Consider the following 57,671-nt stretch of genomic DNA (forward strand, 5'->3'; position numbering starts at 1 on the left):
GTTTCATTGGAAAAACAGAGGTTATCAGGATTTCGATGATTTTCTAAACTCACTTACCTCCCGTAAACGCAAAGATATTAACAAGGAGCGCGCCAAGTTAATGCCCCACAAACTAAGCTTTGAGTTTGTTAATGCAGAGCAAGCAACTACAGCAATGTGGCAAACATTTTATGCTTGCTACAGGCAAACGTATGCCAAACGCTCGGGCCATGCTGGTTATTTAAATTTGGCATTCTTTGAGTCGATTGCTAACACCATGCCTGATAACGTGTTGCTGTTATTGGTGCGTAACCTTGAGGAGCAAGTGGTTGCATCTGCGCTGTATTTTAAGTCGAAAACCCATCTTTATGGTCGCTACTGGGGCAGTTTGGTTGATATCGACGGATTGCATTTTGAAGCTTGTTATTACCAAGGTATCGAATACTGCATTGCGCATCAATTGGCTGTATTTGACGCTGGCGCCCAAGGAGAACATAAAGTGGCCCGCGGGTTCGAGCCAGTAGCAACATACTCTACTCACGAGGTGGTTCACCCCGAGTTTCGCAGCGCCATTGAAAGCTTTACTTTTCAAGAGGCTGATAATATAAAAACTTACATGCAGCAATTAACCAGCAAGCTGCCTTATCGACAACAGGCTGATTAAGCGGTTGCTAGCTAAGGCGATTAGCCTAACGCTAACCAAAAACCGACCGCTATCATTAACGAACCCGCGATACGGTTCATCCATTTAATGTTGTCACCGCGGCTTAAAAAGACCCGTAAGCTTTTACCACCCGTTGCGTAAGCCATCATGCTGGCAAATTCGGTAAACATGATGATACCGAGCAAAGCGAGTAACTGCGGTGCGACTTCACGCTCGACATTAATAAACGGCGGCAGCAGCGACACCATAAAAGCCCAACCTTTCGGATTGGCTATTGCGGTCATAAAGCCCTGTGTCATCAGCTCGACATTGCCAACGCTCGGTGCTGTTTGGCCCTCGACTAAAGCCATTTTTCCTCTTGAGCGCCACATGTTTACGCCAATATAGGCGAGATAAAGGCCACCAACCCATTTTAGTACTGCAAACACTTCAGGGTAATTGAGCATGATGCTGGCAACCCCCATTACAGCCGCGACAGCAACAAGTGCTACGCCGACGAGTTCCCCAAGCATCATCCACATAGTACGGCGCACACCAATGCTCATGCCTAGTGTCATGGCTAAAGTCATGCACATACCGGGGGTAATAGAAACAAAAAAGAAAGTGGGCAGAAATACGGCGAGTAAAGCGATATCAGGCATGGCGTTGCAAGTCTCAGTAGTTAAAACGGCTTAGTTGCTAATGGGGATTAGCTGGAGCGTTATTGTAGAGAAGATAGCTGCCTTTGGATATAAAGCGGGATACAAATTCAGAATATTATCTGATATAAAAAACCAGCTTAGCCGATTGATAGGCATAAACTGGTTTATTAACGAGCGATAGGCGTTATGAACGTTTCTTTAAGCGCTTTTTATTAGAGCTATTCATATGCCATACTCTAAAAATTGCACTCTCAATGACTGCGCTTTATAAGCACTTATTAAAGCACGCCACGTCGCTGCTGATCACGCTCAATGGATTCAAATAGTGCTTTAAAGTTACCTTCACCAAAGCCTTCATTATTTTTACGCTGAATGATCTCAATGAAAATGGGACCAAAGAGGTTTTTGGTGAATATTTGCAGTAAATAACCATCGTCATCACCATCGACCAAGATTTGATGATGCTTGATACGATCATGGTCTTCAGTCACTTGTGGTAACTTCTCAAAAATAGTGTCGTAATATTCAGGAATAATATCCAGCGTTTGGATAGATGAGCCTTCCATCGCATCCAAAGAGCCGACAATATCGCGGCTTCTGAAGGCTAAATGCTGCACACCTGGGCCGTCGTATTCACGTAAATACTCATCAATCTGATTCTTGTCGCTACCCTTTCCTTCGTTAATTGGGATGCAAAAGCTGCCATCTGGCGAACGTAGAGCATAAGAAATAAGTGCTGTTTGTGAGCCTTTAATGTCAAAGTAACGGACTTCGGTAAAGCCAAAAATATCTTTATAGAAGTTTGACCAATGCTCCATCGTGCCTTTGTAGACGTTATTAGTCAGGTGATCAACTTCCATGAAGCCTTTCTCTTGCGTAATAACTTGCTCATCTAAGTCTTCAAAGTCAGTGGCATAGATATTGTCAGATTCACCAAAGGTATCGATGAAATAGATAAGGCTGTCGCCGATGCCATAAATGGCTGGATAGGGCATATCCTTAGCGTCTTCATCGGCGGGCTTTGCACCGCGAGCAACTGCACCTTCAAAGGCTAACTGTGCATTCTCGACTCGCCAACCCATAGAGCAAATTGCTGGGCCATGGCTTTTGGCAAAGTCGGCTGAAAAGCCCTTGCGTTCGGTGTTAAGCAAAAAGTTAATATCATTTTGCTTGTAATACAAAATATCTTTCGACTTAGACTTCTTCAATAAAGAGAAACCAAAATCAATGAATACCTGATGCATGAAATCTTGCTCTGGTGTGGCAAACTCGGTAAATTCGATGCCGAGTAAGCCCAGTGGGTTTTGTTCGCTTGCCATTGTTATATCCTTTATCAATTCAGACCAGCCATTACGTTGACGGCTGGTGTTCTTGGGTCATTGTTAACTTTCAATCCAAGAACGGTTGTAGTCGATGCTCATGCAGTTCTTTACATGTTCAGTCAATTTCAGTGGGGCGAAAGTATCGACCATCACTGCGTATTCGTAAGTTTCTGTTTTGCCTATTGAGGCTTCAGTGCGACCCGGTTGAGGGCCATGAGGGACCCCTTTTTGATGTAATGTCATATAACCAGCTTCAATGCCGGTTCGGCTCATAAAGTCACCGTCGACGTAATAGAGCACTTCATCACTGTCGATATTTGAGTGGTAGTACGGTGCTGGAATCGATTGTGGGTGGAAATCATAGGGACGCGGTACAAAGTTACAGATCACAAAGTTGTGCGCTGTAAAGACAAGATGGTCCGATGGTGGCAGATGGATCTTACCTACTTTTGGCGCATACTCTTGAATATTGAAAGCCCAGGGGTAAACGCAACCGTCCCAACCGACGAGATCAAACGGATGCCACTCTAAAGAGGTCAGTTGATACTTATCGCCAAACTTACACACTAATGAAAAGTTACCCTGTTCGACGACTGCATCTTGTAATATTGGCGTGCGAATATCTCGTTCACAGTAGGGGGACGATTCCAGCATCTGTCCGTATTCATTGCGAAAGTGCTTTGGTACTTCAACCATGGTTGAAGACTCGATAACAAACAGCCTTGCAGTGCTGTAGTCATCGAATTTGAGTTGATAGGTAGTGCCTCTTGGGATAACAAGGTAATCCCACTTCTTTACGGCTAGTGCACCGTATTCACTATAAAGCGTACCTTCGCCTTCGTGAACAAATAGCACTTCATCGGCATAAGCATTGCGATAAAATTCGTCGGTGTCTTCCGTAACTTTAGCGGTATACATAGCGACGTCATTGTTGAAAAATATTTTATTACGAGCGTTGAAAAAGTTACCTTTGCAATCGGCTTGTTTGGTATCCAGTTTATAGTTCTGTATTAACGAGTCTTGCCAGTCCTTGCCATGAGATAAACTGTAAGGCGCAACTTCTAACGCCTTAGTCGGCATATTATGGTGATATTTATTGGAATAGATATTGGAGAAGCCATGGGTTGAAAACAGCTCTTCACGATAAAGCTCCCCATTGTCTTTTTCGAATGTGATATGACGCTTTGTGGGAATACTCCCTTGCTTCACATAAAATGGCATACTTGCTTTCCTTGTAATGTGCACACTGCACTTATCTAGTCAGTAACGTGATCTACTTAACAATTTAGTTGCTAACTTCAGCAAAAAAAAGAATAATAATTAACCTGTCTCCATCTAAAAAATAGATGGTATATTTGTGTTTACGCAAGGGGAGCTCAATGCGTATTGATGTAGATGCCTTTAAAGTACTGCAAGTGTTGGTCGAAGAGGGCAGTTTTGCTAAGGCTGCAGAGCGGTTGCACAAAGCGCAGTCGGCGGTGAGCTATCAAGTTAAAAAGCTTGAGCAACACCTTGGTGTAAATCTTTTTTGTCGCGATCAGTACCGTGCAGAATTAACACCAGAAGGTAAAGTTATCTTGGCTGAGGGGCAAAGGTTGCTGCAATACCTGACAAATATAGAACACTTAGCCAGCAGGTTTAGTGAAGGGTGGGAGCCAAAGTTAGAGTTAGTGGTTGATGGTGCACTGCCAATGAAGCCGATTATGCGAGCACTCAAAAGAATGGCAGAGCAACAAATACCCACTAAAGTGCAGTTGAATATGGAATTTTTGGGTGGTGTACAGGAACGCTTTGAGCGTGACAGTGCCGATTTAATGCTGGTTAAAGATTATCGAACTGGTCCAAATTATCGGCCGCAAGCGCTACCACAAATTACCAGCATTTTGGTTGTTGCCGATAGCCATTACTTGGCTTGCGAAAGGAATATTAGCCTGTTTGAACTGCAACGCCACGTCGAACTCACTATTGAAGATTCTTCACCGGACAAACAAAACCGCGATGAACTGCAGTTCGGTGGCGATAAGGTGTTTTATCTTTCGGGCTTCATCATGAAGAAGAATGCCTTGTTGATGGGATTAGGTTTTGGATGGATGCCAGATTTTTTGATTACAGACGAGCTCGCCAGCGGTCAGTTAGTTGAAGTTGATTTCATTGGGGGTAACCACTATAGCTTTACGCCACAACTTGTTTCTACCATGGAGCGGCCACTGGGTAAGGCGGGCCGTCTGTTTACAAAGTTAATAATGGAAGAGTTTAAAGCTGAAGGAGCAGCCCAGTTAGATCATTAACTTATACTTGCTCCAGTTTTAGATGCAAGCTGCTAATTGCCTTTGATTAGAATATCAATGATTTCACGGGTTTTGTTATTAACCTTGATTGGCACATCATCAATATCGATAACTAGATTACCATTGGAGTCGACAGGCGAGGTCACTTTACCTCGCTTGAAAAGATCATCACTGAGTCTGTCGCCCCGTTTGAGCTTTTTCTGCCAGCCGGGTGGCAGAGGCTCTCCTCTATCTAGTTTTTTCTGTAGGCCGTAGGGGAGTGCTTGCTGCTTATTATGACCTTGTTGCTTGCCATCTTTATCGTGTTTAGCCAACACATGAGTTGGAGTCGCGCTGATGATAATGGCATAAAGTAATATCAGGACGTAGCTGATGGAAAATTTCATGAATGTACTCATTTTTGCTCAATTTCGCTCAAGTATAGTCAATGCAGATTGCATTGGCATTTTGCGACTGCTGCTGTAAAACGATTTTAGTTTGGCGACAAAATAGGGCGTTTATGCATACAGTGATGACTTTACCAACCATGGCTGCACACTATTTAAGTCGCTATCTTGAGGGCGTTAGACTTATTTATGGTTTACAACAGTGGCTTAAGCAGATTATTCGTTGTTAAGTTTGTGTTCAGTTAGCTTCAATTAGAATGACCTCATTAAAAGCTGGTATGCCTTATGCAATTCAATGTTAAAACACCCTGCATAACTTGTCTTCTTTACAGTGAAGCAAAAAGGCCAGTTCTAAACGGAGGTATAGTATGAATAACTCAATAATGAAGAGCCACGCGACTGGTTTATATAAAGAGTATGCTAATGATCTTTTGATTGGAAATCATTTTGTATCAGACAAGCGTTTACAAGACTTTGTTGCCGACTTAGCACGTGAAGGCTTGCTGCTTGAAAGCTTTAAATGGGATGAATGGTATAACAACAGTTATATGGTTGACCGTCCTGAGTACATCGCCGATGCGACATTATATGAATGTCAGTTATTGGTCACCGCCATGGCGAGGCTAGACAGATTCAGCCCAGGAGTATTGAGTAATATGCGCAGGCAAGGGGTGCTTAATGCGATAGCCAAACGGTTTAAAGTATTATCATTTGAGGCGGTAATGTAAGGATTAAGATCCATGGCTGAGTTGAAATAGGTTTAGCAGTAAAAAAGCCGCATAATGCGGCTTTTTTACTGTGTACAGATAAACAAATGCTAGATGACTTAGTCAGCAAAAGGCACTGGTCGCGGTGTATTTGGTGTTGAAGGTGGCAAGATAGGCAACACTATCTGCGGCTGTTCCCCTGTAAGCGAATTTAAAAATGATACCATTTGCTTGGTTTCAGTTTTGGTTAACGCCTGGCCTAGTTGAATATCGGCCATGGTATTAACGGCCTCTGCTAAGTCCCAGACACTGCCGTCATGGAAGTAGGGATAAGTTAGCTCTATGTTTCTCAACGTCGGTACCTTAAACACAAATTTGTCTGCTTCTTTACCGGTTACCCCTTTTCGTCCTTCAGCAGGATTTGTGGTATGGAATGGTTTTACGAGCCCCATCTTCATGTACATGGTTCCGCCGACAGCAGGTCCGTTATGACAACTTACACAGCCTTTGTCTTTAAAGAGCTGATAGCCAGCTATAGCGTCGGCATTAATGGCACTCTTATCGCCAGTTAAGTATTTGTCGAATGGGGCATTAGGTGTCACCAGTGTTTTTTCAAACTCTGCAATGGCATCCGTTATTGAATCAATGCTGATATCGTTGGTTTGATATACATTAGCAAAGCGAGCTTGATACGCTGGCATAGAACGAATAGTGTCTACTGCGAGCTCATGGCTAAAGCCCATCTCTTTTGGGTTGGCAATAGGGCCACCGGCTTGCTCTTTCAAGTCTTTAGCTCGGCCATCCCAAAACTGCGCTAAGCCGTATTCGGCGTTTAACACTGTTGGTGAGTTTATGGGGCCTTGTTGCCAGTTATGACCAATAGAGGTGGGCAGTGCGTCAACGCCTCCAAGGGAGAGATTGTGACAAGAGTTGCATGAGATAAAACCAGATTTAGACAGTCTAGGCTCGAAAAAGAGCATTTTACCTAGCTCAACTTTTTCAGGGTTGGTGATGACCGCTGCGGGGATAATTTCAATTGGCTCACTCGCCGCAAACGAACTAGCAGAGCAGATTGCTGCAATAGCGATAGTGAGTGTGGTTAGTTTTATCATGGGGCCCCTATAAACTTACTTTAATTGTGGTTATTTGTTGGGACCATAATAAGTAAATACTTTAATAGGAGGTAACGCATTGTTTCGATTGAGACTATCGCTAGTTTGGATTGATTTAATGCGACCTTGGTCGCAGAATATCCACGAAAGAGTTAGTAGGGTAAGGCCATTGTAGGTAGTCGCTCTACACTTTCAACTACCTTCCGATATGTTTGTAACCGTTGAGCAACACTGTGGTTGTTATCGTTTCATCTTACGTAGTAAGATTTTTCGATCGAGCCAACGAGCAGTATGACTCAAGTGGTTTTGACTCTTCTTTAGCCAACGGTGTGCCCAAGAGTATTCAATACTTAATATTGCTAAGCCTATAGGCAGTAGCAACCAAGCCGGACCTGGTAATATGATAAGTGCTGCGCCGGTTAAGGTGAGTAAACCGCCAACGATGGTGATGAGTGCTCTTTTTAACATCTTTGACTCCAAGGATGAATGTATGGGCAGCTAAGCCTGCAAATAGTACGATGCGCACGTTAATACACTTAGCATTGTAGATTTTAGTATATGCGCATTTAATCTTTAGTTCTTATCCGAACTGTAACAAATCCTTCTCTATTCACTTTAGACTTAATGTGACTCGTCTTTTAGGTGAAAGCTGCTGTTCACATCACACATGTGATTACACTGTTTTTTTTGGGGGCCTTGGTGATATTGTCACTTTTGACTAAAATTGATGGTAATGACCGTTAGGTCATCACAAAAAAGTAAGAACTGAAACAGCGTGCTAAACGAAAGGCTGCGAAATAGAAATGTGCTTTTACTTAATGGATTATCTATGTCGAACGATTAATATTGTTCAAACGCATACACGATTGATACTACTATTGATCGTGGCGTGCTCATCGTCAATGGTGAGTGCAGACACCCTGTACTTAACGTCATTACACTGGCCACCTTACTCTGGAAGTACGCTCAAAAACGAGGGCGCAAGTATTGCAATCACCCGTGCGGCGCTGGCTGCAGTGGGCCATAAAGTGGAGGTCGATTTCTATCCATGGAGTCGAGCAGTGAGGATGGCCTCAAGAGTAGACTCAAAATATTCTGGATATTTGCCTGAATATGCCTATCCAACCGAAAAGTTTGTTTTCTCTAAATCGATGGGAAGCAGTCCCTTAGGGCTGGTGGAGCAAAAACGTCATCCTATCAGTTGGTCTGAGCAGAGCGATCTTAATCAGTACAATATTGGTGTGGTACAAGGTTATGTCAATACTGAGCAAATAGATAAAATGATCGCACAGGGAGTACAGCCCGTTGAGGTGGTAGCGTCTGATATCCACAATATTAAAAAAGTCGTATCAGGGCGAATTGATGCAGCAGTTATCGACGCTTATGTGCTGCGTTACCTGTTGGCACAACCTGATATGGAGTCTGTAGCCAGTCGAGTTCAGTTAAATAAGCGTACATTGACAGAGAAAGAGCTCTATATTGCGTTTAAAAACAATGAGGAGGGAAAGAAGTGGCGAGATTTATTTAATCAGGGATTAGCAAAAATTGATGTCGATAAAATATTAAAAGACAATTTGGTCGATTAGAGTTTGCGACGACGGGTCAGGCGACCCGCGTCGACAGTTCACTAACGCTATTAGCGCAGCAGGGGAAATATCAATTGGTTAAGCTTTTGAAACAACGGTTTGGCCAATAGGCGTTAAGCTTAAAATCGCAAGTTTTAAATGCTGTAAGGCAAACGGAATACCAATAATGGTAATAGCACATGCAAATGCGTGAACGATATGACCGATAGCAAGCCATATACCAAACAGTAGGAACCAAATAATATTACCAAGCATACCAAAGGCACCGGTGCCTAAATCTTCCATCCCTGTTACAGAACGGCGGCTTATAGAGTCCTGACCGAATGGCCAAAACGTCATCTCACCAATAACGAAACACGCTCGCCCGAACGGGATCCCTATAATGCTAATAAAGCACAGTAGGCCAGCAAACCACCATGCTAACCCCATTACAAAACCGCCCAACACAAACCAAGCTATATTAAATACTAAGCGTAAAACTGCCATTTAAGATCCCTTATTAAAAATCTACTGCCCAGTGGGCGCTAATGTATTGTTTAAATGCGATTATCATGCCACTTCTCAGTTCATTGTTTTATATGTATTTTATGTTCTGTGGGCAGCCATTGAATAATGAAATATACTAAAAATTAGTGATTCTAGACATTGAAGTCTAAATTACACTAAGTAAAGCGTTACAATAGTAACTCATTATATTGAAGAGAATAGCCCGTGTTTACTCACACTCCAGTAGATCATATCGACTTTAATGGTCGCCGTGTTTTCGTAAAAAGAGATGATCTTTTGCATAAGGATTTTTCGGGCAATAAGGCACGTAAATTTGCTTATTTTCTGCATCATGATTTCCCCGGTGTTAGCCGATTAGTAGGTTACGGCTCTCCGGTTGCTAATTCGCTTTATTCAATGTCCGCTTTAGCCATCTTAAAAGGATGGCAACTTGATTTTTATACTGATCATATTGCTGCGCAAGTTTTAGTATCGTCAAAAGGTAATTATGCAGCGGCTATCGAAAATGGCGCAAATGTTATTGATTTGTCTTTGGTCGCAGATAGAGATGGTAGAAGTTGTAAAGAGTATATCGAGCAGGTTGTCCTGCCAAATGACGATAAGGCTTTGTATGTTCCTGAAGGAGGCCGTTGTCTCTACGCTCGTGATGGCGTGCATCAACTGGCAAGAGAGATAGTTAACTGGTTCGAGAGTTGTCAGTTTGATGAACTGACCGTTTTTCTGCCGTCGGGAACAGGTACTACTGCGGTATTCTTAAATGAATATTTTGTGCTCAATAAGAGCTGCATCAAAGTGAAAACATGTGCCTGTGTTGGAGGTGAAAACTACCTTAAACAGCAGTTTTCTGAGCTAATAAGTGATACTTCATTTCATCCAAAGATATTAAGCTCTGATAAAAAATACCATTTCGGAAAGTTATATAAAGCGTTTTATGATATCTGGCGTAAAGTTGGTGAACAAGGGATTGAGTTTGAGTTACTTTATGATCCGCAGGGGTGGATTTGTGTTGAGCAGCACTTGTTAGCGAATCCAGAACCAGCAATTCTCTATATTCATCAAGGTGGTTTATTAGGGAACGCGACGATGTTGCCACGCTATCAACGTAAATATGCGGCAGTATAGAGAGATTTAAGTAGGTGGTGTGTTTCCACTTGGTTAGGCTAGTTACCTGAGCAGAGGTAAGGCCTAAACCAAATGAAGTGAACTAAATAGCTGAATATGTTTCAGTCCTATTCGTTTGCCTATGAAGACAAACTATCGATACGAGCGAGAGGAGGTGTATCGAAAAGTCATTTTACTTAATTGAAAATTATTTACTTGAAGACAATAACCAGTTCATAAATTTTAGCGCTTCAGTGCGCTTTGAAAAAGTCTGTCTGTTTTTACCTTGACTGTCAGTGAAGGCGATTGAAGATTTGTTGACTGAAATTGAATCTACTGGAAAGTTGACTGTAATTTCGTGTCCATTTACTAGGTATGACATATGGTCACACTCCTTTAATTAAAGCTACCAAGTTGGTAGTTGTTTATAACAATAAGATATCCTTAGCATTTTCGCGAAAGATGAATTTAAGTTCAATTCGAGATTACTCATCTTTTCATGCTTATACAAGTGGCTTGCTAGCAGTTTTGTTAATAAATGTGTTGTTAGCATCACAAAAACAAAACTAATCTCAAGCTGTAATGAAGTAAAGCATAAAGATATGACAGTAAAATGACTGTCAATTAAGATGATCGAACCTGTTGTGATAACGCTTATGTGGGGATCAAACGACGAATCGTGGATTTTTACAGAAGGCGGTGAAAGTATATCAAAAAAGGGTATATCTCTAAAAACTGTGTGGATTATATCCAGTAAATAATCCTTGTCAATCAATAAAATTAAAAAGCTTGTGTCGAAGTTAGCTTATTATTAAGTGTTAGCAATAGGCTAATAAGTGCTAGCTTGACTAATATTTGCTTAAGAATATTTTGCCTGTGTTATTCAATATCCTTGTATTAAAATGGAGTTTTTCGATGAAAAGGATTATTTTTTTTCCACTGTTTGTGCTGCTAATCAGCCTTCCCTCCGTAGCATTTAGTGTTACAAGGCTAGCAAGTGCAGCTCCATCAAGTGAAGAGCAGATAGAAGAGACACCGCCTACCAGCGTCAAAGTCAGCAGCTATGACTACAAAGACAGCCTATTTAGAGATACACCTCGGGGAACCATCGAAGGTTTCTTTGAGGCTACATTTGAACAGAACTTTGAAAAAGCCGCTAAGTACTTAGACTTACGCTATCTACCTGATGGTATGTCAAAAGACCTTGGGCCTGAATACGCCAAGCAATTAGTGGCTATTATCGAGCGTAATCTTTGGGTTAATCTTGAAGAGATCAGTGATCTGCCTAGCGGCACTAGCAATGATCAATTGCCAAATTACCGAGATGCTTTTGGCCGAGTGGAAGTGCAAGGTAACGAGATCACACTATTACTGCAAAAAGTACCGGATAAGCAGTTAGGTAAAATTTGGAAGATCTCGAATGCTACCGTGGCTAAAGTGCCCATGCTCTATAGTGAGCTTGGCTATGGACCAGTTGTTGAGTGGTATGTGCAAAATATTCCAGCAGGCCATCTCTTTAAACTTAACTTGTGGGAATGGGCGCTACTGATTAGTTATCTAATCTTGGCATTATTGGTGGTCATTCCGTTAACGTGGTTTGCAAAAAAACTAATACTGCGCAGTGAATATCAATACAAAGATGATGTTGCGCACCTTGTCGTTGGGCCATCACGCCTTTTACTTGCACTGCTATTAGATCGTGCATGGATGGCAAATACCACGCTTTCTGCCAATGTGATGGAAGTGGTTAATACTGGTTTTTTACTCGTCATTGCAATTATTTGGTTTATCTGGAACTTAGCCGATGTACTGCAAAACAGTTTACGTTTGCGTTGGATTAATCAGGGCAAGAGTCAAACTGCATCTTTATTGCGGCCTTTAGCAAATTTTCTTCGAGTGATTTTAGTTGCGCTGACAATTTTAATTTGGCTGGAGCATCTTGGTTTTGATGCCTCCACTATTCTAGCCGGTTTAGGTATTGGTGGGGTCGCCATAGCATTAGCTTCTAAGCAATCAATCGAGAATTTTATAGGTACTATTACCTTGTACTCGTCAGCACCCATTCGGGTCGGAGATGTCGGTCGTTTTGGTACCATAACCGGTACTGTCGAAGAGATCGGTCTACGTTGTACCCGTATTCGGACAATTGATAGGACAGTGATAAACGTACCCAACGCGCGTTTGTCTGAGATGGACATTGAGAACATATCGGAGCGCGAAAAAATCCGTTTAAAGACTGATATTCGCTTAGATTATAAAACGACGACAGAGCAGCTACATGGCATCATTGAAGATATACGTGCTTTGCTAGTGGAACATGAAAAAGTAGATGAGACGCCGTTAAGGGTGACATTCAGAGGTTTTGGCTTACATGGACTGCAACTTAATGTGTTTGCTTATATTGGCACTACTGATTTTGCTGAGTTTCAGTTGGTCTCTGAAGAACTGCATTTTAGTATTATGAATACTGTTGTAAAGCATGGCACTCGAATTGTGCCAGTAGTACCGATTGCTGCAGAGTAAAATGAACTTTCGGGATCAATATTCGGGATTATTTTCCAGCTAATAAGGGATTAGATCACAGATATAGAAATTATTTTTATGCTCTGAAACTGCCTTTATCAAGCGGGGCAGTGGGTCCGCTCAATTTGATTGATTAACTACAGTAAAATCTACACATCAAAGTGAGTTTTAAGCTAGTGATTTTATATCGCATATCGTTATAATTGTTGCTCTTATAGCACTATAGATGGGAAGTCGTATGGCGGAGATGCTCGCAAGCGTTGATCAGCGCACTAAGCTTGTTGGTGAAAACCGATTAGAACTTTTGTTGTTCAGAATTAGTGTAACGCAACTATTCGCCATCAACGTATTCAAAGTAAAAGAAGTGGTAAAAGTGCCCCCTTTAAGTCATTTACCAGGCAGTCACCCTAGTATCATCGGTGTTGCTAATCTGCGTGGGCTGGCAATACCTGTGATCGACCTTCGAAAGGCCATTGGTTATAGACCCTCGGCAGTGTATGAGAATAGTAACCTCATTATTACCGAATATAATCGTTCGGTGCAGGGGTTTTTAGTCGACAAAGTAGAGCATATCGTCAATCTTACTTGGAGCGATATTATGCCGCCACCTAAAACGGTGGGGCGAAATAACTACCTCACGGCGATAACGCGAGTCGAGTATCAGGATAAGCAGGAGCTGGTGTCAATTATAGATGTTGAAAAAGTATTGGCAGAAATTATTCAATACGATATTAAGCTATCAGAGGGTGTATTAGATCTGCAATTGTTGCCATTAATGCAAGGCAGAAGAGTGTTGATCGCAGATGACTCGGCAACGGCAAGACGCCAAGTGAGAGAAACATTAGAGCAATTGGGTTTAGAGGTTATTGAAGTTTCTGACGGTTTGATGGCATTAAATCAATTAAAACAATGGTGTGATCAAGGAATAGATGTATCGGAGCATATTGTTATGTTAATCACCGATGCTGAAATGCCAGAAATGGATGGCTATAAATTGACCCATGAGATCCGTCAGGACAAACGTATGAGTCAGCTATATATCACCTTAAATACGTCATTAAGTGGCAGTTTTAATAATGCGATGGTTGAAAAGGTAGGCTGTGACCGTTTTATCTCTAAATTTCAGCCCGATCTACTCGTTGAAGTTGTTCAAGATAAACTACGCCAATCAGAAGTGATCAAGATGCAGTAGCAGCTAGTCTTCATGTTCTTGTTTTAAGTCATTAATGACCTGTCGCTTTAATTCTGGAGCGGCAGCGATATTGATCTGTGCGACTCGCACGGCAAAACTAAAACGCTGTTTACCGACAATACTAACAATATCCTCTAGAAAACGTTTATCGAGCACAAATTGTTTAGCGTAAAATTTAATCGCTTGTGTGACTGAACTGTAATTAACACCGTCAAAACTAAAGCCAGCGTCATAACCATAATCATCAATGGTGACACCATTAAGACTCAGTGGCCAAGCTGGATAATTAACTCTATCTCTGGCGATCTCGTACATCATCCATGCACTTTTTTTAAACCCGCCAAAAACTTTGTCTTCAAATTCAGACTCTTCAAGCTCTTGTTTCGTCCAGTTTATACCAATGGCGAGATGTTTCTCATAGATCCGCATTAGCTCATCCTTGACTGCCATTTTACAATCCCAAATAGAGGTTAGCTTATGTTGTTTAGCAATTTTAAAACACTCTTTGCAGGTTGGGAGCATTAGTGATGGATGCGGTGTGTAGTGCTCTTTAATATAACCCAACTGCATGGAACTTGGCTCGCCACAAAACCAACATTGGTGTCTGCGATTAAAGGGTATGTCGATTGATGGGGCAAGTTCAAACAAAATGGCTCACTTAATGGTTTTATTAAAGAGTTGATTTTAAATAAAAAGAAAGCGCACAATCACTGCTGATTGGCGCTTACTTTTAATATCTTGTTAGCTATATTGGAAGATTTACTCTTCTTCAACGTTAACCAGCGAAGTGGCTAGCACGATAGGATCAATCTCAAGGCAGTCTTGTTCTGCTACCCAATCAACACCGACAAGTACACCATCATCATTTAGATCGGCAACCCAAAACTCTAAAAATTCGCCAAGTGGAATAGCAACAGCGTTATAGCCTAACCACTCTTCAGTACAATGGCTTTTTGCTTGCGCTTCTTCCGACCATAGAGGCATCACATCAGTCGCTTCGAATTCAGATGAATCACATACGACCCAACCTTCACCGGTTTCATCTTGCAGGCCCCAAACCACTTGGTGTTGCTTTACGTTACTAATAAAGCTTTCTAATGCTGGAGTCATCTCAGTCATGATTAATCTCTTTTGGTTATTGGAAGATATCGATTATATCCACTCACAATAGTCTGCAACTGCCTTGTACTTTTAGCAAGTTATTTAATGGATTTTGGTGATGTTTCTAGCGCGGTTAGCAGCACTATTTATTCCCGAGCGTGCGTAATTTAAGCGGTTAAACTTTGAAGTGAAGATAACTGCAATAAGCACATTGATTTAGTCTATATTAATGCTGCAGGATCTAGTTTAGTTAGTATCGCTGTAGATAGGCAGAACTAAGCGGGTTTATGAATTAAAGATCATCATTCAGCTAAGCTGTTTAAGGTAAGCTTAATCTCAACACATCAAAGTAATACGTTAGTGTCATTCATTTTTGGGAGTCTTCAATTGTTTAAATCAATCCCCCTGGCAGCAACGCTCATATTAACAAGTTCCAGTGCTATTGCTTCGGTCGCCTCTCCTGACTGGGGAATTTGTGTTGCAAATCTTCAGGAAAAGGCTAAATCTGAAGGTTTATCGCAGCAAACCATTGATACCACACTTGCCAATGTAAGGTATGTACCTCGCGTTATTGAACTGGACAATAAACAGCCAGAGTTTAGCTCTTCGTTTGAAAGCTATTTCACTAAACGAGTCACGGATTGGCGTGTTCAGCAAGGGCGAAAGCTATACAAAGAACACAAGGAACTACTGCAAAAATTAGCGAAAGAGTACGGTGTTCCACCGCAGTATTTGCTCGCCTTTTGGGGGCTTGAAACTAATTTCGGTTCCTATAAAGGTAAGATGTCGGTGCTCAATTCGCTGGCGACATTAGCTTGCGATCCTCGTCGAAGTAAATACTTTACGACAGAACTAATGCAAGCATTAAAGCTTAAAGAGCAGTATGGCTTTGATGAGAAGAAAATGGTCGGATCATGGGCTGGTGCCATGGGGCATACTCAGTTTATGCCGTCTGCTTATGCTAAATATGCAGTCGATGGTGATGGCGATGGCAAGGCAGACCTTTGGAACAGTACAGACGACGCGCTTTCATCAGCCGCACATTTTTTACAAAACTTAGGCTGGAAAAGAGATGAGCGCTGGGGGCGAGAAGTCACATTGCCTGCTAGTTTTTCCTACGCTTATCTTGGCAGAGCGGAAGCGCAGCCATTGACGAAGTGGGCTGAACTTGGACTGGCACAAACAAATGGTCGAGCGCTTAGCACCCCCGATATGACCGCAGCGCTTTATCTGCCTTCAGGGCATACCGGCCCCGCCTTTTTAGGTTATGACAACTTCAATGTGATCATGAAATGGAATCGTTCTACTTTCTACGCCATCGCTGTTGGACACCTTGCAGATAGAATCAACGGTGCAGCAGGGCTCAATGTTAAACCGCCTAAGATGCCGAGTTTAAGTAGAGCACGAGTGAAAGAGTTACAAAATCAATTAAATACTTTAGGCTTTGATGTGGGTAAACCTGATGGAATTTTAGGCTCAAAGTCTTTAAAGGGCCTGCAAGCATTCCAGAAAGATAATGGCTTGGTCGCCGATGGTTACCCTAGCGAAGCAACCTTTAAGGCTCTAGGGGTAAAGTAAGTAACCCGTTTATGACTCATAAGATTTTAAATGATGAAGATGCAATCAAAAAGATTGCATCTTTTTTATTGATGAATTAGATTAAATTTCATCAATAAAGTGAACGACTGGAATGGCTTATTACTATGGACAATCTTTCTCACGCACAGCGTCAACGTTTAGCTTTTATCGATTTTAGCTTACAGTATTTTGGCCAAGTATCTCGTCAAGATTTAATCAGTAAGTTTGCCACAGGTCTTGCCGCTGCCACTCGTGATTTTCAAAGCTATAGAACCCTTGCGCCAACTAATATGCGCTTGGTCCATCAAACTAAGTGCTATCATCGTTTACCCGAGTTTAAAGCGCTATTTACCCATGAACCCGAAGCGATATTGCATGGGCTTGCCAAAGGGTTTGGTGATGGTTTGTCTCACCCTATTAAGCCAAGTGGTGTGTGTATCGATGCCATTGGGCTTATCCATCCGGATACTGAGACTATTGCAGCGCTAATGCGAGCCATACAAGGTAAACTGGCGCTTGCTATTGAATACGTGTCGGTGTCATCGGGGAAAAAGTCACGAGAGATAGTACCTCATGCTTTAGTCAATAACGGTCAGCGTTGGCATGTGCGGGCTTTTGATAGAGCCAATCAAGTGTTTACTGATTTTGTGGTCACTCGAATTAAAAATACAACGTTGTCTGATGCCAGTGTTAAGTATTTGGAGACGTGCGCTAATGACAAGTATTGGCAGCAAGAAGTGCAGCTTGAGTTAATCCCACATCCATCACTGGCGCACCCAGAGGCGATAGAACTTGACTATCAAATGGTGAATAAACGCCTTACCTTAAATTGTAGGGCATCACTAGCTGGTTATCTGCTACGTCAATGGAGCGTTGACTGTTCTGCGAAGCATAAAATTGGTTCTGGCGTTTGCCAACTGGCGTTGTCGAACCATGAGGTGTTACAGCAAATAGAGCATTTAACGATAGTACCAGGTGCAAAATCGTAACCAGAGATAACACTAGTGGCTTTGAAAGAGTTTTGTTAAGCTCACGCAACAAAATTTGAGTTAAGGAATACCATGAGTATTAAAGATGATTCTGTAGTGCAATTTAACTACACACTACGTGATGAGCAGGGCGAAGTTTTAGAGAGCAATGAAGGTCTAGACCCAATTGCTTATCTTCATGGTCACAACAATATGATGCCTGGTGTTGAAAAGGCGCTGTTGGGTAAAGAAGCTGGTGCAACCTTTTCAGTCACACTGCCTGCCAGCGAAACTTACGGTGAGCGTAATGATGATGCTGAGCAGCGTGTTTCAGTTAAGCATCTACAAGGCGCAAAAGTATGGAAAGCCGGTATGCGTGCTTTGATCAATACAGATGACGGTCAACGCCAGGTAACTATCATCAAAATGGGTAAGTTTATGGCAACAGTGGATGTTAACCATCCCCTAGCTGGTCGTGAATTAACCTTTGATCTTGAAGTGGCTGATGTTCGTGATGCAACAGCGGAAGAGATTGCACATGGGCATGCTCATGGTAAAGGCGGTCACCACCACTAAGCTGAGTTATCGGCAACAAAAAGCCCAACCTTGTTTGGGCTTTTTTGGTTAATGAGTCATACCAATCTGGATAAGTAAGTGTTGATAACATTACGCAGGAAAAACCGCTTAGAACAAGGCATGAGTTGCTGGTAACTAGTTATTCTAATTACAAAACTCATAACGTAGTTATCAGCGGTTGTGACCAGTAAGAATGATCAAATATTTATGTAGCTTGGTATCAATACTTTTAGAGACGAAAGATGGTCATAGAATTAAGCAATGGCAAAATGGTACTGAGTCCATTTGAAGTTCAAGTCAAACTCAATAACCAGTGTCAGCTCTATGGAATGGTGGAAGATATTAAATTTCACCAAGATGCGCTAATGATGGTTGCCGATGCTGGTGCAGTTCGTTGGAGCCTTAAACTGGACAGTAATGAACAGCTACAAACGATTAAAACTGAGCTAGGGATTGGCTAACTCTCTTGAAACACACCGATTAAGCCAATAGCCTAGCTTGGGTCGTCAAGTCATGTTGTGTCGACCATGGGGTTGGTTAAAATCAAGTGCAGGCCCATTGGGAACAACCCTTGTTGGGTTAATCATGTCATGACTGAAATAGTAATGCTGTTTAATATGTTCAAAATTAACCGTCTGCGCCACACCTTTCATTTGGTAGATCTCTTTCACATAACCTGACAGGTTCGGATAGTCCTCGATCCGTTTTTTATTGGTTTTAAAGTGTCCTACATAGACGGCATCGAAACGAATTAAGGTCGTAAACAGACGAATGTCAGCTTCTGTGAAGACGGTACCAGTGAGATAGCGCTTGGTTGAAAGCTGTTGTTCTAATTTGTCGAGCGCTGCAAAGAGTTGCTCGTAAGCATCATGATAGGCGGCTTGGCTGGTGGCAAAACCTGCTTTGTAGACGCCATTATTAATGCTGTTATATATCCATTCATTGAGTTCATCGATTTGAGTCCGCAGTTGTAGAGGATAAAAATCACTGCTGTTATCAATTAAATGATCAAATTCACTGTTAAGCATACGAATTATTTCAGCTGATTCATTACTGACAATAGTGTTTGTATGGGTGTCCCATAATACAGGCACTGTCACTCGACCATTATAATTAGCATCGGCTTTTTGATAGATTTGATAGAGAAAATTAGCAGCGTTTAGCGTATCTTGTTGCCCACCATCAATATGACGTGCTATTTCGCTTTGTTTGGCACCAGAAAACTCCCAACCATTGGAGAGCATGTGGGGCTCAACGACTGTTACGCCAATAATGTGTTGTAGGCTTTTCAATTGTAGGTAGATTAATGTTCGGTGCGCCCACGGACAAGCTAGCGATACGTACAGATGATAACGATTTTTTTCAGCCTTGAAACCACGCTTGCCGGCTTGTCTAGGCTGCCCATCTTGGGTAATCCAATCTCTAAAAGTAGATTCTGAGCGACTAAATTCACCCGCTGTTTCTTTTGTTGGATACCATTTATCGACCCATTGACCGTTATGCAGTAAGCCCATTATGTTTGCTTCCCATATTATCTGTTTGCAATAGTCATAGCCTAGTTGGAGAACGTCCAGCATTAAAGCGCATTTAGTCGTTAAAACCTTTCTATTAAATATGTGTATGACTGCTCCGCTACTGATATTATTACAACCAGTTAATCAGCCATTGCCACGCAATAGGAAAGTCATGTTAGATAAGCCGTTAGAGAGAATAATCGTAGAACCGAGCACAAAGGCCACAGCCTGTGTTATTTGGCTTCATGGCTTGGGCGATTCAGGTGCTGGTTTTGCCCCTGTCGTACCAGCATTAGGGCTCCCAAGTGGGCATACTATTCGATTTATCTTTCCCCACGCACCAGAACAAGCTGTCACCATCAACGGCGGTTATATCATGCGTTCATGGTATGACATCAAAAGCATGGACTTACATGACCGCGCAGATATGCAGGGTGTTTTAGACAGTGAAGTTCAAATCAAGGCTCTTATTAATGAACAAATAGCCTTGGGGATTGATCCAAGCAACATTGTGTTAGCAGGTTTTAGTCAGGGCGGGGTAATGAGTCTTTTTACCGGTTTAAGGTTACAGCACAAGTTGGCTGGAATAATGGCGTTGTCGTGCTATCTACCTACGGCTGATAAATTGCCAAATGATCTTGCGAGTGTGAATATATCTACCCCTATACTACAGCAACATGGCGTTCAGGATGAGGTCGTTGCGTTAAGTGCTGGGTTAATGGCATTCGAACTTCTTAAACTACAGGGCTATGATAATCAGTGGCAAACTTATGACATGGGCCACAATGTGCTACCTGAACAGCTGCGTGATATCTCAAAGTGGCTGCAAAAAGTCCTTAACTAAGATTAGAATAGTCTAATAGCGTGTTTTTTGAACGATTTGGCATTGCAACTTATTGCAATGCTTGTTCTTGTTTAAAGACAATATTAAGTACTAAGTCAAAAAGCATAAGCTCATGAAATGCATTGTTTTAGTTTGTTCACTTTATGCCGTGATTATTTGTAACATCTTCACTTTCAAAATTACATCTACCCCTTGTTCTGTTTCTCGTACATCTTTTGGAATAAAACACTTTGCAAATAGGTGTTTAGATCATCTTATGTAATATGTGTGACACAAATAAAGCATAATCTTTGCTAAGATGATTTACGGCAAAATAGGGTTGTTTCTGCCGAACTAAATAAAATGTTGTAAAAACATAAAAATAATCAAGGGGTTGATTGTAATGAAAAAGACTTTAATCAAAGGGCTAGTAGCAACTGCTGTTGTAACTGCGTTAACAGCATGTGGCAGTGACAATGATGACACTTCATCTGTAAATAAATTTGACTTAACAATTGCGCATATTAACGATACGCATTCTAGCTTTGATCCAACATCATTCGATTTTACCGCTCAAGTAAATTCAGCTGATTTTGCTGTTCGTACTTCTGCTGGAGGCTATCCACGTGTCGCGACAGCGTTAAAAACAGCTCGCGCAGCAGCAGATGATGCTGATAAACCATTTCTAGCTTTACATGGCGGTGATGCTTTTCAAGGGTCTTTATATTTCAACGTATTAAAAGGTGCTGGTAATGCCACTTTATTACGTGAAATGGGACTTGATGCAATGGCTATTGGTAACCATGAATTTGATTTGGGTAATGAACCATTAATCGAATTCGCCAATAAAGTTAACTTCCCTATTTTGGCTGCAAACCTCGACACTTCTGCTGATTCTCAAATGGGTGATGTTACTAATATCATGCCTTACATGGTCAAAGAGTTTAATGGCGAGCAAGTGGGTATTTTCGGCTTAGTTTTAGAAGATATGGAAACTATTTCATCTCCAGGTGAGGATCTTGTTTTCAATAACGAGATTGAAACGGCTCAAGCTACCGTTGATACATTGAAAGATCTTGGTGTTGATAAAGTCATTATGGTGAGCCATATTGGTTTAGACCGTGATATTTTAATCGCTTCAAACGTAAACGGTGTTGACGTTATCGTTGGTGGTCACTCTCATACTCTACTAGGTGACTTTACAAATATCGGTAATGGTAACGGTTCTGCGACTGCTGGTTACGCTGAAATGTTTACTAACCCGAATGGCACAACTAAAACGTGTATTGTGCAAGCTGGCGATGTTGCTCAAGCCGTAGGTCAAGTTGATGTTAGTTTCGAAAATGGTGAAATAACGGCTTGTGAAGGTAATAACACCCTGCTTATTGATAATGATTTTCAGCATAAGTATGACGGTGACAATAGAGTAGTACTAACTGAAGCCGATCAAGCATCTACTGAAGCATTTGTGAATGAGCAAAACAATATCGCGTTTACAGAAGAAGACGCCTTACTGCGTAATATTATTGATATTGATTACAAACCTTTGATTGAAGAGTTTGAAGGTAAAGTCATTGGCCAAGTGTTCGACGCTAATGATCCTACTGATAGTGGTATGTTAGATCACGTTCGCCAACCCGGCGTAGCGCGTAAAGGTGCATCGTTACCGGTTACAGGTTCTGAAGCGGGCGCGCAAGTCGCTGCGTCGATGGTGTGGAAATTAAACAAGCAAGGCTATGGTGTGGATATGGCCATCACCAATACTGGTGGTGTACGTAATAGCATTGTTGCAGGACCAGAAGGTTTGACGGCTGGTTATGTGGTCGGTTCACTACTGTACTTCAATAATGAACTCGCCATCGTTGAATTAAGCGGTGCTGATATTACTCTGTTGCTTGAAGACACTATTAATTACTCATTAACGACGTCTTCAGGATCTTTCCCTACATTTGCCAATATTGAATTTACATTTAATGGTTTGGCAAGCGTTGGTGAACAAATAGAAAGTTTGAATGTTTGTCCTGATGGTGTTGCTGTGGGAAGCTGTACTGCTATTGAAGATGATACTACCTACAAGATAGCGACTAACGCCTACATTGCTGGTGGTAAAGATGGTTATGAAATTTTTGATACTAAGAAACAATCTGAGGTTGTTCTTTCTGGTTTTATTGATAACGAATCAATGATTGAATATGTAGAAGCGTTAACTACAGAAGGAAAGAAATTGGTTGAAATCCCAACAGGCTTGACCTTTATCGCGCCAGCTGATTTCAATATTGATGATCCAATTATTAAACCTGAAGACAATCAATAATCTTTAACCGTTAATCACGTTGACTTATTAACAGCTCTAGAATCAAAAACAGCCTCTATTTAGAGGCTGTTTTTATTTGTCATGCAACGTACTATTTTATCTTTATTTTTACTAAAAAATGAAAAATGAGACTTGAAAACTAATTTGACGTCCTCATATCTATTTGTAGAGTCGCTCAACGAGGTCTCTAAACCATTGCTAGCTTTTACGCCTTCGGGGTAGGTGCTAGTCAACACAGCGCGACATATGTCGGCTACATACTTTATATATTGCTTAATACAAGGATATACCCATGAGAAATTACGACCTAACTCCACTTTATCGCAGTGCCATTGGATTTGACCGTTTAGCACAACTTGCCGAACATGCCGCGTCGAACAAAGGCAATTCCGGTTACCCGCCTTATAATATTGAACTCATTAACGAACATCGTTACCGCATTACGATGGCAGTTGCTGGTTTTACGATGGATGAGCTTGAGATCACTAGTGAAGGCGATAAGCTACTGGTAAAAGGGACTAAAGCGGAGCAGAGCGAAGAACGCAAATATCTATATCAAGGTATTGCTGAACGTGGTTTTGAACGCACCTTCCAACTGGCTGACTACGTCACTGTTATCGGCGCAGATCTAGAAAATGGCTTACTTAACGTTGATCTTAAAAGAGAGATCCCAGAAGCCCTAAAGCCTCGAAAAATAGAGATAGGCAGTTCAAGAATATTAGATGCTAATTAAATAATAGCTTCCCTGGCTGATATATTGATTAAATAAGCATTGAAAAGGGAGTCGAAAGACTCCCTTTTTTAGTTTCTGATATTGATCGTTTCAGCTAGAGACGATAGCAATCCTGCCTTAAATCTTATGCTCGCATTGATTTTTCACCGCGCGCTAGACCCACCACACCAGAGCGTGAAATCTCTATCACTTTAGTGACATCAGCTAAGGCTGAAATACAGGCGTCCAGTTTGTCACTGGTACCAATCAGTTGCACTGTATACAGGCTTTGAGTTACATCGACAATTTGTCCGCGGAAAATATCGGCCAGCCTTTTTACCTCCTCCCTGTACTCACCTTGAGCTTTTACTTTTATCAGCGCCACTTCTCTTTCAATGTGCGCTGATTCAGTGATATTTGACACTTTGAGTACATCGATAAGCTTATGTAGCTGCTTCTCTATTTGCTCAAGCACCGCTTCATCGGCTTTAACTGCAATGGTTAAACGAGACAGAGTTTTATCTTCTGTTGGTGCTACGGTTAAGGTTTCAATGTTATAACCGCGCTGAGAGAATAATCCGACAACACGAGAGAGTGCACCAGGTTGGTTTTCAAGTAATACACATATAATCCGACGCATTAGCTTTTCTCCGTTTTGCTCAACCACATTTCATTCATCGCACCACCACGGATCAACATTGGATATACGTGTTCAGTCTCATCAACGTGGATGTCGACAAACACTAACTTGTCTTTCATCGCAAATGCTTTCTCTAAACCTGCTTCTAATTGAGCTGGATCGCTTATTGTCATGCCTACATGGCCATACGCTTCGGCAATTTTAGCAAAGTCGGGCACTGAATCCATATAAGACTGCGAATGACGCCCCGCATAGATCATGTCTTGCCATTGCTTAACCATGCCTAAAAAGTGATTGTTTAGGTTGATAATTTTAACGGGAATATCATATTGCAGTGCCGTTGATAACTCCTGAATATTCATCTGAATAGAGCCATCACCCGTAACACAAATAACGGTTTCATCAGGTTTTGCAAGCTTAACGCCCATTGCAGCAGGTAGACCAAAGCCCATGGTGCCCAAACCACCAGAGTTAATCCAACGACGAGGTTTATTAAACGGGTAGTACAGCGCCGCAAACATCTGATGCTGACCTACATCGGATGCGACATAAGCATCACCGTTAGTCAGTCTATGGACCACTTCGATCACTTGCTGAGGCTTAATCCTTTCATCTGATTTTTGGTACTCTAAACTCTTGCGGCCACACCATTTGGCAATATCGCTCCACCAATGGTCATTGGCCGTTGGATCGCTAATGCCGTAGTCATTGGCGTCAATTTGCTTGAGCATTTCATCCAATACTTTCTCTGCAGAGCCCACAATAGGGATATCAACTTTAATCGTTTTTGAGATTGAAGAGGGGTCGATATCAATGTGCAAAATAGTGGCATTAGGGCAATATTTTTCGACGTTATTAGTGGTTCGGTCATCAAAGCGAACTCCGATCCCGAAGATAAGATCGCTGTTATGCATGGTCATGTTTGCTTCATAGCAGCCATGCATACCGAGCATACCTACGCTATTAGGGTGGGTGCCCGGAAATGCGCCGAGTCCCATCAATGTGCTAACGACAGGGATCCCAAGTTTTTCAGACAGTGCGAGAATTTGGCTGTCACAGCCTGATATTACGGCGCCGCCACCCACATATAAAACAGGCTTTTTAGCAGCTAAGAGCGCTTGTAATCCTCTGCGAACCTGCCCTTTATGTCCGGATGTAGTTGGGTTATATGAACGCATGGCAATATCTTCAGGATATTGATAGTCATGCAAAATTTCAGGGTTCATACAATCTTTAGGCACATCGACGACTACAGGGCCTGGGCGACCACTTGCGGCAATGAAAAAGGCTTTCTTGATGATTGCGGGAATGTCTCGTGGGTCAGTGACTAAAAAACTATGCTTAACAACAGGCCTTGAAATACCGATCATGTCGCATTCTTGGAATGCATCATTACCGATAAGGTTACTATGAACTTGGCCAGAAATAACCACTAAAGGGATTGAGTCCATGTATGCAGTAGCAATACCAGTAATGGTATTGGTAGCACCTGGCCCGGAGGTGACGAGGACAACGCCGACATCACCTGTCGCGCGGGCATAACCGTCAGCCATGTGCACGGCTGCTTGTTCATGTCGCACTAAAATATGTTCAATATTGGATTTTTCGTGCAGAGCGTCATAAATATCTAAAACTGATCCACCTGGATAGCCAAAAATATGTTTAACGCCTTCGTCGATAAGAGAACGGACGACCATACTGGCGCCTGATAGCTTCTCCATAATAATTCCTTTTTAAGTTACCGCTACGGTATGCAGTATCTCACTACAGCGACGGTAATCGCTCTAATAATTAAGCTTGGATGGTGATCCTTGCTCTCGTTTCGCCGATACCTCTCAACAGAGATAGACTTGTCACAGTAATACCTGTTCGGCTCATACTCCATATGGAGTCAGCTTCATCATATAAAAAACCCAAATGATTACAAGGGATGAATGCAAAAAAATTGTTCTAAATGAAGAATTTTCAATATCTCTAGCAGAAAAACAACTTGGCTCGGGCTGGGGTTACAAGTGACTAAAGAGGGGGCATTACTCTGTGTTATTGATTTTACTATGGGAGCGTCCGTCCATTGTTATCGAAGCAAGCCCCTAGTATGGTGTGAATGTCAGTTAAGCAGGAGCAATAACTGACCTTGATTCAATCCGATTAAATGCTCATTGAAACAAGCATCTTCAGGTAGAGCTGCTATAAATGGGAAACGAGCTAAGCAGGCTGATTTCAACACTGTTAGCTTTGTTGCATTTTTAAGCTTATTGGCTTAACTCATGTTTACTAAAAAGCTGGCATAAGCCTACAAGGAAGACTGCGGCTAACATTAATGCAGAGAAGGGCACAGCCGTCCCTGTGTAGAACAGTGCGAGTAGAGGTCCTGCAAGTGCACCAAATCCAAATCTAAGTGTTCCTATTACTGCAGTGGCCGTACCTGTTTCCTGTTGGAATTTCATCAATACAATCGCATCAGCATTAACAGACATCACACCAAGGCAAGCCATTAAGGGCAGTAACATAACAACGGTAAATATGAAGTTTAAGTCGAATAAGTTGACCAGTAATAAGCCACTAGCAGAGATCATACCGAAGATGGTCGATACGCGTAGCATTCTCTTCGAACCATAACGACCCACGACCTTACTATTAATCACATTTGCGAGCATAAGTGCTCCGACATTGGTACTAAACAAAATGGCAAATAGTGATTTATCGAGGCCAAACACCTCCATATAGACAAACGGTGACGCCGTTAAATAACAGAAAAAAGCAAACGAGGTGAGTACGCCGCAGGCGATGTTTAGCTTTACACCTGATCTCGTTAATACAGTGCCATAGGAACCTAAAAAAGACTTATCACTGCGGCTGCTCGTATCACTGTCACTCGGCATATTCAGTTTAAAACAGACGAGAAAAAGTAATGCTAGCGCATAAAAAGCGAGAATAAAGAAGATTAAATGCCACTCGCCAAGCTCCAAAATTAAGCTTCCGATACTGGGCGCAATAAGTGGAGCAAGCATCATAATGAGGCTCACATAGGACATCCCTTTAGCGGTATTTTGTCCGTAAATCTCTTTAATATAACCAGGTACAACTACCGTCGCAGCAGCGCCGATAAAGGCTTGAAAGAATCGTAATGTCAAAAAGGCTTCGATTGACTGAACAAATGCCAGTGCAAAGCTGGTAAGCATAAAGCCAGAGAGACCAATAATAACCATTTTACGGCGACCATATCGATCTGCAAGTGGACCGAAGCTGAGCATTCCCAAAGCGTATCCGGCTAAATATAGACTAAGGGATTGTTGAACTAAGGTTATCCCGGTATCAAAACTGCTGGCTAAAGTAGCCATTGCTGGCAGGTACATATCGATGGCTAATGGCGTAATGGCTACAATCGCGGCGAGCATGGGGATGAGTAACGCTAAGTTGGGGATCCCTGTTAGGTTGGTGTGTGGTACTTTATTGTTGGACGTGTTCTTCAATACTGCCTCTTTGAATTTTTCATGCTGGTTCGCTGGTAATAATTGAAATGTGGTACTCGGGTCAATTTAAATTCGGCTTTGATTACTGCCGTAAAGACTTGATAGTTTAGTTGACTTAACATCGAATTGAGATAGCACTAGCGATATGAAAAGTTTTTAGCGGCTCTATAATATCGTTTTAAAAAATTTTAACCAACCATAATTCTATTGTAACCATTCTAAAAAGTGGTTCTATTTGTAAGGATCTATTTTTAAGAGAGTGAAGGTGCGATGGCTAGAGTGATGCTGTATAAAATTAAAAAAACGCCGTTACTTATTAAGTGACGGCGTTTTTATGCTTGTTAAAGCTAAGTAAGGAATTGAGCGATAAAGCTCAAGTTACTTACTTATGTCGACTTAAAAGCCGCGAGGAAGTTGCCCTTTACCTGCTAACTTGTCACGCCAAAGCTCTTTAGGTGTTTTGCCACCATTTTTAGCAGCTACTTTGGTTGCCTTTTTTGGAGCGGCTTTTTTTGCTGCAGGTTTCACAGCTGCTTTTTTCTCGGCTTTAGCTTCTACTGGTGCACTTTCGCTACCGCTTTCAGCTAGCATTGCTTCTAAATCACTGAATCTCAATGATTTACCACCATCGATTTTGTACCAGCTACCTTTCTGTTCAATTTTAACAGCTTGGCCTTCTTGCTTTGCAAGTTTGGCTTCAAGTGTGCTGATAACCTCTTCTTTGGTCAGTTTTGACATAATAATAACCTGTTTGTTTTTGTGTTTACATGAAGGTTTGAAGTGATTTTATCGTTTAATGCACCAAAAAGTCCAATTTTCACCACAAATGGCTTCATTTATATGATGTTTTAGACATTTTATGGTCATTAAGTGAGTCAAGTTTGCCTAAATTTGGGATATGGCAGTTACAACATGGGCATGCTTACTATTGGGTATAGTGTGTTTCTGAATTGAACTTGTATTGGCTTGTTTATAGATAAAAAGCGAGAATAGGGAATGCGGAAATATTTTTCTAGGTGAGTTGATGACACGGACCGAATTAAGCCAGTATTTGGCACAATACCTACAGATAGCCAATTTTAAAGATTACGCTCCTAACGGACTGCAGGTTGAAGGCAAGCAAGAGATTAAAACCATTGTCACAGGCGTGACCGCTTGCCAAGCATTGATTGATGAAGCGATAGCGTTGAATGCCGATGCAATTATTGTGCATCATGGTTTCTTTTGGAAAAGTGAAGCAGAAGTTATCACTGGCATGAAGCAAAGGCGGATCAAAGCCTTATTGGTAAATGACATCAATCTCTTTGGTTATCACTTGCCGTTAGATGCGCATATTGATGTGGGTAACAACGCACAGCTGGGCAAGGTACTCGGTATTGACAATGCGCGGGTGATTGAAGGGGTCGCACAAGGCCTAATATGGCGTGGTGAGCTCAGCGTACCAGTGCAAGCCAAAGAGTTAACCAGTGCGATATCGCACACGCTATCCCGCGAGTGCTTGCACTTGGGTGATGAGACCGGTTTAGTTGAGACTATAGCGTGGTGTACCGGTGGCGCGCAGGATTACATTGATATTGCAGCTTCTCTAGGCATTGATGCATTTATCAGTGGTGAAGCATCTGAGCGGACATATCATTGTGCAATGGAGCAAGATATTCAGTATTACGGAGCTGGTCACCATGCTACTGAGTTATACGGCATTCAAGCATTGGGCAAGCACTTAGCTGATAAATTTGGCTTAAGTCACCATTTTATTGATATCAGTAACCCAGTTTAGTACTGAGAAAAAACGGATACAAAAAAGCCGCTGGTTTAACAGCGGCTCTTTTATGCAAAGTGAGCTTTACATCACTCGCATACCCGGTTTAGCGCCTGCATGTGGCTCAAGGATCCAGATATCTTTTCCACCTGGGCCTGCCGCAAGTACCATACCTTCAGATTCACCGAATTTCATTGTACGTGGTGCGAGGTTAGCAACCATTACTGTGTGCTTGCCAACCAAATCTTCTGGAGCATAAGCTGACTTTATGCCAGCGAAAACTTGCTTGGTCTCGCCACCTAAGTCAAGTTCTAAGCGAAGCAGCTTGTTGGCTTTTTCAATATGTTCAGCTTTTGAAATAAGTGCAATACGCAGATCAATCTTAGCAAAATCATCAAAACTGATCTCTGCGGCTAACGGTTCTTTCTCAAGTTCCGTTTTCACCTCTTCAACTTTAGGCGCTTCGGCGGCTGTTACTTGTAGGTTCTCAGTAGACGCTGCGATGATAGCTTCGATACTCTTCATCTCTATACGCTGCATTAAGGCTTTAAACTTAGCAATTTCATGACCAGCGAGATCTACGTCCAAATTATTCCACGTTAGCTCTATCTGTAGGAAAGCTTCGACGTCCGCCGCAAGCTTTGGTAATACAGGTTTAAGATAGGTCACAAGAATACGGAACAAGTTTAGTGCGTTGCTGCATACTTGATGAGCTTCATCTTGCTTCGCTTCATCTTTAATCAACTGCCAAGGTGCAGCATCTGCTACGTAGGCATTAGCAACGTCCGCTAGCGCCATGATCTCACGCATCGCTTTACCAAATTCACGGGTCTCGTAAAAATTGGCAATCGTCTCCTGTTTTGCTAAGAAACTCTCAGTCAAACTACTATCAGCAACTTTAGCCAATTTGCCATCAAAGCGCTTACTGATAAAGCCTGCTGTACGAGATGCCAAGTTAACCAGCTTACCAACAAGATCAGAGTTAACACGTTGAGCAAAATCTTCTAAGTTCAGATCTAAGTCATCAATTCTGCTGCTAAGTTTTGCGGCATAATAGTAACGAAGATATTCAGGATCTAGATTATCAAGGTACGTACGTGCCTTAATAAATGTTCCTTTAGATTTTGACATCTTGGCACCGTTTACGGTGACATAACCATGGGCATAAACGCTCGTAGGTTTACGCAGACCCGCGCCTTCAAGCATGGCAGGCCAAAATAGACTGTGGAAGTAAACGATATCTTTACCAATGAAGTGATATACCTCAGCGGTAGAATCCTTACTCCAAAAATCGTCAAAGTTCAAATCGTCACGCTGGTCACATAAGTTTTTAAATGACCCCATGTAACCGATTGGTGCATCTAACCAAACATAGAAAAATTTACCTGGTGCATCTGGGATTTCAAAACCGAAGTAAGGTGAGTCTCGTGAGATATCCCATTGCTGCAGACCTTGCTCAAACCATTCACTTAGCTTATTTGCCATCTCTTGCTGCAAAGAGCCTGAGTTGATCCACTCTTTCAACATGTCTGAGAATGCCGGCAGGTCGAAAAAGAAATGCTCACTATCCTTCATCACTGGCGTCGCGCCTGATACGGCCGAGTACGGGTTGATTAGGTCGGTAGTGCTGTAGGTTGCACCGCAATTGTCACAGTTATCGCCGTACTGGTCTTCACTCTTACATTTTGGGCAGGTGCCTTTAACAAAACGGTCAGGCAAGAACATTGACTTTTCAGGGTCGTATAACTGAGAAATTGTCTTGGTTTTTATATAACCCGCATCACGTAATTTGAGATAAATTTCACTGGCAAGCTCGCGGTTTTCTTCGCTGTGGGTACTATGAAAGTTATCAAATTGGATGTTGAAATCAGCAAAATCTTTTTCATGCTCTTTTTGAACTTGAGCAATCATCTCTTCTGGTGCAATCCCCATCTGCTGTGCTTTAAGCATAATTGGCGTGCCGTGAGCATCGTCCGCACAGATATAATGACATTCATGTCCACGTAATTTTTGAAAACGTGACCAAATATCGGTTTGAATGTACTCCAGCATATGCCCTAAATGAATGGGACCATTTGCGTATGGGAGTGCACTAGTGACTAAGATTTTACGTTGTGAATTTGCCATCTTTTCTCGAAATCGCTGGGAACCTAAATACAATGGAATAGATACTAACCGATCCAATGCTGAGTTTCATCAAAACCTAGCGTAACTGTGGTAAATCTAGACTAATGTTTGCATGAAATTCTGGTACAATTGCGCAAATCATATTTAGGGGGTCTACATTTTGTCTTCATCTCACCCAAATTATCATCTCAGTGATGATCTTCTCGTTCCTGTTTTAGCCATTCTTGATGCGTTCCAAGATCCATATTTAAACAAAAGTTTTTTAAGTGCAGGCATGGTGACCAAGCTAGCAATTGAAGGCAAACGTCTGCAACTGGGCCTTTGTTATTCATACCCGTGTCAAACGCAATATCAAGATATCGTCATGGCGGTAACAAAAGAGTTAGCGGTATTGGATGCAATTGATGAAGTAGAGTGTGAAATCGACTTTCAGCCGGATACTGTGTCAGCGATTAGCGCGGTAGAACCTCTGCCAAATATACGCCAAATTATAGCGGTTGCCTCAGGAAAAGGCGGTGTTGGTAAGTCAACCACTGCGGTTAACCTTGCGCTAGCACTGGCGGCTGAAGGTGCCCGTGTGGGTATTTTAGATGCCGACATCTATGGCCCATCAATTCCAATGATGTTAGGTGTTGAACATTTTAAACCTGTATCTCCTGATGGGAAGATAATGACAGCGGCAACAGCGCATGGTATCGCTGCTCAATCGATAGGCTTTATGCTCGATGGAGATCAAGCAGCTGTATGGCGTGGTCCTATGGCAGCGGGTGCATTGGTGCAACTGCTGACCGAGACCGAGTGGCCTGAACTGGATTACATGGTCATTGATATGCCACCTGGAACCGGTGACATTCAGCTAACACTATCGCAAAAAGTACCGGTAAGTGGCGCAGTGATTGTGACCACACCGCAAGACATTGCACTGGCAGACGCTAAGAAAGGCGTTAACATGTTCCAAAAGGTGAACATACCAGTGCTGGGTATTGTGGAAAACATGAGTTTCCATTTATGCCCTGAGTGCGGCCATAAAGATCATCCTTTTGGCGCTGATGGCGGCGAAAAAATGGCAACTAGGTACAATGTGCCATTATTGGGACAATTGCCATTGCAGCTAAACATTCGTGAAGATGTCGATAAAGGCACACCAACCGTTATCGCTGATAGCGAATGTCAGGTTACTAGTATCTATCGAGAAATAGCCCGCAAAGTGGGTGCTCAACTTGCGTTATGCCAAGCGCAATCTAAAGTGTCAATAAGCATATCGGACGATGAGTAGGTTTAAATGAATTCAAAACAATGTGTTGTAATCGCAATTGCTGGTGCATCAGCCTCTGGTAAGAGTCTTATTGCTAAAACGATTTATGAAGAGTTATGTCGTGATCTAGGCACTGATCAAATAGGTGTAATTGCAGAGGATGCTTACTATCGCGATCAAGGTCATTTGTCTATGGACCAGCGTGTATTGACGAATTATGACCACCCCAAAGCGCTAGATCACGAATTGCTTTGTGAACACTTACAGACGCTAAAAGATGGTAATCCGGTTGATATTCCTGTTTACAGCTATACCGAACATACGCGTACCGATGAGAAAGTAACCTTAACTCCTAAGAAAGTGATTATTCTTGAGGGGATCTTGCTGCTAACTGACCCAGCATTACGTGACCAAATGGATGCGAGTGTATTTATGGACACACCGCTGGATATTTGTTTTATGCGTAGACTGTCACGTGATGTTGCTGAACGTGGCAGAACAATGGAATCAGTGATGTCGCAGTACACTGAAACCGTACGTCCGATGTTTTTACAATTCATTGAACCTTCTAAACAGTATGCAGATATTATTGTCCCCCGCGGCGGTAAAAACCGTATAGCGACCGATATTCTAAAGGCTCGAATACAGCATCTTTTAGTTAAATAGAAGTATCCTAAAAAAGTGAGCTTAAGGGACCCTAACGATCATGCGCTTAACTGATATTGAGATTGAAGAGTGTTTAGATAAAGGCATTATCGTTATGGAACCTCACCTCTGCGCTGAGGTGAGACTTTACAGTAAGCGTGAGAGTGCAAAATACAGAGATCAACAAAACGCAGTCGCAAACAGAATTAGTCAGGCTTGCTAATGGCGCTAGTTTGGGTAAATGGACAACCTGATGCCACGATTAGTCCTCTTGATAGAGGGGTAGCCTACGGCGATGGTTTATTTGCAACGATGCGAGTGAACAAAAGTGAGATTCAATTTATTGAATCTCACTTTTTGCGATTAGCTCAAGGTGCGCGGCGTTTAGGCTTTGATTGGCAGCCAACAACGACACTGCGTGAGCTGTTGTTACAGTGTGCTAAAGATAATCCTCAGTCATGCCTTAAACTTCTCTTGTCTCGTGGTGTTGGTGGACGTGGCTATACGCCGCCAAACTCGAGTCTTGCGATTAACGAAGTTGTATCTGTTCATCCGTTTCCCGATTTGTATCAACACTGGCAAAAAGTTGGGGTTAGCTTGCAAACTTCAACTGTGTTGTTGGCAAAGCAGCCACGTTTAGCGGGGATCAAGCACTGTAATCGACTAGAACAGATATTGGTGAAGTCAGTTAGCCTTGCTGACGGTTATGACGATTGGTTAGTGCTTGATAGTGATGGAGATATTATTGAATCATCGATGGCTAACCTGTTCTTTGAAACGGATATCGGCATTGTTACTCCAAAGCTGTCATATGCGGGGGTTGCAGGTATGATGAGAGAACAAATCATTTATCAACTGCTAGAGATGAAATTTTCGGTATCTGTTACTGAAATGAATGTTGATATACTCTCGAAAGTGAAACATATTTTTATGACCAATAGTTTACTCGGGGTTGTTGATGTCACTCAAGTTGACCAACAAACCTTTAGTATAGCGCCTTACACATCTTTATTAAGAGAGCGACTTGATCTGACATTATGAAAAAATTCTTAATCGGCATGCTCGGGACCGGGTTTACGTTACTAACAGTCGTTGCAGTAGGGGGTTATTGGGGTTACCAAACCTTAACGATGTTTGCTCAGTCACAGCTTAATGTTGAACACGCACAAGAGTTAGAGATAAAGAGAGGTACGTCATTTAGCCAGTTCACCAATATATTAACCCAGAAGAAGTTAATTGAAGATGGTAGAAAACTAAAATGGTTAGTGCGTCTGCACCCTGAGTTAGCGCATATAAAGTCCGGCTTATATGAGATAGATCCACAAGAGACAGTTAATAGCCTTTTAGACAAACTGATTGCGGGAGATGAGAAATCATTTGCGCTTACACTACTTGAAGGGCAAACCGTAAAAGAGTGGCAACTTCAATTAGCAGAGCAACAAAAGCTCAAGTTTGATGATGGACTCTTTAATAGTATTTTGCTGAAAAATGGCGATGAGTCGGCTTTACCAGAGGGTAAGTTTTTCCCAGATACCTACCATTATAGGGCCAATAGTTCGGCCAATACGCTATTGCAGGAAAGTTATCGAAAGATGCAAGCTGAGCTAGAAAAGGCTTGGGAAAACAGACAAAAAGACTTACCGTTTAAGTCGTCGTATGAACTGCTTATACTCGCGTCTATTATTGAAAAAGAGACAGGTAAAGCCAGTGAAAGACCTTGGATAGCGGCAGTCTTCATTAATCGTTTACGCAAAGGGATGCGCTTGCAAACGGATCCTACCGTTATTTATGGGATGGGCGAACGTTACCAAGGGAATATCACTCGCAAAGATCTGCGAGAGCAAACGGCTTTTAATACCTATAGAATTAACGGGCTACCACCAACGCCAATCGCGGCACCAAGCCTAGCGGCCTTGCATGCAGCAGCAAATCCTGCCGATGTGGATTACCTTTATTTTGTCTCGCGCAATGATGGTAGTCATGTATTTTCAAAAACACTGTTGGAACATAATCGAGCAGTGAACAAATATCAGAGAAATCGATGAATACAGAATCAACCGTGGCTAATAACGCCAAGTTTGTTGTCATAGAAGGGCTTGAAGGCGCAGGAAAATCTAGCGCAATCGCATTAGTACGTGATTTTATAGAAAAGCACACTGGTCAAATCCCTGTTTGCACCCGCGAGCCTGGTGGTACACCGTTAGCAGAACAGATGCGTGATTTGGTTAAAATTGCCAACGAATCAGACCCATTATGCGATGAAGCAGAATGCTTAATATTTTATGCCGCTAGGGCGCAACTGGTTGCGAATGTGATTAAGCCATCTCTTGCCGAGGGTAAGTGGGTTCTTGGCGATAGACACAACCTTTCATCGCTGGCATATCAAGGGGGAGGTCGCGATCTTATGCCATTGGTTTCAGCCATTAGTGATGCAACGTTAAAAGGTTTTAAACCAGATTTGACACTCTACTTGGACATTGACCCTAAGCTTGGATTGGCACGTGCAGCTAACCGTGGTGAGTTGGACAGGATAGAGCAGCAAGAGATCGCCTTCTTTAATCGAACTCGGGCAACGTTTTTATCCTACGCAGACAACGACGACTCTATTATGATCATTGATGCGAGCCAGAGCATGGCCGCAGTGCATAAAGATATCATTGCAGTACTACAAGATCAGGCCTGGTAATATGCAGCTCTTACCGTGGTTGCAGGACGCAAATGATGCGTTTAACACCCTGTTAAATCGTCAACAGGTCGCACATGCTTATCTTATTGGATTAGATGCAGGTTATGGCGGTGAAACGTTGGCATTGATGCTGGCGAAAGCGTCATTATGCAGCCAAGTGGGGGTTTCTGCTGCCTGTGGTTTTTGTAAAGCATGTCAGTTAATTGAAGCTAATAGTCATCCTGACTTTTATAAAATTGAAGCTGATGGTGCGCAAATCAAAGTTGATCAGATTCGGACGTTATGCCAGAAACTAACGACAACAGCACAACAAGGTGGACGACGAGTTGCCGTCATTCTTAATTGTGAGCGTCTCAACCAAGCTTCTGCAAACGCCTTGCTTAAAACACTAGAGGAGCCGGGTAAAGACACGATTCTTTTTCTGCAAGCTAATACGCCGAGTCGGTTAATGGCGACAATTAGCAGTCGCTGCCAAAGGATCCAAGTTAAACTTCCATCAAGAGTGGATGTGAAGAGCTGGCTTAGCGATGAGCTTAAAGCATCTGATGATTACAGCTGGTGTTTACCTGTCGTTGGTGGGCCATTAGCGATTGTCTCAGCAATTGAAAGTGGCCGCTACCAAAGCTTATTAGACTTCAGAAAAGGTTGGATTCAAAGTTTGTCGTCGGCTCAGCTCTGTGCTAGCTTACAAAATGTGAATGAAAAGCAAGTTTCTGACGCAATTAAGGTTTTATACCTAGTTTTGCATCGAAAACTTGTGAAAGATCAGGCGATGGACCCTTTAATACGCGCATCAATTGCGGTATTTGCAGCCAAGGTCATGCAGCAAGAAACGCGCTTGTCAGTGATGCCAACGGTGAATACATTGGGGTTATTTGAAGGCATAGTCAGAGAATACACTCAGTTATTGGACCACTAAAACACTATGACGAAACTTGTTGTCAATTTTGATACTGTGCATCAACTTTATCGGGCCTATATGCCTTTCATAAAGCCTGCAGGGTTATTTATTGGCAGTACAGAGAGTTATTTTCTTGGCCAATCTCTGTCAGTGGCGTATCACCTCCCGGGCTCAACTGAGAGAATGCAGTTTGAGGGCGTTGTAGTTTGGATTAACCCCATAGGGGCATCAGGCGGGCGTCCTGCTGGTATTGGCGTGAAAATAATCTCTGAGCCAGACATCCACAAACACCATATTGAAAAGCTACTTTCTGCCGAACTGTCATCTGGAGATTTGACCTGCACTATGTAGCTCGGTAGACTTGCTCTCCTTTTAGCTAGTTGGACTCTCCAGTGCTTATCGATTCACATTGTCATTTAGACCGCCTCAAAACTGCCCCCGATCAAGATACTTTAACGAACATTATTAATGCAGCTAAAGCGCGTGATATTGCCTACTTTTTGTGTGTGAATGTTAGGCAACAGGGTTTTATTGAGATGAAGCAGAAAATGGCTTCATTTGATGAGGTTTTTCTATCTGCAGGTGTTCATCCACTTGATGTACAAGACGGACTAAATGTCGAACAGATAGAGCAGTTCGCCCGCGATGAAAAAGTGGTCGCAATAGGGGAGACAGGCTTAGACTATTTCTATGCTAACGAGACAAAAGCGTTACAACAATCTTGTTTTGAACAGCAGATAGATCTTGCCGTTAAGGTTAAAAAGCCACTGATTATTCATACTCGTGATGCAAGAGAAGATACCATTGATTTTCTCAAGCGTGGCAACGCAGATTCTGTTGGTGGCGTATTGCACTGCTTTACCGAAAACTGGGAGATGGCCAAAGCTGCAATTGATATGGGCTTTTACATTTCCGTGTCAGGAATTGTCACTTTTAAGAATGCCGGTGAACTGCGCAGCGTCATTAGAAAAGTGCCAAAAGATAGACTGCTTGTTGAGACAGATTCTCCTTATTTGGCCCCTGTACCCCATCGAGGGCAAGAGAATCAACCTGCTTTTGTGCGTGATGTTGCTGAGTTTGTTGCTGAGTTAAGAGGAGATAAATATGCTGATGTTGCTGAGTACACAACAGAAAACTTCTTCAACTTATTTAAAGATGCTGCACGTATCGCCGGCAGATAATCATATTTAGCGTTCTTTCTCGCAGATTTTAAATGCCAAATTTTAGACAAAAAAAGACCCAAAACTATTCCAATTGTTCTGGGTCTAGGGGAATGGCTCTCTAGGAGCCGTGCGCTACTGTTGATAACCGTTAGGTTAAAATCTGCTATTTACTCAAACTCAGTAAAAACTAATGTATTAGAGTGTAGTAGAGCATTCGCCATTCAGCCTTTTTATTTTATTAAGCTTCCCATCTATATGTAACTAAACATTACAGGCTTGGGTAACGTGCAATTTTGTCTTTTACTAAGTCTCTGGGAAGGTTGTTTTTTAGCTTATTTCCAAGGTGTTTAACGACACCTAATGAACATCCAGCATAACTGACAATTGTTTCGCCTTGGGGCTTAATCTTTTCGGGTAACGGGATATCACGACCCATCAGAAACGCTTGTGCCTCTTCATCTGTTAAAGTAGCGCTTATCGGTGTATTTAATGCTGATATTGCTTCGTGCTTAACTTTAAACCCCTTTTTTAATATATCGGCCAGTTTGATACCGATGCGTTGAAAACGCATTTTTCCGATAAGCGCATTAAACGGTAGCGGGAAAAGCCATATTTCAGCATCGCGTACATAAATATCACCGTCATTAGCCAGAGCCATATCGAACGAGGTCTGAAGGTATTCGGAAAGTGCTGCGATCTGTTTGGCTGATGCCTTTTCAAACGGAAAGTTTTTTTGCTTTCGAGGCTCAGGTAAATGACGTTCTATACTCGATACTTTCTTTATTTTAGCAACGAAAAAGCCCTCACTATCGTAAATTTGCGGCCATACGTGCAAAAAACCCTCTTCTGTACAGGCTTTGTCTGCGCCCGGAAATAGTGACGATAAGCTAATAAACTCAACCGCCTCGGGATAACATTCCTTCAAATAAGCACATACCTGTTGATTTTCTTTTCGACTTAAGGCACAGGTTGAATAGACTAACTCACCGCCGGTTTTTAACGCTTGAAATGCAGAGTCAATTAACTCTTTTTGGGTGTTTACGATGCCTTTAACATCATTGTTATCCCAATTTTTTAATGCATCGGGATCTTTCCTAATGGTGCCTTCACCGCTACATGGCGCATCAAGTAATATTGAATCAAACACTTCAAACATATATTCGCCAAACACACGAGCGTCAAAATGGGTCAATGCACAGTTGGAAACACCCATTCGAGCTATATTGGCATGTAGCACCTTCACTCGACTAGCAGAGTACTCATTGGCAACAAGTAGCCCCTTGTTGTTCATCAGTGCGGCAATTTGAGTGGTTTTTGAACCTGGGGCTGCAGCCATGTCTAGCACATATTGTTGGGCGCTGTTTTCCTCTTGAGCTATTAGTGCAGTAGGTGGCAGCATTGAGCTAGCTTCTTGTATATAAAAAAGCCCTTGCAGGTGCTCTATGGTATTGCCGAGCTGAATGTCGTGGCATAATTCGATCCAATAGCCGTGCTCACACCAAGGGATCTCGGTGAAACTCCAGCCTTTCGGGGTCATCAATGCGATGAAATCCTCTGCAGCTATCTTTAGCGTATTGACACGTATAGAGGGGCGCAGTGGCTTGTTGCTAAAACGGATAAAGTCTTCCATGGTGAGGTGAGGTGGAAGATCTTGTTCGATGCTACTGATAAAATTCTGATTAAAATGAGCCATATGCTTGAGGTAATGCGATAAAGTATTCAGATTATAACCCTAAACAGCGATATAGTGGGAGCACATGTATGGAACTGTGTAGTGATGTACGCGATTAGGAGAGAACCCCTAGGTGTTAAATAAGATTTGGTTTGGCTTTTTTACCATTGCTTTGGGCGCGATATTTATCCAGTTATTGAGTGGAAATATTGGCGTTCTTAGCCATAGTGTCGACGCTATTTTTTCTAGTGCTAAGCTTGCAGCCGAGATTGCTTTAGGCTTAATTGGCGTGCTTTGTCTTTGGATGGGGTTAATGAGAGTTGGAGAAAAAGCTGGCGTTGTAGCATTTTTCTCCCGTGCTTTTGAGCCTCTGTTATCTCGATTGATGCCAGAAGTGCCACGTGGACATGCCGCTTATGGCAGCGTTACCATGAACTTAACGGCAAACATGCTAGGGCTGGACAATGCTGCCACACCGTTAGGGCTTAAAGCGATGCAAGACTTACAGACGTTAAACCCTGTTAAGCATACTGCCACCAATGCACAGATACTATTTTTGGTACTCAATACTTCATCTATAACACTCGTGCCTGTTACTGTTTTTTTATATCGTGCGCAGCAAGGCGCTGCTGCCCCCGCGGATATATTTCTTCCTATTTTGTTAGCTACAAGTGCCTCGACATTAGCAGGAGTAATAGCGGTCGCCATTGTGCAGCGTTTATCGATTCTAAATACCGTCGTAATCGCTTATGCAGCGGGAATTTTAGCGGCATTAACGGCGTTAATCTTCTATTTGTCGACACTGACTGTTACGGCTATTGGGGACGTCAGCACTGCCATGGGTAATGGTATTTTACTGCTACTCATTTTTAGTTTTGTGTTGGTAGCAGGTTTTCGTAAAGTAGCAGTTTATGATGAATTTATTGAAGGCGCTAAAGAGGGTTTTTCTCAGTCGATAAAGCTTATTCCTTACCTTCTAGCAATGTTACTCGCTATTGCTTTGCTACGGGCTTCTGGTGCGTTGGATTACGCATTGGATCTTTTGGCCGGACTCGTCGCTTTCGCTGGCGGCGACACCCGTTTTGTAGAGGCAATGCCGACGGCAATAATGAAACCATTTAGTGGCTCAGGGGCCAGGGCGATGATGTTAGAGACGATGCAGCATTATGGCGTTGATTCTTTTGCTGGGCGACTCGCGGCTATTTTGCAGGGAAGTACAGAGACAACATTCTATGTGTTGGCTGTCTACTTTGGGGCTGTTGGCATACGCAATGGCAGGCATGCCTTAGCGTGTGGTCTATTTGCTGATCTCGCTGGGATTTTGGCGGCAATCATTGTTTGTTACCAGTTTTATGGTTAATTAACGAAAAAAGACGATGCCAAACAGTATCGTCTTCCTCCTTAAATAGTCACTACCATCTTACTCTATTTGGCTGTTTGTCTAGGAGCCCACTCAAGCCAAAGCGGATCGAGTGCAGGGCTAAGAGAGAAGCGGTCGTTAGAATCAAGCATGTTGTCTGTCGTGGTCATGTCTTTAGTCGCTAAGCCTATGCCACCGGCCAGTATTGTTTCCAAAGAGCCTGTCTCTATCTGTGCGCCAGAGAAAAGACCCACATCGACCTTCACTCCAGAAAGATCCCAAAAAACACTGGTTTTATTGATAAGGTGGCGATATGAATTCTCAATGTGCGCTGTCATCTCAATGCCTGTACCATCGTCTATCAATCTGTATTTATCAACTTGACCAACCTTTACACCACGGAAGAAAATCGCAGTGCCTTTATTGATTGAGCCCAGACTGCTATTGGTGATGATGATAGTTAATGCGTTATCAACATTGTGAAACGGTTTTTCAATTAAGCCGACAAACTCTGACGATGTTTGTGTACTAACGCCTGGGAATACCGAAATATAGGGCCCAGTTATAATCGCTTCTGGCGCTTCTATACCGGCTAACGACACTTTTACATCGACGATAGAGAAGGTTGCATCTTGCTGACTAAAATTAGCGGCATAATCTCCGTAAAGGTAAGCATCGACGATTAATTCAGATAGATCTTTACTCAGCACAACAGAGCGGACTTCACCCACTTTGTGACCTAAATATCGAATGGGTGCCTTCTTTGCTAACTTAACGCTAGCGGGGAAGGTTAATGTGACAGCGGTTGATTGGCTTAAGGCGAGAAACTTTGAATCGTATAGGTGTTTGTCGCTACCCGCTACAGGGCTGTCAAGTAAGCCTAATGCGATCCCACCCTTAATTGCACCTAGAAGTGGTGATACTTCAACCTCGACACCACTTAGGTTAGCGTTTATTGATAGTGCGCTATTACGCCAAAATACAGTTTTATCTGTGAGTAAACTGGCAAATGATTTTTGGATACTGATGTCAATGACGAAGTTATTCTCTTTGCGCTGCCATTCAACCTGTTCTACTTGGCCTATCTGCATTTTTTTATAATATACAGGTGAGCCTTTAGTAACATCAGCTCCATTTTGGCTGGTTAACTGCTTGTTAATTAGTCTCTTACTATTAAAGTAGTTTTCAGCGTCGCTATTGTTGGCAAACACATTGAGTGAGGCTCCACTATCTAGTTGTTGACCACTGCTACTTCTAACTAAGCTTAATGCTCCAAGGGCAAAGGTATTTAAATCTCTTGCTGAAACAGCAATCCCATCGATATCCGCCTCAACAGATAGTACTGATTCAGCGATAAAGTAACTGCCTTTGGTGATTAATGACTTAAAATCGCCATCTACTTCAATATCGTATTCCACTTCGGTTAACGAATCATTTAACTGGCTTGATAATACAGTACCGATTGTTATCTGTTTAAACCGCAACTCCGCGCCAGCAGAGATCCCAGGATTGGTGTCGGAATGTAACGTTAATGCCAGTTTTTGCGTGTTTGCAGGCTCTGGTCGTTCAGTTAATAGTGAGTATTGCTGCTGTGGCTTGCCCGAGCCTGGGGTAAAGTTAATCACACTGCCAGTCAATAATCTTTCAGGGTGGTTTATGCCACTGAGAGATATATCAGCGCCTTCAAGCCAAAATGTTGAACTGCCAGCGAGCAATTCACTATATTTACTGTCAATTTTAGCTACTAAATTAACGCCTTCGTCGGTTAGTGTTTTGTTAGTGATATGTCCAATTTCAATGCCTCTAAACATAATAGCGGTGTGTTTCGACACTGATTCAGAGCCCGTAGCCGTTAGCATGAATTCAATACCCCCGAAGGCCTGCTCTTCACTTTCGTACAGAGAGAATTCATGCTGATTCTGGGCTTCCTGCGAAGTTTCGCTAGAACTGAAGCTGATACCACCGGCTAAAATAGCGGCTAGGCTTTCACTGCGCACCTCAATTCCAGATAAAGAGGCATCGATGCTGATCCCTGATACATTCCAAAATTGAGAATCGACTTTGACCAAATTAGCATATTGTTGCTGAATAAAAGCGGTGACAATGATTTTTTTAGTGCCGTCCAAACGGTACCCAACGACTTGTCCTACGGGGATTTGACGATAAAAAAGAGGGGAACCGACATCGAGAGAACCCAATCTTTCGGATGTGATGTTGACAATAAGGCCCTCATTGCCAGGAGTAATGACGGGGGCGGTAATTTCAGCTTCATAAAATGAGCGAGATTCGCCATCGCCTGGCAACATTCCGATGTAGTTGCCGGAAAATAGTGTATCGAGACCTTCAACGCCGGTGATGGATGCTTTGGGTTTGACTAACCAGAATTTGGTGCCCTGATTGATAAACGGTGCAGAGCGGTAGTCCATTAACACATCGACATTTACACCTTGAAGTTCATCATCAATACTAATATCGACCACTTTACCTACAGTGAGACCTTGGTATTTAACCAAGGTTTTGCCTATGTCTATTCCTGTCGCGCTCGGGAAATGAATTCTGACCTCGATCCCCGATTCGCGAATGCTTTTAACACCGAGCCAAGCACCCAGCGCAAGCGCAATAATTGGCAATAGCCAAATAGGAGAGAAGAGTTTTTTCTTTACGACTTTAGGTGTTTGTACGTGAGTCATTTTTAGATTCCAGTCGGTCCCAGAGTAAACGTGTATCAATAACCTTGGCTGCCAGTTGCGTTAGCAAGATGACTAAGGCAAATGCAGTTGCCGCTGGAGCGGGCTTTGCGTCCAGCAACTGGCCCATATTGACTACGGCTACTGTTAATGAAATAACAAAAAGGTCTAGCATAGACCAACGACCTATCCATTCAATAATATGAAACCCTATCATTAGGTTCTTTTTAGAAATAGGTAATTTAAAGCTGATAGCGGTTAAGTATATGGTGAGTCCAATTATTTTTAATAAAGGAACCAAAATACTCGCCGTAAACAATATGATCGCAATCGGGATCATATCGGTTTTTACCAGATGCGCGATGCCTGAAAATATAGTGTCTTGAGTGACTTTTCCTTGGTTTGTCAGGGTTGTTATCGGGTAAAGGTTTGCCGGAATTAACAAAATGGCGGCAGTAATTAACAAGGCCCAGCTTTTTTGTAAGCTAGCGTAGTCTCTGATGGTAAGTTTAGTGTCGCAGCGACTGCAGCATGCCGACTCTGCACAAGTCACCTTATTGCAGGTTGGACAACAGGTTAGCCCTATCTGTTTGCCTAAGGTGGAATTGTTTGGGTTACTGTTCAAGAAAACTCCACATATGCTCTAAATCGTACTCTCTCAAAAGAAATAAATTCATAATAAACAGCATTGTAAAGCAGAAGGTTCCAAAACCAAAAGAAACAGTTGCAAAATCTGCCAGGTTGAAAGCGGCAACTAAAAAACTAATGACATAAATTTCGAGCATGGTGAGTTGGGTCAGTAATCCCTGTAGCTTTAATGCCTGTTTTAATACTGACCTTAAAAATGAATGCTGTAATCCATATTTTATAATCACAATTTGCACCAGTATGGACACGAGTAGTATTCCTGGTGCGATTACAGCTGCTGTCATTACTGCAATAGCGACGACCCAGTAGCCCTGTTGATATACAGCTATAGCACCTTCGAGCACCGTTGTGGTACGCATACTGCCTAAAAATTCCAACTCTAGTACGGGATACGTATTGGCAGGGAAGAAAAATATTATCGCGGTAATACATAAAGCCAACATGCCGTTTATAGAACAATAAGGCGTGTCATACAGTTGCGTGTGACAACGCGGGCAAAGTGCTCTCACCCCTGTTGGAAGCGCACGCTTTCTGATGACAAGGTCACAAGACCGACATAAAGTAACACTATTATCTAGCGCGTCCGATGCCATAAGAATCAAAACCTCTATAAAACGTACTAAGTTAAAGAAAAAGTTTTATCGTGATATAGAACTCAATTTATTCGTAGGCAATTGATTAATACAGAGTCCTTAATATATAAGCGTACCAGATTTTCAAGAAAACTTGCATAAGAACTTCAATGTGTGAGACTCTTTACTGTATATAAAAACAGTGCGAGGTTAATTATGGCCGTTATAACAAAATTTGTTGTCGTTAGAGAAGGGGTTGAAAAGATGACTTTTACATCTAAAAAGGAGGCCGATGCCTACGATAAGATGCTTGATGTCGCTGACAACTTGATCCCCTTTCTGAGCAGAGCAGAACTAGATCTAGCAGATAATGATATTGAAAAAATCGGTTTTTATCTGGCGCAGCATAAAGACGAGCTGCAATCCTTGTTGAAAGGTAGTGTGCCAGAGAAAAAGAAAGCCATTAAAAAAGTATCAAAAAAGACTGATTCAGAATAATTAAAGTTAAAAACAATCAGTTTGAAATTGATTGCTGGCTGATAGAATATGGTTAGTTTATTTGTTTCAATCGACGAAACTGTTAGGGGATATTAATGACTGCGCCATTTTACGACACTTTAAACCGTCAGGTTACCGCTTTGCTGACGGGGGAAGATGATCAAGTCGCGGCTTTAGCCAATTTTTCAGCTTTACTAAATGACAACTTAGTAGACCTTAATTGGGTTGGATTCTATCTATTAAAGAATGATCAGTTAGTGCTTGGGCCCTTTCAAGGAAAAGTGGCTTGTTCTCGTATTCCGATAGGTAAGGGCGTGTGTGGTACTGCGGTTGAAACAAACCAAACACAAAGAATTGCAGATGTGCATCAATTTGCGGGTCACATAGCGTGTGATTCGGCGAGTAATTCGGAACTGGTAGTGCCCTTCAGACGTGATGGTATTGTTATCGGGGTACTAGATATTGATAGCCCGTCGTTATCAAGGTTTGATGAAATTGACCAGCGTGGGGTAGAAACGATGGTTAAAAGTCTCGAAAACTGCCTATTTGGTTAATCTACGAGCAATTATTGTTAATTGATGGTCGCAATCATTTCGTGCTTCTCTATAATAAGCGGTTTGGGCAATGAAATCTCAAATCGTGATTGTTCGGTAAAGCGAATCAATAGCGTTTATGGTAGGTTGTTGCTAAGGTAGGTTTGATTTTGCCACTTAAAAAATAGGTTAATCATTATTAATTTGTTTTTTAGGTCATAATCAGACAAATATGAACGACACATAAATCGATGAGAGGTAGAAACTCTTTTGGTGGTGTCCCTTTTTTAAATTGTGGAAGTAAAGATGGAATCAACAGAAAAGTTGACCGATACCAACGCTATTCTTGCGTACTTATATGAAACATTTCCTTTATGCTTTATCGCTGAAGGTGAAACTAAGCCATTAAAAATCGGATTGTTTCAAGATTTAGCGGAAAGGTTAGCTGATGATTCTAAAGTCAGTAAGACTCAACTCAGAATCGCTTTAAGAAGATACACAAGTAGCTGGCGTTACCTTAAAAGTGTGAAAGCCGGTGCACACCGTATCGATTTAGAGGGTAATTCTTGTGGTGAGCTAGAACAAGAGCACGTTGACCATGCTCAAGCTACACTTAAAGAAAGTCAGGAAAAAGCGAAAGCAAAAAGAATCGCTAAGGCTGGTAAATCCGCTGCGCCGACTAAGAAGCCAGCTAAAAAACCGGTTGCTAGAAGACCGAAAGCGGCGACAAGCGCAAAACCTGTAAAAGAGAAAGTAGCAGAAGTAATTTTAACGCCTGCAGTATTGGCTGAGTTGAAGAAAAATCAACGTGTAAATGTCAAACTAGGTAAGGCACCAGTAGCTGGTGTTATTTTGGATATCAAAAAAGAAGATGTTCAGATTCAGCTAGATTCTGGTTTAACAATTAAAGTTAAAGCTGAATACATACTACTGTAATGGCTTAAAAGCATGTAAAGGAGTAACTTGTTGATGCGGAAAATGTCTCTGGCTGTATCTATCGCCAGTATTTTTGTAGGATTCTCGGCGTGGGCTGTTAGCCCTACTATTCAATTCAGCGAGTTACCTGCTTTAAAACAGGAACCCCAGCACAAGGTGGCGAGTAAACGCGTCACTGGTTTGTTTACTCGATCACATTACCATCGTTTTGAAATGGACGATGCGTTCTCAAAGCAAGTTTTCGAACGTTATCTTAAGCAATTAGATTATCGTAAAAACGTGTTATTGCAATCTGACGTTGATAGCTTTATGGCGTATTCAACTCAGTTTGACGACATGTTGAAAAGTGGCAATCTTCAACAAGCATACTCCATGTTTGAAGTCATTCAAAAGCGTCGTTATGAACGATTTTCCTATGCGCTTTCTTTGCTTGATAAAGAGATGAAATTTGATGTTGCAGGTGATGTTTACGAATTTGATCGTAAAGATGCCGCTTGGCCAAAGAATGAAGCCGAACTCAATGAACTCTGGCGTCAGCGAGTCAAATACGATGCGCTTAACCTTTCACTCACTGGCAAAAAGTGGGATGAAATCGTTACTATTTTGTCGAAGCGCTACAACAATTCGATTAAGCGTCTTAGTCAAACCCACAGTGAAGATGTTTTCCAAGGGGTGATGAACGCATTTGCAAGAACGGTTGAGCCGCATACTAGTTATCTATCTCCTAGAAATGCTGAACGTTTCCAAATGGAGATGAATTTGAGCCTAGAGGGTATTGGTGCTGTTCTTCAAGTCGATGACGATTATACCGTTATTAAGAGCTTAGTTGCTGGTGGCCCAGCGGCTACAAGCGAGAAGTTATCACCAGAAGACAAAATTGTTGGTGTCGGTCAAGAAGGTGAAGAGGTTGTTGATGTCATTGGCTGGCGTTTAGATGACGTTGTTGAATTAATTAAAGGGCCTAAAGGCAGCAAGGTTGTGTTAGAGATCTTGCCAAATAAAGGTGGTTCGAGTGCCAAGTCTTTTGAACTCACCATTGTTCGAGATAAAATTCGACTTGAAGACCGTGCAGCAACATCAAAAGTTGTTGAGCCTACTGAAGGACCATACGCCAATCGTAAAGTGGGTGTTATCCAAATCCCTGGTTTTTATATGGATCTTTCAAAGGATGTTTCTAAAGAGCTTGCAGAGCTGAAAGAAGCAAAGGTTGAAGGGATTATTATTGATCTGCGAGGCAATGGCGGTGGTGCTTTAACAGAAGCTACTTTACTGACCGGTTTGTTCATTGAACAGGGTCCTGTTGTGCAAATACGTGACGCTAATGGACGAGTTTCGCAAAATAGAGACAACGATGGACGGGTTACCTATGATGGACCTTTAACAGTAATGGTCGATCGTTATAGCGCGTCAGCATCAGAGATTTTTGCCGCGGCGCTACAAGATTATGACCGAGCATTAATTGTAGGTGAATCTACCTTTGGTAAGGGGACTGTGCAACAGCATAAGAGCCTTGGCCGTATATACGATATGTATGAGAAGCCTATTGGGCATGTACAGTACACCATTGCCAAATTTTATCGAATTAATGGCGGTAGCACACAACTTAAAGGTGTAACCCCTGATATTTCGTTCCCAAGTGCATTAGAACCAGGGGAATATGGCGAAGCTGAAGAGGAGAATGCATTGCCTTGGGATAAGGTGCCTGTAGCTCAATACGGTACATTAACTGAGATCTACCCGCAGTTGATTCAAAATCTTGATGGTAAGCATCAACAAAGAATTAAGACTGACGTCGAATTTAGCTACATCTTCCAAGATATTGCAGAGTTTAAAGAGAGTCATAACGACAAGACAGTTTCATTGGTCGAAAGTGAACGACTTGCTGAACGAGATGAAAATGACAAGAAGCAACTTGATCGTGTTAACGAACGCAGAGTCCGAGAAGATCTAGAGATCGTTAAATCATTAGACGATATTGAAGACGACATCGAAAAAGCAGATGCATTTCTTGATGAAACAGCTTACATCACACTTGATTTAGCCGACGTCGAAAAAGTCGCTAAAAATCAGAAATAGTTGTTCTTTCCGAATTAGAAAACGCGCTTTTAGCGCGTTTTTTTTAACTTAAAATTAGAATATGTAGGCCTACAATGACACAACCTCAAGCCAAGTACCTCAAAGACTACCAAGCACCGCATTTTCAGATCAGTCACCTTGATTTAAATATCTCTTTAGCAGGTGATAAAACAGTAATAATAGCCACAAGCAAAGTTAACCGAGTCGGTACCCATGGTGAGTCTTTGGTTCTAGATGGTGAAGAGATTAACCTCACATCAGTTAAAATTGATGGTGTAGCAGTGCTATACAGCGAAAAGCAGGGGCAATTGATAATAGAGACTGAGTTGGATAACTTTACTTTAGAAGTTATTTCAGTAACGGACCCAGAGTCAAATACCAGCCTTGAAGGACTTTATATGTCTGACGGTGCGTACTGCACGCAATGCGAAGCAGAAGGGTTCAGACGCATTACCTATTTCCTCGATAGACCAGATGTGCTGGCTATCTATACCGTTCGAATTGAAGCTGATAAGGCATTATTCCCATTCTTACTCAGTAACGGTAATCTCGTTGAGAGTGGTGAGCTAGAGGGTGGTCTACATTACGTTAAATGGCATGACCCTTTCCCAAAACCTGCCTATTTATTTGCTTTAGTGGCGGGTGACTTCGATCTTTTAGAAGATGAGTATATTACTCGTAGTGATAGAGCCGTTAAGTTACAGGTATTTGTCGATAGAGGTAACTTACATAAAGCGCATCATGCGATTGCATCGCTTAAAAAGTCAATGAGGTGGGATGAAACACGTTTCAACTTAGAATATGATCTCGATATTTACATGATTGTAGCCGTTGATTTTTTCAATATGGGCGCTATGGAAAATAAAGGGCTTAATGTTTTTAACACTAAATATGTGCTCGCTGATAAAGCGTCAGCGACAGACGATGATTATCATGGGATAGAGTCGGTCGTAGGTCATGAGTATTTTCACAACTGGACAGGGAATCGAGTCACTTGTCGTGATTGGTTTCAGTTAAGCTTAAAAGAGGGTTTAACTGTTTTTCGAGATCAGGAGTTTAGTTCTGATATAGGTTCTCGTGCAGTTAACCGCATTCATGCTATTAAGGTAATGAAAAATCAGCAGTTTGCTGAGGACTCTGGCCCTATGGCACATCCGATCCGTCCAGAATCTGTCATTGAAATGAACAATTTCTATACGGTTACAGTCTATAACAAGGGTGCTGAAGTTATTCGAATGATCCACACTTTGCTAGGTGAAGATAGATTCCAAGCGGGTATGGCACTGTATTTTAAAAGACACGATGGACAAGCTGTTACATGTGATGATTTTGTCGCAGCGATGGAAGATGCAAGTAAAGTCGATTTAGGGCAGTTCCGACTTTGGTATAGCCAAGCAGGTACACCTCAAGTGACGGTAACAGAGTCTTTTGATGAGTTAACTAACACATATAGCTTAACCTTGACTCAAAATACACCAGATACTCCTGGTCAAGCTCAAAAGTTGCCGCAACATATTCCTTTTGATATTGAGCTTATCGATGCCGAAGGTAATAGTTTGGTTAATCAAGTTCTAGACTTTAAAGAGCAATCTCAGCAGTTTGTTTTTAATAATATAAAGAGCAAACCTTTCGCGTCATTGCTGCAAAATTTCTCAGCTCCGGTAAAGTTAGACTTTGAATACTCGATAGAGCAAATGCTTCATTTGATGCGCTTTGCTAGTAGCGAAGTTGCCAAGTGGGAGGCTTCAGTATCGCTATTCAGTCAGGCTGTATGGCAATGCGTTGAAAGTTTGCAAAGCGGCAAGGCAATGTATATTGATGGTCGATTGGTAGATGGTTTTAAGGGCGTTTTATTATCAGAGAGCCTTAATGAAGCGCTAATGGCTGAGATCCTTACGCTCACAAGTGCTGGTTCATTGATTGAACAAATGGATTCAATTGATTTAGATAGTTTGGCTTTGGCACGCCAGTTTGCAGTGCTTGAGATCGCACAAGGTTGTGAAGATGAGCTGCAAGCAAAAGTAAAACAGTTACAGCGCCTTGATAGTGCTGACGCTCGCGCTCTAAAAAATGTTTGTTTAAGTCTGCTTTTAAAAGTTGATGACTCATATCGTGAATTAGCTAAGCAGCAGTTTGAGTCTGCAGACAATATGACTGATACCTTAGGTGCGCTAACGGCACTCAATGGCGAAACTTCGGCTGATCGAAGTCAACTAATGAGCTCATTTGAAACACGCTGGTTAGAAACACCATTAGCGATGGATAAATGGTTGAGTTTACATGCAACGTTAACCAGTAATGATTGTATTGGGCAATTAGAGCAATTGTTACAACATGAAGCCTTTAGTATGTCTAACCCTAATCGAGTACGCTCACTGATTGGGGTATTTGCTGCTGCCAATACATTTGAGTTTCATCGTAAAGACGCGAAGGGTTATGAGTTTTTGACTAAGGCGATTATTAAGCTCAATACAGTTAACCCACAAGTTGCCGCAAGGATCATCACACCGCTCATTCAATTCAAAAAATTTGACCTAGAAAGGCAAGCATTGATGCGCAGATCGCTACAGGAAATACTTGCGATTAGTGATCTTTCTAAAGATCTATATGAAAAGGTGACAAAAGCACTGTCATAATCATTATTGACTAAGTAAAATCTCAGCTTATTCAGAGGATTACTCTCTGTTTAAGTTGAGCCGTTGACATCAATCCGAGAGAAACCTAGTGCGACAATCTAACCAAGTATTCCAATTCCCGCTTAATATCAGCTATGAAGATTTCCTACCCTATTATCGTGGGCAAGTGACCAAAGTTGAAGTCATCGATACCGCCGGAAGAACGTTATGGATAAGTGCCAGGCATTTTCGGCCGTTTTTTACTCGGTCTGGGATCCGAGCCTATTTTAAAATGGTGGTTGATGAGCAAGGAAATCTGATCAGTCTCAATAAAAATTAGAGTAAATACTTAAAACGGTCGATTACTTTAAACGCACTGGTTTGAATTTGTATATTTTTGTATAAGGCATTGTTATTAAATAATATATAACTTGTAATTACTCTCTTCTGAATATTATCTAAATCTGATTTAAATACACCCTCTCAAACACCACGCTAATTCCCTCTAAAATGGCTGAATCTATTAAAGATTTTCACTATTTCATCCTTGCTCACATCGTGTAAATGCTGTAACAATGGTGTTACCTGTAAGCTAACAGTATGTTGGCTATCAATTCCAATAACAAAAGAATCCAGCAGGTTACGGAGAGAAGCTAAAATGAAAAAGGTTAAAAACGGCTTTAACAAGTCGACGCTCGCTTTGGGGATAGTTGCGGCGCTCGGTTTTGGCATATCAACAAGTGCCAATGCAGTCTCATTTAATTGGGGCGAAGTAGAAGGAACATTTGATTCAACCTGGACTGCTGGTGCAAGTTGGCGAGTAGAAGGGCGAGACTGGAACAATCAGATAGGTAAGGTAAACCAACCTCAGTTTGATTGGTCTGGTTATACTGCATTTGGCAATACTAAATACAGCTCAGCTGAGATTTGGGCGCAGCCAGGTTCCTATTCAAGCAACGGTGATTTGAGCAATTTACTTTACTCGCAAGGTGACACCACTTCAGAGATATTTAAAGGTCTGCATGAATTATCTTTAAAATATGAGAACTTTGGTGTTTTTGCGCGCGGTATGTATTTTTATGACCGTAAGCTCAATGATGGTAATTATGACTTTAACGACCCTCTAACGGGCAAAGAGTTTGATCCTTGTGCAGACAGCAAGGCATCAGAGGTTCAGTGTAAAGACATTCGGTTGCTTGATGCGTTCGTTTACGCTGATTTCGATTTCAACGATGGTGCTAACCCGCTATCGGTTCGCGTGGGTAATCAAGTGGTTTCATGGGGTGAGAGTACCTTGATAGCCCATGGTATCGGTGTGATTAATGCTGTAGATCTTAATATCTTGAATGCACCCGGTGCAGAGTTAAAAGAAGCTTTTAGGCCACAAGGCATGGTTTGGGCATCTTTCGGATTAACCGATGATCTGTCAATAGAAGGTTTTTATCAGTATGATTGGCAGCCTGTTTGGGTACCAACGCCTGGTTCTATCTTCTCTACCAATGATTTTGCTGGTTACGGCGGTTATAACCAAAATGCTCAGCTAGGCTTTAACGCCAATCCTGATATGAATCTCGACTTCCTACTTTCTGAATATAATACGCTTGTTGGCATGGTCGGTTCTGGGCAAGTTGATAATGCAACTCTGGCAAGTCTTGCATTAGCGTATCCAACTAAGGCTACATTAACTGAAGATGATGCTTCAGCGAGTGACGACGGTCAATGGGGCGTTAAAGTTGGTTATTACGCACCGCAGCTGGGTGAAACCGAGTTTGGTTTGTACTACATGAATTATCATAGCCGACGTCCACTGATCAGTGGTACTACTGCTAATTTCACTGAAGAAGCGATTGGTAGAGACTTACAACGCCTAGGTGGAAAAGCGCAGTCTGGCGAAATGATGACCCGTGAAGACCTATTAGCATTAGAAACCTTCTCCAAAGCACAAATTGTCTATCCTGAAGATATCCAATTAATGGGCTTTAGCTTCAACACATTAGTGGGTGACACCTCTGTTGCCGGTGAAATTGCCCATCGTTTGGATGAGCCATTACAGATTGATGATGTTGAACTATTGTTTGCCGCAATGCCACAGCAATTGGCTAACGCTGGCCTTCGCCCTGATTTGGACGGCATTTCACAAGTTGAAAATTATGGTCCTGGTCAATATGCAGAGGGCTTTATCCGTTTAGACACAACTCAAGCTCAAACCACATTTACCCATCTATTTGGTCCAACATTGGGAACTGATAACCTTGTCATGCTTGCCGAAATTGGCGGCGTGTGGATCCATGATATGCCGAGCTTTGATGAGCTTCGCTTAAATGGACCTGGTACTGCGCGTTCGGGTGGTAACCCCGATATGCCTGGCATTATTGAGGCATTGCACAACGGTCCTGAAACAAATCCATTCCCCACCGATTTTGCATGGGGTTATCGTTTAGTCGCTAAGGCGGACTACAACAACGTATGGGGTGGCATAAATATCGCGCCAAGAGTCATTTTCTCTCATGATGTTGATGGTATTACGCCAGATCCAATGTTCCTGTTTACTGAAGGTAAAAAGTCGGTTGCTTTGGGTCTTAACTTTGACTACCAAAGCCGCTGGAGTGCAGATATCTCTTACAACACTTTCTTTGGTGGAGTAGGAACGACAAATACTATGGCTGATCGAGACTATGTGTCGTTCAACGTCAAGTACTCAATTTAAGTCACAAGGACAATAAAAATGAAGAATCTTGCGATATTGTCTGCAGCAGTCATTATGGCCTTAGGCGCATCTAGCGCTTTCGCTAAAGTATCTGACGCAGACGCAGCCAAATTAGGGTCTGAGTTTACACCACTTGGCGCTGTAAAAGCGGGCAATGCAGATGGGACTATTCCAGCATGGAATGGTGGCATTACTGAGCCTGTAGCGGGCTATAGTAAAGGCATGCATCACCCCGATCCATTTCCTGGTGATAAAATTGAATTTACCATTACCAATGCTAATAAAGACCAATACAAAGCATTTTTAAGTGACGGGCAAATCAAGCTTTTTGAGCTTTATCCTGAAACTTTCAAAATGAATGTTTATCAATCGCGCCGCTCTGCGTCAGTACCACAGTTTGTATACGATGCCACAATTGCTAACGCGACACGTGCAGAGTTAATTGATGGTGGTAATGGTATTACTGGAGCATCTATTGGTGTGCCTTTCCCAATACCCGCTAATGGTCTCGAGGTCATATGGAATCATGCTCTGCGCTTTCGTGGTGTTGATATCAAGACATCTCGTAGCCAAGCTGCGCCTACGGCCGGTGGTAGTTATACGCTCGTTGAGACAACTGAAGCTATCCGTTTTCAGTATTCTCGTCCTGAGATGACATTGGATAAGTTAGCCAAAGAAAATACGCTGTTTTTCTTTAAACAAGTTGTTACCCAGCCAGCTCGTTTAGCAGGGACTGCACTACTCGTAAAAGAAACAATGGATCAAGAGAAGTTACCTCGTCAAGCATGGACATACAACACAGGTCAGCGTCGTGTGCGTAAAGCACCTAATGTTGCATTTGACACCCCTGGCACGGTTTCTGATGGCTTAAGAACAACCGATGATTTCGATATGTTTAACGGCTCTCCAGTGCGTTACAACTGGGAGTTAGTTGGCAAGCAAGAGCTATATATCCCTTATAACGATTATAAGCTGCACTCAGATAAGCTGACTTATGAGCAGATCATCACTCCAGGGCATATCAACCCAGAGTTTGTTCGTTATGAAAAGCATCGTGTATGGGTGGTAAAAGCCACATTGAAAGAGGGCATGCGTCATATTTATAAGGCACGTACCTTCTATATTGATGAAGACTCGTGGCAGGTATCGGTTGCTGACTTATATGACAACCGAGATGAGCTTTATCGCGTCGCGATAGCTCACGGCTTGAACTACTACGAAGTACCCACTCAGTGGAGTACTTTGGAAGTATTCCATGATCTTCAGTCACGCCGTTATATCGCAATGGGGCTAGATAATGAAGGCCGTATGTACGACTTTGATGCAAAGCTTAGTGAAGGTAACTTCACGCCTGCTGCGCTAAGACGTGCTGGTATTCGTTAACCCACAAAACGAGGGGCATCTTGCCCCTCTTATATTTAAAGGAAGTCTGTATGTCGTTTAGCATGCTTCGGTTTATCTCATTTTTGAGTGTCGCCAGTATTTTTAATTCTTCTGCTCTATTGGCGCAAGAAACAATATTAGAACAACAAATTCAACCTCTTGCTGCGCACTCTTTAGTTCTCGATATTGCTCAATATGGCGAAACTTTGGTTGCTGTTGGAGAGCGTGGCCACGCATTTGTTTTTGATACAAAATGGCAGCAAGTCAACACACCTACCTTAGCGCAGTTAACCAAAGCTTTCTTTATCTCCGAAGATAAAGGCTGGGCTGTCGGCCATGACGCTACAATTATCCACACTCTTGATGGCGGCTTGACTTGGCATTTACAGATGCAGGCGCCGGAAATCGAAAAACCTTTTTTAGATCTTCTCTTTTTTGATGAAGATAATGGCATTGCTATCGGCGCGTATGGCCTTTTTTATCGCACCATTGACGGCGGTATAAACTGGAAGAGCGAGTACCATCAAGAGCTTCTTTTTGAAGAGGACGTGGCTTACCTTGAAGAGTTAAAAGCCGAAGATGAAGCACTGTATTTGTCAGAGCGTAATAGCTTGCTACCGCATTTTAATCGCGTATTACCTATTGCCAACGATCTGCTCATAATGGTGGGGGAATTGGGTCTTGTCGCTGTCTCAAGCGATAGAGGAAACCATTGGCAGAAACAAGATTTTCCCTACGAAGGGTCTCTCTTTAATGCGGCAACTGTCGATAACCGTGTCTATGTTATGGGGCTCAGAGGGCATCTTTTTGAGTCGAATGAAGACGTAGCGCTATGGCAGGAGATTAGTTTACCTGTCGACTCTACGATTAATGCAGCGATCCCTATAGAGGGGTCTGTGTTGCGTATTGTTGGTAATGCTGGCGTTATTATAGATGTTACGGAAAAAGGTGACGCGCAGTTAGTAGAACAACGACAGGGCGAAAACCTCGTCGCCATTGCTGAAGACTCCACAGGTGTGTTGTGGGTCGCTGGCAATAAAGGTCTCATCAAGTTAGTACAAAAATAATAGGACCTGACTTATGTTAGATAAACTCGTAAATGGCATTGAAACCTATCTCTTCAGGCATCGCGCTTTCGTAATTTTCTTATTTGTTATTGCAACGCTATTTTTAGGCTTGCAAGCAAGCAACCTGAAAATGGATGCTGCTTTTGTAAAAAATATTCCACTCAACCATAGTTACATGAAAACCTATTTGAAACACCAGAAACAGTTTGGTGGTGCAAATAGCATTATGGTGGCGGTTGAAGACACTAGCGGCAATATCTTTAACGCTAATTTTTTTGATTCACTCAAAAATGTGCATGATCAACTGTTTTTTATCCCTGGTGTTGATAGGGCACAGGTAAAATCACTGTTTTCCCCTTCGACTCGTTTTACAGAAGTCGTCGAAGATGGTTTTGCCGGTGGTCCAGTTATCCCTGCTGACTTTACCACTACCGACCAAGGCTTATCCATTGTGCGCGGCAATATTGAAAAAGCCGGTATTGTTGGTCGCCTGATTGCAGAGGATTACTCCGCTGCGATGGTGAGCGCCCAGTTGATGGATTTCGATCCACAAACCGGTAAACCTCTCGATACGCTTGCGTTTGCTGAACAGTTGGAACAGGAGCTGAGAGCACAATACGAAACTGACGATATAAAAATTCATATTATTGGTTTTGCCAAGATGGCTGGTGATG

At 42.2% G+C, this 57,671-nt stretch carries 55 protein-coding genes (2 of these 55 running past the window's edge); 35 read left to right on the forward strand and 20 right to left on the reverse strand.

Going from position 1 to position 57,671, the window contains the following annotated elements:
• Positions 1-643, forward strand: the 3' portion of a protein-coding gene (locus tag JK628_RS10125) for a GNAT family N-acetyltransferase (RefSeq protein ID WP_237524184.1). 569 nt of this gene lie to the left of the window's left edge; only the last 643 of its 1,212 coding nucleotides appear in the window; its start codon lies off the left edge, out of view; the stop codon is at positions 641-643.
• A 20-nt stretch (positions 644-663) separates the two neighbouring features.
• Here the strand turns inward: JK628_RS10125 and JK628_RS10130 are convergent, their stop codons facing one another.
• The 3 genes from JK628_RS10130 to JK628_RS10140 form a co-directional block, all read right to left on the reverse strand.
• Positions 664-1,284: a LysE family translocator gene (locus tag JK628_RS10130; RefSeq protein WP_202289348.1), complete on the reverse strand. Its 621-nt coding sequence runs from the start codon at positions 1,282-1,284 to the stop codon at positions 664-666.
• 278 nt (positions 1,285-1,562) lie between these two features.
• A complete protein-coding gene (hppD, locus tag JK628_RS10135) occupies positions 1,563-2,603 on the reverse strand; it encodes a 4-hydroxyphenylpyruvate dioxygenase (RefSeq protein WP_202289349.1) in 1,041 nt (346 codons plus the stop codon).
• 63 nt (positions 2,604-2,666) lie between these two features.
• Positions 2,667-3,827 carry a homogentisate 1,2-dioxygenase gene (locus tag JK628_RS10140; protein ID WP_202289350.1) on the reverse strand — a complete coding sequence of 387 codons (1,161 nt, stop codon included), beginning with the start codon at positions 3,825-3,827 and terminating at the stop codon, positions 2,667-2,669.
• Positions 3,828-3,985: 158 nt separating this feature from the next.
• On the opposite strand from JK628_RS10140, the gene JK628_RS10145 reads away from it, so the two are divergent.
• Positions 3,986-4,894, forward strand: a complete 909-nt coding sequence (locus JK628_RS10145) for a LysR family transcriptional regulator (RefSeq protein WP_202289351.1) — start codon at positions 3,986-3,988, stop codon at positions 4,892-4,894.
• Positions 4,895-4,926: 32 nt separating this feature from the next.
• Here the strand turns inward: JK628_RS10145 and JK628_RS10150 are convergent, their stop codons facing one another.
• Complete coding sequence (locus JK628_RS10150) at positions 4,927-5,280, reverse strand: hypothetical protein (protein ID WP_202289352.1); 354 nt, start codon at positions 5,278-5,280, stop codon at positions 4,927-4,929.
• Between the two features lie 368 nt (positions 5,281-5,648).
• Between JK628_RS10150 and JK628_RS10155 the strand changes: the two genes are divergently transcribed.
• Complete coding sequence (locus JK628_RS10155; protein ID WP_202289353.1) at positions 5,649-6,008, forward strand: DUF6508 domain-containing protein; 360 nt, start codon at positions 5,649-5,651, stop codon at positions 6,006-6,008.
• 98 nt (positions 6,009-6,106) lie between these two features.
• On the opposite strand, the gene JK628_RS10160 is transcribed toward JK628_RS10155, so the two are convergent.
• On the reverse strand, positions 6,107-7,099 hold the full coding sequence (locus JK628_RS10160; protein WP_202289354.1) for a cytochrome-c peroxidase: 993 nt from the start codon (positions 7,097-7,099) through the stop codon (positions 6,107-6,109).
• 240 nt (positions 7,100-7,339) lie between these two features.
• On the reverse strand, positions 7,340-7,567 hold the full coding sequence (locus tag JK628_RS10165) for a PGPGW domain-containing protein (RefSeq protein ID WP_202289355.1): 228 nt from the start codon (positions 7,565-7,567) through the stop codon (positions 7,340-7,342).
• A gap of 434 nt (positions 7,568-8,001) precedes the next feature.
• Between JK628_RS10165 and JK628_RS10170 the strand changes: the two genes are divergently transcribed.
• A complete protein-coding gene (locus JK628_RS10170; protein ID WP_202289777.1) occupies positions 8,002-8,685 on the forward strand; it encodes a substrate-binding periplasmic protein in 684 nt (227 codons plus the stop codon).
• 78 nt (positions 8,686-8,763) lie between these two features.
• Here the strand turns inward: JK628_RS10170 and JK628_RS10175 are convergent, their stop codons facing one another.
• Positions 8,764-9,171, reverse strand: a complete 408-nt coding sequence (locus JK628_RS10175; protein ID WP_202289356.1) for a YccF domain-containing protein — start codon at positions 9,169-9,171, stop codon at positions 8,764-8,766.
• 225 nt (positions 9,172-9,396) lie between these two features.
• Between JK628_RS10175 and JK628_RS10180 the strand changes: the two genes are divergently transcribed.
• Positions 9,397-10,314, forward strand: coding sequence for a 1-aminocyclopropane-1-carboxylate deaminase/D-cysteine desulfhydrase (locus JK628_RS10180; RefSeq protein ID WP_202289357.1), 918 nt, complete (start codon positions 9,397-9,399; stop codon positions 10,312-10,314).
• 187 nt (positions 10,315-10,501) lie between these two features.
• Here JK628_RS10180 and JK628_RS10185 read toward each other — a convergent pair whose 3' ends face one another.
• On the reverse strand, positions 10,502-10,675 hold the full coding sequence (locus tag JK628_RS10185) for a hypothetical protein (protein ID WP_020912937.1): 174 nt from the start codon (positions 10,673-10,675) through the stop codon (positions 10,502-10,504).
• A 533-nt stretch (positions 10,676-11,208) separates the two neighbouring features.
• Between JK628_RS10185 and JK628_RS10190 the strand changes: the two genes are divergently transcribed.
• Together JK628_RS10190 and JK628_RS10195 are read left to right on the forward strand one after the other, a co-directional pair.
• Positions 11,209-12,816: a mechanosensitive ion channel family protein gene (locus JK628_RS10190; RefSeq protein ID WP_202289358.1), complete on the forward strand. Its 1,608-nt coding sequence runs from the start codon at positions 11,209-11,211 to the stop codon at positions 12,814-12,816.
• 238 nt (positions 12,817-13,054) lie between these two features.
• Positions 13,055-14,008: a chemotaxis protein CheV gene (locus JK628_RS10195; protein ID WP_202289359.1), complete on the forward strand. Its 954-nt coding sequence runs from the start codon at positions 13,055-13,057 to the stop codon at positions 14,006-14,008.
• Between the two features lie 3 nt (positions 14,009-14,011).
• On the opposite strand, the gene JK628_RS10200 is transcribed toward JK628_RS10195, so the two are convergent.
• Together JK628_RS10200 and JK628_RS10205 are read right to left on the reverse strand one after the other, a co-directional pair.
• Positions 14,012-14,656 (reverse strand): hypothetical protein, encoded by a 645-nt coding sequence (locus JK628_RS10200; RefSeq protein WP_202289360.1) that lies wholly within the window; start codon positions 14,654-14,656, stop codon positions 14,012-14,014.
• 111 nt (positions 14,657-14,767) lie between these two features.
• Entirely contained in the window at positions 14,768-15,127 is a 360-nt protein-coding gene (locus JK628_RS10205; protein ID WP_202289361.1) for a DUF2750 domain-containing protein, read from the reverse strand.
• Between the two features lie 369 nt (positions 15,128-15,496).
• Between JK628_RS10205 and JK628_RS10210 the strand changes: the two genes are divergently transcribed.
• From JK628_RS10210 to JK628_RS10225, 4 genes are all read left to right on the forward strand, one after another.
• Positions 15,497-16,687 (forward strand): lytic murein transglycosylase, encoded by a 1,191-nt coding sequence (locus JK628_RS10210; RefSeq protein WP_202289362.1) that lies wholly within the window; start codon positions 15,497-15,499, stop codon positions 16,685-16,687.
• A 125-nt stretch (positions 16,688-16,812) separates the two neighbouring features.
• Positions 16,813-17,676, forward strand: coding sequence for a WYL domain-containing protein (locus JK628_RS10215; RefSeq protein WP_202289363.1), 864 nt, complete (start codon positions 16,813-16,815; stop codon positions 17,674-17,676).
• Between the two features lie 72 nt (positions 17,677-17,748).
• Positions 17,749-18,231, forward strand: a complete 483-nt coding sequence (locus JK628_RS10220) for an FKBP-type peptidyl-prolyl cis-trans isomerase (RefSeq protein ID WP_202289364.1) — start codon at positions 17,749-17,751, stop codon at positions 18,229-18,231.
• A gap of 242 nt (positions 18,232-18,473) precedes the next feature.
• Entirely contained in the window at positions 18,474-18,692 is a 219-nt protein-coding gene (locus JK628_RS10225) for a DUF3389 family protein (RefSeq protein WP_202289365.1), read from the forward strand.
• A gap of 45 nt (positions 18,693-18,737) precedes the next feature.
• Here JK628_RS10225 and JK628_RS10230 read toward each other — a convergent pair whose 3' ends face one another.
• Positions 18,738-19,745: a glutathione S-transferase family protein gene (locus JK628_RS10230; protein ID WP_202289778.1), complete on the reverse strand. Its 1,008-nt coding sequence runs from the start codon at positions 19,743-19,745 to the stop codon at positions 18,738-18,740.
• Positions 19,746-19,917: 172 nt separating this feature from the next.
• On the opposite strand from JK628_RS10230, the gene JK628_RS10235 reads away from it, so the two are divergent.
• From JK628_RS10235 to JK628_RS10245, 3 genes are all read left to right on the forward strand, one after another.
• On the forward strand, positions 19,918-20,589 hold the full coding sequence (locus tag JK628_RS10235; RefSeq protein WP_202289366.1) for an alpha/beta hydrolase: 672 nt from the start codon (positions 19,918-19,920) through the stop codon (positions 20,587-20,589).
• A gap of 382 nt (positions 20,590-20,971) precedes the next feature.
• Positions 20,972-22,882 (forward strand): bifunctional metallophosphatase/5'-nucleotidase, encoded by a 1,911-nt coding sequence (locus tag JK628_RS10240; RefSeq protein WP_202289367.1) that lies wholly within the window; start codon positions 20,972-20,974, stop codon positions 22,880-22,882.
• A gap of 292 nt (positions 22,883-23,174) precedes the next feature.
• Entirely contained in the window at positions 23,175-23,615 is a 441-nt protein-coding gene (locus JK628_RS10245; RefSeq protein ID WP_202289368.1) for an Hsp20 family protein, read from the forward strand.
• Positions 23,616-23,739: 124 nt separating this feature from the next.
• On the opposite strand, the gene ilvN is transcribed toward JK628_RS10245, so the two are convergent.
• From ilvN to JK628_RS10265, 4 genes are all read right to left on the reverse strand, one after another.
• A complete protein-coding gene (gene ilvN, locus JK628_RS10250; RefSeq protein ID WP_202289369.1) occupies positions 23,740-24,234 on the reverse strand; it encodes an acetolactate synthase small subunit in 495 nt (164 codons plus the stop codon).
• Positions 24,234-25,955, reverse strand: coding sequence for an acetolactate synthase 3 large subunit (locus tag JK628_RS10255; protein WP_202289370.1), 1,722 nt, complete (start codon positions 25,953-25,955; stop codon positions 24,234-24,236). The genes ilvN and JK628_RS10255 overlap by 1 nt, the downstream gene beginning before the upstream one ends.
• Before the next feature lie 531 nt (positions 25,956-26,486).
• Positions 26,487-27,707: a multidrug effflux MFS transporter gene (locus JK628_RS10260; protein ID WP_237524185.1), complete on the reverse strand. Its 1,221-nt coding sequence runs from the start codon at positions 27,705-27,707 to the stop codon at positions 26,487-26,489.
• A 396-nt stretch (positions 27,708-28,103) separates the two neighbouring features.
• Positions 28,104-28,445, reverse strand: coding sequence for a hypothetical protein (locus tag JK628_RS10265; RefSeq protein ID WP_202289371.1), 342 nt, complete (start codon positions 28,443-28,445; stop codon positions 28,104-28,106).
• Between the two features lie 286 nt (positions 28,446-28,731).
• Between JK628_RS10265 and JK628_RS10270 the strand changes: the two genes are divergently transcribed.
• Positions 28,732-29,484 (forward strand): Nif3-like dinuclear metal center hexameric protein, encoded by a 753-nt coding sequence (locus JK628_RS10270; RefSeq protein WP_202289372.1) that lies wholly within the window; start codon positions 28,732-28,734, stop codon positions 29,482-29,484.
• A 66-nt stretch (positions 29,485-29,550) separates the two neighbouring features.
• On the opposite strand, the gene metG is transcribed toward JK628_RS10270, so the two are convergent.
• Complete coding sequence (gene metG, locus JK628_RS10275) at positions 29,551-31,593, reverse strand: methionine--tRNA ligase (protein ID WP_202289373.1); 2,043 nt, start codon at positions 31,591-31,593, stop codon at positions 29,551-29,553.
• 160 nt (positions 31,594-31,753) lie between these two features.
• On the opposite strand from metG, the gene apbC reads away from it, so the two are divergent.
• From apbC to JK628_RS10320, 9 genes are read left to right on the forward strand one after another with little or no spacing between them, the layout of a single operon-like run.
• Positions 31,754-32,869, forward strand: a complete 1,116-nt coding sequence (apbC, locus tag JK628_RS10280; protein ID WP_202289374.1) for an iron-sulfur cluster carrier protein ApbC — start codon at positions 31,754-31,756, stop codon at positions 32,867-32,869.
• A gap of 6 nt (positions 32,870-32,875) precedes the next feature.
• Positions 32,876-33,514, forward strand: a complete 639-nt coding sequence (gene udk, locus JK628_RS10285) for a uridine kinase (protein WP_202289375.1) — start codon at positions 32,876-32,878, stop codon at positions 33,512-33,514.
• 40 nt (positions 33,515-33,554) lie between these two features.
• The gene (locus JK628_RS10290) at positions 33,555-33,716 is read left to right on the forward strand and encodes a hypothetical protein (protein WP_202289376.1); all 162 of its coding nucleotides are present in this window, start codon (positions 33,555-33,557) and stop codon (positions 33,714-33,716) included.
• Positions 33,716-34,534: an aminodeoxychorismate lyase gene (gene pabC / locus JK628_RS10295; RefSeq protein WP_202289377.1), complete on the forward strand. Its 819-nt coding sequence runs from the start codon at positions 33,716-33,718 to the stop codon at positions 34,532-34,534. Before JK628_RS10290 ends, pabC begins: the two co-directional genes overlap by 1 nt.
• The gene (mltG, locus tag JK628_RS10300; RefSeq protein WP_202289378.1) at positions 34,531-35,538 is read left to right on the forward strand and encodes an endolytic transglycosylase MltG; all 1,008 of its coding nucleotides are present in this window, start codon (positions 34,531-34,533) and stop codon (positions 35,536-35,538) included. The genes pabC and mltG overlap by 4 nt, the downstream gene beginning before the upstream one ends.
• Positions 35,535-36,179, forward strand: coding sequence for a dTMP kinase (gene tmk, locus JK628_RS10305; RefSeq protein ID WP_202289379.1), 645 nt, complete (start codon positions 35,535-35,537; stop codon positions 36,177-36,179). The genes mltG and tmk overlap by 4 nt, the downstream gene beginning before the upstream one ends.
• A gap of 1 nt (position 36,180) precedes the next feature.
• The gene (gene holB, locus JK628_RS10310) at positions 36,181-37,098 is read left to right on the forward strand and encodes a DNA polymerase III subunit delta' (protein ID WP_202289380.1); all 918 of its coding nucleotides are present in this window, start codon (positions 36,181-36,183) and stop codon (positions 37,096-37,098) included.
• A 6-nt stretch (positions 37,099-37,104) separates the two neighbouring features.
• Positions 37,105-37,431: a PilZ domain-containing protein gene (locus JK628_RS10315; RefSeq protein WP_202289381.1), complete on the forward strand. Its 327-nt coding sequence runs from the start codon at positions 37,105-37,107 to the stop codon at positions 37,429-37,431.
• Between the two features lie 41 nt (positions 37,432-37,472).
• The gene (locus JK628_RS10320) at positions 37,473-38,261 is read left to right on the forward strand and encodes a TatD family hydrolase (protein WP_202289382.1); all 789 of its coding nucleotides are present in this window, start codon (positions 37,473-37,475) and stop codon (positions 38,259-38,261) included.
• A 250-nt stretch (positions 38,262-38,511) separates the two neighbouring features.
• Here the strand turns inward: JK628_RS10320 and rsmF are convergent, their stop codons facing one another.
• Positions 38,512-39,936 carry a 16S rRNA (cytosine(1407)-C(5))-methyltransferase RsmF gene (gene rsmF / locus JK628_RS10325; protein ID WP_202289383.1) on the reverse strand — a complete coding sequence of 475 codons (1,425 nt, stop codon included), beginning with the start codon at positions 39,934-39,936 and terminating at the stop codon, positions 38,512-38,514.
• A gap of 112 nt (positions 39,937-40,048) precedes the next feature.
• Between rsmF and JK628_RS10330 the strand changes: the two genes are divergently transcribed.
• Positions 40,049-41,275, forward strand: coding sequence for a nucleoside recognition domain-containing protein (locus JK628_RS10330; protein WP_202289384.1), 1,227 nt, complete (start codon positions 40,049-40,051; stop codon positions 41,273-41,275).
• A gap of 65 nt (positions 41,276-41,340) precedes the next feature.
• On the opposite strand, the gene JK628_RS10335 is transcribed toward JK628_RS10330, so the two are convergent.
• From JK628_RS10335 to JK628_RS10345, 3 genes are read right to left on the reverse strand one after another with little or no spacing between them, the layout of a single operon-like run.
• The gene (locus JK628_RS10335; protein ID WP_202289385.1) at positions 41,341-43,965 is read right to left on the reverse strand and encodes an MlaD family protein; all 2,625 of its coding nucleotides are present in this window, start codon (positions 43,963-43,965) and stop codon (positions 41,341-41,343) included.
• On the reverse strand, positions 43,943-44,587 hold the full coding sequence (locus JK628_RS10340; RefSeq protein ID WP_202289386.1) for a paraquat-inducible protein A: 645 nt from the start codon (positions 44,585-44,587) through the stop codon (positions 43,943-43,945). Before JK628_RS10340 ends, JK628_RS10335 begins: the two co-directional genes overlap by 23 nt.
• Positions 44,577-45,203, reverse strand: coding sequence for a paraquat-inducible protein A (locus JK628_RS10345; RefSeq protein WP_202289387.1), 627 nt, complete (start codon positions 45,201-45,203; stop codon positions 44,577-44,579). Before JK628_RS10345 ends, JK628_RS10340 begins: the two co-directional genes overlap by 11 nt.
• Positions 45,204-45,398: 195 nt before the next feature.
• On the opposite strand from JK628_RS10345, the gene JK628_RS10350 reads away from it, so the two are divergent.
• From JK628_RS10350 to JK628_RS10395, 10 genes are all read left to right on the forward strand, one after another.
• Positions 45,399-45,680, forward strand: coding sequence for a YebG family protein (locus JK628_RS10350; protein ID WP_202289388.1), 282 nt, complete (start codon positions 45,399-45,401; stop codon positions 45,678-45,680).
• A 95-nt stretch (positions 45,681-45,775) separates the two neighbouring features.
• A complete protein-coding gene (locus JK628_RS10355) occupies positions 45,776-46,234 on the forward strand; it encodes a GAF domain-containing protein (protein ID WP_202289389.1) in 459 nt (152 codons plus the stop codon).
• Between the two features lie 285 nt (positions 46,235-46,519).
• The gene (proQ, locus tag JK628_RS10360) at positions 46,520-47,149 is read left to right on the forward strand and encodes an RNA chaperone ProQ (protein ID WP_202289390.1); all 630 of its coding nucleotides are present in this window, start codon (positions 46,520-46,522) and stop codon (positions 47,147-47,149) included.
• 33 nt (positions 47,150-47,182) lie between these two features.
• On the forward strand, positions 47,183-49,225 hold the full coding sequence (gene prc / locus JK628_RS10365) for a carboxy terminal-processing peptidase (protein ID WP_202289391.1): 2,043 nt from the start codon (positions 47,183-47,185) through the stop codon (positions 49,223-49,225).
• Positions 49,226-49,299: 74 nt separating this feature from the next.
• A complete protein-coding gene (gene pepN / locus JK628_RS10370; protein ID WP_202289392.1) occupies positions 49,300-51,861 on the forward strand; it encodes an aminopeptidase N in 2,562 nt (853 codons plus the stop codon).
• 88 nt (positions 51,862-51,949) lie between these two features.
• Complete coding sequence (locus JK628_RS10375) at positions 51,950-52,180, forward strand: DUF2835 domain-containing protein (protein ID WP_202289393.1); 231 nt, start codon at positions 51,950-51,952, stop codon at positions 52,178-52,180.
• Positions 52,181-52,498: 318 nt separating this feature from the next.
• Positions 52,499-54,547, forward strand: a complete 2,049-nt coding sequence (locus JK628_RS10380; protein WP_202289394.1) for a DUF1302 domain-containing protein — start codon at positions 52,499-52,501, stop codon at positions 54,545-54,547.
• A gap of 18 nt (positions 54,548-54,565) precedes the next feature.
• A complete protein-coding gene (locus JK628_RS10385) occupies positions 54,566-55,930 on the forward strand; it encodes a DUF1329 domain-containing protein (RefSeq protein WP_202289395.1) in 1,365 nt (454 codons plus the stop codon).
• A 50-nt stretch (positions 55,931-55,980) separates the two neighbouring features.
• Positions 55,981-56,997 carry a WD40/YVTN/BNR-like repeat-containing protein gene (locus JK628_RS10390; protein ID WP_202289396.1) on the forward strand — a complete coding sequence of 339 codons (1,017 nt, stop codon included), beginning with the start codon at positions 55,981-55,983 and terminating at the stop codon, positions 56,995-56,997.
• A gap of 13 nt (positions 56,998-57,010) precedes the next feature.
• A protein-coding gene (locus tag JK628_RS10395) for an efflux RND transporter permease subunit (RefSeq protein ID WP_202289397.1) crosses the window boundary here: on the forward strand, positions 57,011-57,671 show its 5' portion. 1,643 nt of this gene lie beyond the right edge of the window; 661 of the gene's 2,304 nt are visible here — the first part of the coding sequence; its start codon is at positions 57,011-57,013; its stop codon lies beyond the right edge, outside the window.

This window comes from Shewanella sp. KX20019, assembly GCF_016757755.1.
GTDB lineage: Bacteria > Pseudomonadota > Gammaproteobacteria > Enterobacterales > Shewanellaceae > Shewanella.

Excerpts from the sequence above, each read along its gene's own strand:
- JK628_RS10130 (WP_202289348.1), bottom strand. The coding sequence starts at position 1,284 with ATGCCTGATATCGCTTTACTCGCCGTATTTCTGCCCACTTTCTTTTTT.
- hppD (WP_202289349.1), bottom strand. The coding sequence starts at position 2,603 with ATGGCAAGCGAACAAAACCCACTGGGCTTACTCGGCATCGAATTTACC.
- JK628_RS10140 (WP_202289350.1), bottom strand. The coding sequence starts at position 3,827 with ATGCCATTTTATGTGAAGCAAGGGAGTATTCCCACAAAGCGTCATATC.
- JK628_RS10145 (WP_202289351.1), top strand. The coding sequence starts at position 3,986 with ATGCGTATTGATGTAGATGCCTTTAAAGTACTGCAAGTGTTGGTCGAA.
- JK628_RS10150 (WP_202289352.1), bottom strand. The coding sequence starts at position 5,280 with ATGAAATTTTCCATCAGCTACGTCCTGATATTACTTTATGCCATTATC.
- JK628_RS10155 (WP_202289353.1), top strand. The coding sequence starts at position 5,649 with ATGAATAACTCAATAATGAAGAGCCACGCGACTGGTTTATATAAAGAG.
- JK628_RS10160 (WP_202289354.1), bottom strand. The coding sequence starts at position 7,099 with ATGATAAAACTAACCACACTCACTATCGCTATTGCAGCAATCTGCTCT.
- JK628_RS10165 (WP_202289355.1), bottom strand. The coding sequence starts at position 7,567 with ATGTTAAAAAGAGCACTCATCACCATCGTTGGCGGTTTACTCACCTTA.
- JK628_RS10170 (WP_202289777.1), top strand. The coding sequence starts at position 8,002 with ATGGTGAGTGCAGACACCCTGTACTTAACGTCATTACACTGGCCACCT.
- JK628_RS10175 (WP_202289356.1), bottom strand. The coding sequence starts at position 9,171 with ATGGCAGTTTTACGCTTAGTATTTAATATAGCTTGGTTTGTGTTGGGC.
- JK628_RS10185 (WP_020912937.1), bottom strand. The coding sequence starts at position 10,675 with ATGTCATACCTAGTAAATGGACACGAAATTACAGTCAACTTTCCAGTA.
- JK628_RS10190 (WP_202289358.1), top strand. The coding sequence starts at position 11,209 with ATGAAAAGGATTATTTTTTTTCCACTGTTTGTGCTGCTAATCAGCCTT.
- JK628_RS10195 (WP_202289359.1), top strand. The coding sequence starts at position 13,055 with ATGGCGGAGATGCTCGCAAGCGTTGATCAGCGCACTAAGCTTGTTGGT.
- JK628_RS10205 (WP_202289361.1), bottom strand. The coding sequence starts at position 15,127 with ATGACTGAGATGACTCCAGCATTAGAAAGCTTTATTAGTAACGTAAAG.
- JK628_RS10215 (WP_202289363.1), top strand. The coding sequence starts at position 16,813 with ATGGACAATCTTTCTCACGCACAGCGTCAACGTTTAGCTTTTATCGAT.
- JK628_RS10220 (WP_202289364.1), top strand. The coding sequence starts at position 17,749 with ATGAGTATTAAAGATGATTCTGTAGTGCAATTTAACTACACACTACGT.
- JK628_RS10225 (WP_202289365.1), top strand. The coding sequence starts at position 18,474 with ATGGTCATAGAATTAAGCAATGGCAAAATGGTACTGAGTCCATTTGAA.
- JK628_RS10230 (WP_202289778.1), bottom strand. The coding sequence starts at position 19,745 with ATGGGCTTACTGCATAACGGTCAATGGGTCGATAAATGGTATCCAACA.
- JK628_RS10235 (WP_202289366.1), top strand. The coding sequence starts at position 19,918 with ATGTTAGATAAGCCGTTAGAGAGAATAATCGTAGAACCGAGCACAAAG.
- JK628_RS10240 (WP_202289367.1), top strand. The coding sequence starts at position 20,972 with ATGAAAAAGACTTTAATCAAAGGGCTAGTAGCAACTGCTGTTGTAACT.
- JK628_RS10245 (WP_202289368.1), top strand. The coding sequence starts at position 23,175 with ATGAGAAATTACGACCTAACTCCACTTTATCGCAGTGCCATTGGATTT.
- ilvN (WP_202289369.1), bottom strand. The coding sequence starts at position 24,234 with ATGCGTCGGATTATATGTGTATTACTTGAAAACCAACCTGGTGCACTC.
- JK628_RS10255 (WP_202289370.1), bottom strand. The coding sequence starts at position 25,955 with ATGGAGAAGCTATCAGGCGCCAGTATGGTCGTCCGTTCTCTTATCGAC.
- JK628_RS10265 (WP_202289371.1), bottom strand. The coding sequence starts at position 28,445 with ATGTCAAAACTGACCAAAGAAGAGGTTATCAGCACACTTGAAGCCAAA.
- JK628_RS10270 (WP_202289372.1), top strand. The coding sequence starts at position 28,732 with ATGACACGGACCGAATTAAGCCAGTATTTGGCACAATACCTACAGATA.
- metG (WP_202289373.1), bottom strand. The coding sequence starts at position 31,593 with ATGGCAAATTCACAACGTAAAATCTTAGTCACTAGTGCACTCCCATAC.
- udk (WP_202289375.1), top strand. The coding sequence starts at position 32,876 with ATGAATTCAAAACAATGTGTTGTAATCGCAATTGCTGGTGCATCAGCC.
- JK628_RS10290 (WP_202289376.1), top strand. The coding sequence starts at position 33,555 with ATGCGCTTAACTGATATTGAGATTGAAGAGTGTTTAGATAAAGGCATT.
- pabC (WP_202289377.1), top strand. The coding sequence starts at position 33,716 with ATGGCGCTAGTTTGGGTAAATGGACAACCTGATGCCACGATTAGTCCT.
- mltG (WP_202289378.1), top strand. The coding sequence starts at position 34,531 with ATGAAAAAATTCTTAATCGGCATGCTCGGGACCGGGTTTACGTTACTA.
- tmk (WP_202289379.1), top strand. The coding sequence starts at position 35,535 with ATGAATACAGAATCAACCGTGGCTAATAACGCCAAGTTTGTTGTCATA.
- holB (WP_202289380.1), top strand. The coding sequence starts at position 36,181 with ATGCAGCTCTTACCGTGGTTGCAGGACGCAAATGATGCGTTTAACACC.
- JK628_RS10315 (WP_202289381.1), top strand. The coding sequence starts at position 37,105 with ATGACGAAACTTGTTGTCAATTTTGATACTGTGCATCAACTTTATCGG.
- rsmF (WP_202289383.1), bottom strand. The coding sequence starts at position 39,936 with ATGGCTCATTTTAATCAGAATTTTATCAGTAGCATCGAACAAGATCTT.
- JK628_RS10335 (WP_202289385.1), bottom strand. The coding sequence starts at position 43,965 with ATGACTCACGTACAAACACCTAAAGTCGTAAAGAAAAAACTCTTCTCT.
- JK628_RS10345 (WP_202289387.1), bottom strand. The coding sequence starts at position 45,203 with ATGGCATCGGACGCGCTAGATAATAGTGTTACTTTATGTCGGTCTTGT.
- JK628_RS10350 (WP_202289388.1), top strand. The coding sequence starts at position 45,399 with ATGGCCGTTATAACAAAATTTGTTGTCGTTAGAGAAGGGGTTGAAAAG.
- JK628_RS10355 (WP_202289389.1), top strand. The coding sequence starts at position 45,776 with ATGACTGCGCCATTTTACGACACTTTAAACCGTCAGGTTACCGCTTTG.
- proQ (WP_202289390.1), top strand. The coding sequence starts at position 46,520 with ATGGAATCAACAGAAAAGTTGACCGATACCAACGCTATTCTTGCGTAC.
- prc (WP_202289391.1), top strand. The coding sequence starts at position 47,183 with ATGCGGAAAATGTCTCTGGCTGTATCTATCGCCAGTATTTTTGTAGGA.
- pepN (WP_202289392.1), top strand. The coding sequence starts at position 49,300 with ATGACACAACCTCAAGCCAAGTACCTCAAAGACTACCAAGCACCGCAT.
- JK628_RS10380 (WP_202289394.1), top strand. The coding sequence starts at position 52,499 with ATGAAAAAGGTTAAAAACGGCTTTAACAAGTCGACGCTCGCTTTGGGG.
- JK628_RS10385 (WP_202289395.1), top strand. The coding sequence starts at position 54,566 with ATGAAGAATCTTGCGATATTGTCTGCAGCAGTCATTATGGCCTTAGGC.
- JK628_RS10390 (WP_202289396.1), top strand. The coding sequence starts at position 55,981 with ATGTCGTTTAGCATGCTTCGGTTTATCTCATTTTTGAGTGTCGCCAGT.